At 53.8% G+C, this 54,291-nt stretch carries 60 protein-coding genes, 5 tRNA genes and 2 pseudogenes (1 of these 67 only partly in view); 46 read left to right on the top strand and 21 right to left on the bottom strand.

The genetic code is table 11. From position 1 onward, the window contains the following. Window positions 1-493, bottom strand: partial view of a LysR substrate-binding domain-containing protein gene (locus ABLV04_RS06295; RefSeq protein WP_064154372.1) — the 5' portion only. It extends 422 nt beyond the left edge of the window; 493 of the gene's 915 nt are visible here — the first part of the coding sequence; it begins with the start codon at window positions 491-493; its stop codon lies beyond the left edge, outside the window. A gap of 131 nt (window positions 494-624) precedes the next feature. Here ABLV04_RS06295 and ABLV04_RS06290 point away from each other — a divergent pair, with 131 nt between their 5' ends. From ABLV04_RS06290 to ABLV04_RS06280, 3 genes are all read left to right on the top strand, one after another. Beyond that, a complete protein-coding gene (locus ABLV04_RS06290; RefSeq protein WP_348815487.1) occupies window positions 625-1,200 on the top strand; it encodes a hypothetical protein in 576 nt (191 codons plus the stop codon). 192 nt (window positions 1,201-1,392) lie between these two features. Beyond that, window positions 1,393-2,229 carry an alpha/beta hydrolase gene (locus tag ABLV04_RS06285; protein WP_023290318.1) on the top strand — a complete coding sequence of 279 codons (837 nt, stop codon included), beginning with the start codon at window positions 1,393-1,395 and terminating at the stop codon, window positions 2,227-2,229. A gap of 204 nt (window positions 2,230-2,433) precedes the next feature. After that, the gene (locus tag ABLV04_RS06280; protein ID WP_023290317.1) at window positions 2,434-3,405 is read left to right on the top strand and encodes a sensor domain-containing diguanylate cyclase; all 972 of its coding nucleotides are present in this window, start codon (window positions 2,434-2,436) and stop codon (window positions 3,403-3,405) included. Here ABLV04_RS06280 and ABLV04_RS06275 read toward each other — a convergent pair. Further along, the gene (locus tag ABLV04_RS06275; RefSeq protein ID WP_023290316.1) at window positions 3,402-4,505 is read right to left on the bottom strand and encodes an AarF/UbiB family protein; all 1,104 of its coding nucleotides are present in this window, start codon (window positions 4,503-4,505) and stop codon (window positions 3,402-3,404) included. The two genes, ABLV04_RS06280 and ABLV04_RS06275, sit on opposite strands and share 4 nt — an antisense overlap. A gap of 253 nt (window positions 4,506-4,758) precedes the next feature. Beyond that, window positions 4,759-4,834, bottom strand: a tRNA-Asn gene (locus ABLV04_RS06270). A gap of 193 nt (window positions 4,835-5,027) precedes the next feature. Between ABLV04_RS06270 and ABLV04_RS06265 the strand changes: the two genes are divergently transcribed. After that, on the top strand, window positions 5,028-6,464 hold the full coding sequence (locus ABLV04_RS06265; RefSeq protein WP_023290315.1) for an EmmdR/YeeO family multidrug/toxin efflux MATE transporter: 1,437 nt from the start codon (window positions 5,028-5,030) through the stop codon (window positions 6,462-6,464). Window positions 6,465-6,590: 126 nt separating this feature from the next. Then, window positions 6,591-6,666 (top strand) — tRNA-Asn (locus ABLV04_RS06260). Between the two features lie 168 nt (window positions 6,667-6,834). Here the strand turns inward: ABLV04_RS06260 and ABLV04_RS06255 are convergent. Both ABLV04_RS06255 and pmrD read right to left on the bottom strand, forming a co-directional pair. Then, window positions 6,835-8,289, bottom strand: coding sequence for an AMP nucleosidase (locus tag ABLV04_RS06255; protein ID WP_147733329.1), 1,455 nt, complete (start codon window positions 8,287-8,289; stop codon window positions 6,835-6,837). A 129-nt stretch (window positions 8,290-8,418) separates the two neighbouring features. Continuing rightward, window positions 8,419-8,664, bottom strand: a complete 246-nt coding sequence (gene pmrD / locus ABLV04_RS06250; protein WP_023290305.1) for a signal transduction protein PmrD — start codon at window positions 8,662-8,664, stop codon at window positions 8,419-8,421. Between the two features lie 272 nt (window positions 8,665-8,936). On the opposite strand from pmrD, the gene ABLV04_RS06245 reads away from it, so the two are divergent. Beyond that, entirely contained in the window at window positions 8,937-10,559 is a 1,623-nt protein-coding gene (locus ABLV04_RS06245; protein ID WP_060590218.1) for an alpha/beta hydrolase, read from the top strand. Here the strand turns inward: ABLV04_RS06245 and ABLV04_RS06240 are convergent. From ABLV04_RS06240 to ABLV04_RS06230, 3 genes and pseudogenes are all read right to left on the bottom strand, one after another. Next, a pseudogene (locus ABLV04_RS06240) lies at window positions 10,470-11,395 on the bottom strand (nucleoside recognition domain-containing protein). The gene ABLV04_RS06245 and the pseudogene ABLV04_RS06240 overlap by 90 nt on opposite strands. Before the next feature lie 118 nt (window positions 11,396-11,513). After that, window positions 11,514-12,428: an MDR family oxidoreductase gene (locus ABLV04_RS06235; protein WP_074442563.1), complete on the bottom strand. Its 915-nt coding sequence runs from the start codon at window positions 12,426-12,428 to the stop codon at window positions 11,514-11,516. Then, window positions 12,367-13,192 (bottom strand): annotated as a pseudogene (locus ABLV04_RS06230) (TetR/AcrR family transcriptional regulator). The gene ABLV04_RS06235 and the pseudogene ABLV04_RS06230 overlap by 62 nt, the downstream one beginning before the upstream one ends. 491 nt (window positions 13,193-13,683) lie before the next feature. On the opposite strand from ABLV04_RS06230, the gene ABLV04_RS06225 reads away from it, so the two are divergent. Beyond that, window positions 13,684-15,318, top strand: a complete 1,635-nt coding sequence (locus ABLV04_RS06225; protein ID WP_205425530.1) for a Na+/H+ antiporter — start codon at window positions 13,684-13,686, stop codon at window positions 15,316-15,318. Window positions 15,319-15,412: 94 nt separating this feature from the next. Here ABLV04_RS06225 and ABLV04_RS06220 read toward each other — a convergent pair. Next, window positions 15,413-15,488 (bottom strand) — tRNA-Asn (locus tag ABLV04_RS06220). Between the two features lie 330 nt (window positions 15,489-15,818). Here ABLV04_RS06220 and nac point away from each other — a divergent pair. From nac to ldtA, 3 genes are all read left to right on the top strand, one after another. Further along, a complete protein-coding gene (nac, locus tag ABLV04_RS06215; RefSeq protein ID WP_004203498.1) occupies window positions 15,819-16,736 on the top strand; it encodes a nitrogen assimilation transcriptional regulator NAC in 918 nt (305 codons plus the stop codon). A 106-nt stretch (window positions 16,737-16,842) separates the two neighbouring features. Then, complete coding sequence (cbl, locus tag ABLV04_RS06210; protein WP_004180456.1) at window positions 16,843-17,793, top strand: HTH-type transcriptional regulator Cbl; 951 nt, start codon at window positions 16,843-16,845, stop codon at window positions 17,791-17,793. 78 nt (window positions 17,794-17,871) lie between these two features. Beyond that, window positions 17,872-18,813, top strand: coding sequence for a L,D-transpeptidase (ldtA, locus tag ABLV04_RS06205; RefSeq protein ID WP_023290298.1), 942 nt, complete (start codon window positions 17,872-17,874; stop codon window positions 18,811-18,813). Window positions 18,814-19,197: 384 nt separating this feature from the next. Here the strand turns inward: ldtA and ABLV04_RS06200 are convergent, their stop codons facing one another. Further along, window positions 19,198-20,118: a LysR family transcriptional regulator gene (locus ABLV04_RS06200; protein WP_147733326.1), complete on the bottom strand. Its 921-nt coding sequence runs from the start codon at window positions 20,116-20,118 to the stop codon at window positions 19,198-19,200. Between the two features lie 140 nt (window positions 20,119-20,258). Here ABLV04_RS06200 and ABLV04_RS06195 point away from each other — a divergent pair, with 140 nt between their 5' ends. Next, complete coding sequence (locus ABLV04_RS06195) at window positions 20,259-20,648, top strand: RidA family protein (protein WP_101994561.1); 390 nt, start codon at window positions 20,259-20,261, stop codon at window positions 20,646-20,648. Window positions 20,649-20,927: 279 nt separating this feature from the next. Here the strand turns inward: ABLV04_RS06195 and ABLV04_RS06190 are convergent. After that, a tRNA-Asn gene (locus ABLV04_RS06190) sits at window positions 20,928-21,003 on the bottom strand. A gap of 100 nt (window positions 21,004-21,103) precedes the next feature. Further along, window positions 21,104-21,904: a DgsA anti-repressor MtfA gene (gene mtfA / locus ABLV04_RS06185; RefSeq protein ID WP_348815485.1), complete on the bottom strand. Its 801-nt coding sequence runs from the start codon at window positions 21,902-21,904 to the stop codon at window positions 21,104-21,106. A gap of 90 nt (window positions 21,905-21,994) precedes the next feature. On the opposite strand from mtfA, the gene ABLV04_RS06180 reads away from it, so the two are divergent. The 4 genes from ABLV04_RS06180 (at window position 21,995) to ABLV04_RS06165 (ending at window position 23,904) form a co-directional block, all read left to right on the top strand. Continuing rightward, window positions 21,995-22,084 (top strand) — tRNA-Ser (locus tag ABLV04_RS06180). Window positions 22,085-22,139: 55 nt separating this feature from the next. Beyond that, a complete protein-coding gene (locus ABLV04_RS06175) occupies window positions 22,140-23,075 on the top strand; it encodes a hypothetical protein (RefSeq protein WP_135718333.1) in 936 nt (311 codons plus the stop codon). Next, window positions 23,072-23,398 carry an STAS-like domain-containing protein gene (locus ABLV04_RS06170; protein ID WP_065801996.1) on the top strand — a complete coding sequence of 109 codons (327 nt, stop codon included), beginning with the start codon at window positions 23,072-23,074 and terminating at the stop codon, window positions 23,396-23,398. The genes ABLV04_RS06175 and ABLV04_RS06170 overlap by 4 nt, the downstream gene beginning before the upstream one ends. A gap of 5 nt (window positions 23,399-23,403) precedes the next feature. Next, entirely contained in the window at window positions 23,404-23,904 is a 501-nt protein-coding gene (locus ABLV04_RS06165) for a hypothetical protein (RefSeq protein WP_114446681.1), read from the top strand. Here the strand turns inward: ABLV04_RS06165 and ABLV04_RS06160 are convergent. The 7 genes from ABLV04_RS06160 to ABLV04_RS06130 form a co-directional block, all read right to left on the bottom strand. Next, window positions 23,901-24,887, bottom strand: coding sequence for a tyrosine-type recombinase/integrase (locus tag ABLV04_RS06160; RefSeq protein ID WP_114446682.1), 987 nt, complete (start codon window positions 24,885-24,887; stop codon window positions 23,901-23,903). The genes ABLV04_RS06165 and ABLV04_RS06160 overlap by 4 nt on opposite strands. 1 nt (window position 24,888) lies before the next feature. Beyond that, window positions 24,889-25,116 (bottom strand): DUF4224 domain-containing protein, encoded by a 228-nt coding sequence (locus ABLV04_RS06155; protein WP_004184757.1) that lies wholly within the window; start codon window positions 25,114-25,116, stop codon window positions 24,889-24,891. Between the two features lie 1,186 nt (window positions 25,117-26,302). Next, window positions 26,303-26,458: a hypothetical protein gene (locus ABLV04_RS06150; RefSeq protein WP_023317564.1), complete on the bottom strand. Its 156-nt coding sequence runs from the start codon at window positions 26,456-26,458 to the stop codon at window positions 26,303-26,305. Continuing rightward, window positions 26,455-26,589 carry a hypothetical protein gene (locus ABLV04_RS06145; RefSeq protein ID WP_023317565.1) on the bottom strand — a complete coding sequence of 45 codons (135 nt, stop codon included), beginning with the start codon at window positions 26,587-26,589 and terminating at the stop codon, window positions 26,455-26,457. Before ABLV04_RS06145 ends, ABLV04_RS06150 begins: the two co-directional genes overlap by 4 nt. Further along, window positions 26,586-27,371, bottom strand: a complete 786-nt coding sequence (locus ABLV04_RS06140) for a ParB/RepB/Spo0J family partition protein (protein WP_136023246.1) — start codon at window positions 27,369-27,371, stop codon at window positions 26,586-26,588. Before ABLV04_RS06140 ends, ABLV04_RS06145 begins: the two co-directional genes overlap by 4 nt. Next, window positions 27,371-27,670, bottom strand: a complete 300-nt coding sequence (locus ABLV04_RS06135; RefSeq protein WP_017880281.1) for a hypothetical protein — start codon at window positions 27,668-27,670, stop codon at window positions 27,371-27,373. Before ABLV04_RS06135 ends, ABLV04_RS06140 begins: the two co-directional genes overlap by 1 nt. A 345-nt stretch (window positions 27,671-28,015) precedes the next feature. Beyond that, entirely contained in the window at window positions 28,016-28,672 is a 657-nt protein-coding gene (locus ABLV04_RS06130; RefSeq protein ID WP_040188688.1) for a S24 family peptidase, read from the bottom strand. Between the two features lie 99 nt (window positions 28,673-28,771). Between ABLV04_RS06130 and ABLV04_RS06125 the strand changes: the two genes are divergently transcribed. The 11 genes from ABLV04_RS06125 (at window position 28,772) to ABLV04_RS06075 (ending at window position 36,011) form a co-directional block, all read left to right on the top strand. Continuing rightward, entirely contained in the window at window positions 28,772-28,969 is a 198-nt protein-coding gene (locus ABLV04_RS06125) for a Cro/CI family transcriptional regulator (RefSeq protein WP_040188689.1), read from the top strand. Between the two features lie 34 nt (window positions 28,970-29,003). After that, window positions 29,004-29,456: a YmfL family putative regulatory protein gene (locus ABLV04_RS06120; RefSeq protein WP_040188690.1), complete on the top strand. Its 453-nt coding sequence runs from the start codon at window positions 29,004-29,006 to the stop codon at window positions 29,454-29,456. A 237-nt stretch (window positions 29,457-29,693) separates the two neighbouring features. Beyond that, the gene (locus ABLV04_RS06115) at window positions 29,694-29,906 is read left to right on the top strand and encodes a DUF4222 domain-containing protein (protein WP_117029197.1); all 213 of its coding nucleotides are present in this window, start codon (window positions 29,694-29,696) and stop codon (window positions 29,904-29,906) included. Then, window positions 29,863-30,777: a conserved phage C-terminal domain-containing protein gene (locus tag ABLV04_RS06110; RefSeq protein WP_136023245.1), complete on the top strand. Its 915-nt coding sequence runs from the start codon at window positions 29,863-29,865 to the stop codon at window positions 30,775-30,777. Before ABLV04_RS06115 ends, ABLV04_RS06110 begins: the two co-directional genes overlap by 44 nt. Then, window positions 30,774-31,583 carry a Dam family site-specific DNA-(adenine-N6)-methyltransferase gene (locus ABLV04_RS06105; RefSeq protein WP_136023244.1) on the top strand — a complete coding sequence of 270 codons (810 nt, stop codon included), beginning with the start codon at window positions 30,774-30,776 and terminating at the stop codon, window positions 31,581-31,583. Before ABLV04_RS06110 ends, ABLV04_RS06105 begins: the two co-directional genes overlap by 4 nt. A 9-nt stretch (window positions 31,584-31,592) precedes the next feature. Next, window positions 31,593-31,970: a RusA family crossover junction endodeoxyribonuclease gene (locus ABLV04_RS06100; protein ID WP_000779146.1), complete on the top strand. Its 378-nt coding sequence runs from the start codon at window positions 31,593-31,595 to the stop codon at window positions 31,968-31,970. A 12-nt stretch (window positions 31,971-31,982) separates the two neighbouring features. Beyond that, complete coding sequence (locus ABLV04_RS06095; protein ID WP_277447127.1) at window positions 31,983-32,963, top strand: DUF968 domain-containing protein; 981 nt, start codon at window positions 31,983-31,985, stop codon at window positions 32,961-32,963. A gap of 13 nt (window positions 32,964-32,976) precedes the next feature. Beyond that, complete coding sequence (locus ABLV04_RS06090; protein ID WP_277447128.1) at window positions 32,977-33,555, top strand: DUF1133 family protein; 579 nt, start codon at window positions 32,977-32,979, stop codon at window positions 33,553-33,555. 1,163 nt (window positions 33,556-34,718) lie between these two features. Continuing rightward, window positions 34,719-35,039, top strand: a complete 321-nt coding sequence (locus ABLV04_RS06085) for a hypothetical protein (RefSeq protein WP_048964767.1) — start codon at window positions 34,719-34,721, stop codon at window positions 35,037-35,039. Continuing rightward, window positions 35,023-35,547: a lysozyme gene (locus ABLV04_RS06080; RefSeq protein WP_217301579.1), complete on the top strand. Its 525-nt coding sequence runs from the start codon at window positions 35,023-35,025 to the stop codon at window positions 35,545-35,547. Before ABLV04_RS06085 ends, ABLV04_RS06080 begins: the two co-directional genes overlap by 17 nt. After that, window positions 35,544-36,011 (top strand): lysis protein, encoded by a 468-nt coding sequence (locus tag ABLV04_RS06075; RefSeq protein WP_217301578.1) that lies wholly within the window; start codon window positions 35,544-35,546, stop codon window positions 36,009-36,011. The genes ABLV04_RS06080 and ABLV04_RS06075 overlap by 4 nt, the downstream gene beginning before the upstream one ends. Window positions 36,012-36,034: 23 nt before the next feature. On the opposite strand, the gene ABLV04_RS06070 is transcribed toward ABLV04_RS06075, so the two are convergent. After that, window positions 36,035-36,223, bottom strand: coding sequence for a DUF2158 domain-containing protein (locus ABLV04_RS06070; RefSeq protein ID WP_217301577.1), 189 nt, complete (start codon window positions 36,221-36,223; stop codon window positions 36,035-36,037). Between the two features lie 84 nt (window positions 36,224-36,307). Here ABLV04_RS06070 and ABLV04_RS06065 point away from each other — a divergent pair, with 84 nt between their 5' ends. After that, window positions 36,308-36,583: a hypothetical protein gene (locus ABLV04_RS06065; RefSeq protein ID WP_217301576.1), complete on the top strand. Its 276-nt coding sequence runs from the start codon at window positions 36,308-36,310 to the stop codon at window positions 36,581-36,583. Window positions 36,584-36,739: 156 nt separating this feature from the next. On the opposite strand, the gene ABLV04_RS06060 is transcribed toward ABLV04_RS06065, so the two are convergent. Further along, entirely contained in the window at window positions 36,740-36,919 is a 180-nt protein-coding gene (locus ABLV04_RS06060) for a hypothetical protein (protein WP_071888078.1), read from the bottom strand. A 99-nt stretch (window positions 36,920-37,018) separates the two neighbouring features. Here ABLV04_RS06060 and ABLV04_RS06055 point away from each other — a divergent pair, with 99 nt between their 5' ends. The 19 genes from ABLV04_RS06055 (at window position 37,019) to ABLV04_RS05965 (ending at window position 54,209) form a co-directional block, all read left to right on the top strand. Continuing rightward, window positions 37,019-37,369 carry an HNH endonuclease signature motif containing protein gene (locus ABLV04_RS06055; protein ID WP_217301591.1) on the top strand — a complete coding sequence of 117 codons (351 nt, stop codon included), beginning with the start codon at window positions 37,019-37,021 and terminating at the stop codon, window positions 37,367-37,369. 159 nt (window positions 37,370-37,528) lie between these two features. Next, window positions 37,529-38,026 carry a phage terminase small subunit P27 family gene (locus ABLV04_RS06050; RefSeq protein WP_001119413.1) on the top strand — a complete coding sequence of 166 codons (498 nt, stop codon included), beginning with the start codon at window positions 37,529-37,531 and terminating at the stop codon, window positions 38,024-38,026. Window positions 38,027-38,029: 3 nt separating this feature from the next. Continuing rightward, complete coding sequence (locus ABLV04_RS06045; protein ID WP_004206689.1) at window positions 38,030-39,781, top strand: terminase TerL endonuclease subunit; 1,752 nt, start codon at window positions 38,030-38,032, stop codon at window positions 39,779-39,781. Between the two features lie 147 nt (window positions 39,782-39,928). Beyond that, window positions 39,929-41,155 (top strand): phage portal protein, encoded by a 1,227-nt coding sequence (locus tag ABLV04_RS06040; protein ID WP_000923127.1) that lies wholly within the window; start codon window positions 39,929-39,931, stop codon window positions 41,153-41,155. After that, on the top strand, window positions 41,148-41,747 hold the full coding sequence (locus ABLV04_RS06035; RefSeq protein WP_000999827.1) for an HK97 family phage prohead protease: 600 nt from the start codon (window positions 41,148-41,150) through the stop codon (window positions 41,745-41,747). Before ABLV04_RS06040 ends, ABLV04_RS06035 begins: the two co-directional genes overlap by 8 nt. Window positions 41,748-41,756: 9 nt before the next feature. Then, complete coding sequence (locus ABLV04_RS06030) at window positions 41,757-42,995, top strand: phage major capsid protein (RefSeq protein ID WP_004104235.1); 1,239 nt, start codon at window positions 41,757-41,759, stop codon at window positions 42,993-42,995. Between the two features lie 77 nt (window positions 42,996-43,072). Further along, window positions 43,073-43,390, top strand: a complete 318-nt coding sequence (locus tag ABLV04_RS06025) for a head-tail connector protein (protein ID WP_019705272.1) — start codon at window positions 43,073-43,075, stop codon at window positions 43,388-43,390. 8 nt (window positions 43,391-43,398) lie between these two features. Then, a complete protein-coding gene (locus tag ABLV04_RS06020) occupies window positions 43,399-43,737 on the top strand; it encodes a phage head closure protein (protein WP_019705271.1) in 339 nt (112 codons plus the stop codon). Beyond that, window positions 43,734-44,183 carry an HK97-gp10 family putative phage morphogenesis protein gene (locus ABLV04_RS06015; RefSeq protein ID WP_019705270.1) on the top strand — a complete coding sequence of 150 codons (450 nt, stop codon included), beginning with the start codon at window positions 43,734-43,736 and terminating at the stop codon, window positions 44,181-44,183. The genes ABLV04_RS06020 and ABLV04_RS06015 overlap by 4 nt, the downstream gene beginning before the upstream one ends. Then, entirely contained in the window at window positions 44,180-44,527 is a 348-nt protein-coding gene (locus ABLV04_RS06010) for a DUF3168 domain-containing protein (RefSeq protein WP_016530186.1), read from the top strand. The genes ABLV04_RS06015 and ABLV04_RS06010 overlap by 4 nt, the downstream gene beginning before the upstream one ends. Window positions 44,528-44,583: 56 nt before the next feature. Further along, window positions 44,584-45,288 (top strand): immunoglobulin domain-containing protein, encoded by a 705-nt coding sequence (locus tag ABLV04_RS06005; RefSeq protein WP_136023241.1) that lies wholly within the window; start codon window positions 44,584-44,586, stop codon window positions 45,286-45,288. Window positions 45,289-45,318: 30 nt separating this feature from the next. After that, the gene (locus ABLV04_RS06000; RefSeq protein WP_019706011.1) at window positions 45,319-45,723 is read left to right on the top strand and encodes a phage tail assembly chaperone; all 405 of its coding nucleotides are present in this window, start codon (window positions 45,319-45,321) and stop codon (window positions 45,721-45,723) included. An 11-nt stretch (window positions 45,724-45,734) separates the two neighbouring features. Next, window positions 45,735-46,031: a DUF4035 domain-containing protein gene (locus ABLV04_RS05995; RefSeq protein ID WP_032409576.1), complete on the top strand. Its 297-nt coding sequence runs from the start codon at window positions 45,735-45,737 to the stop codon at window positions 46,029-46,031. Window positions 46,032-46,104: 73 nt separating this feature from the next. Then, window positions 46,105-46,338 (top strand): YebO family protein, encoded by a 234-nt coding sequence (locus tag ABLV04_RS05990; RefSeq protein WP_016530182.1) that lies wholly within the window; start codon window positions 46,105-46,107, stop codon window positions 46,336-46,338. Between the two features lie 60 nt (window positions 46,339-46,398). Next, a complete protein-coding gene (locus tag ABLV04_RS05985) occupies window positions 46,399-49,785 on the top strand; it encodes a phage tail tape measure protein (protein WP_136023240.1) in 3,387 nt (1,128 codons plus the stop codon). 20 nt (window positions 49,786-49,805) lie between these two features. Next, window positions 49,806-50,279, top strand: a complete 474-nt coding sequence (locus ABLV04_RS05980; RefSeq protein ID WP_004177132.1) for a hypothetical protein — start codon at window positions 49,806-49,808, stop codon at window positions 50,277-50,279. Beyond that, the gene (locus ABLV04_RS05975) at window positions 50,266-50,742 is read left to right on the top strand and encodes a DUF1833 family protein (RefSeq protein ID WP_004864228.1); all 477 of its coding nucleotides are present in this window, start codon (window positions 50,266-50,268) and stop codon (window positions 50,740-50,742) included. The genes ABLV04_RS05980 and ABLV04_RS05975 overlap by 14 nt, the downstream gene beginning before the upstream one ends. 12 nt (window positions 50,743-50,754) lie before the next feature. After that, the gene (locus ABLV04_RS05970; RefSeq protein WP_031592495.1) at window positions 50,755-51,135 is read left to right on the top strand and encodes a nitrite transporter; all 381 of its coding nucleotides are present in this window, start codon (window positions 50,755-50,757) and stop codon (window positions 51,133-51,135) included. Continuing rightward, window positions 51,132-54,209, top strand: coding sequence for a host specificity factor TipJ family phage tail protein (locus tag ABLV04_RS05965; protein WP_348815476.1), 3,078 nt, complete (start codon window positions 51,132-51,134; stop codon window positions 54,207-54,209). The genes ABLV04_RS05970 and ABLV04_RS05965 overlap by 4 nt, the downstream gene beginning before the upstream one ends. The last annotated feature ends 82 nt before the right edge of the window (window positions 54,210-54,291 follow it).

Below are 54,291 nucleotides of genomic sequence, written 5' to 3'. Positions count from 1 at the left end.
GATCCTCATGCAGCAGGGTACAGCACAGATCCGGTTCGGGCATTTCGCGATAGCGAATCGCGGCGTCCACGGTGCCCAGATGCAGATCCACCCGTTCGACGCTGGTGTGCAGACGCAGGTCGATAGCCGGAAAGCGGGCGGTGAAGTCCGCCAGCCGTGGCACTAGCCAGTGGGTGAGAAAATTGGAGGTGGTGGTGACGGTTAAGGATGGCGGCTGGCGGGCCTGGGCTATCTGGACGACGGCCTGCTCCAGGGCGCTGAAGGCGCGCTGGGTAGCGGCGTAGAGGATCTCGCCATCGGCGGTCAGGCTGACGCCCTGCGCGCTGCGTTCACAGACCCGGCACTCCAGGACCGATTCCAGCAGTTTAATCTGATGGCTGACCGCCGTCGCGCTGACGCCGAGCGCTCCGGCGGCCAGTTTAAAACTACGCTGGCGGGCGACGGCGTGAAAGGCGCGCAGGGTGCCCAGCGGCGGCAGGCGGGGGGTTCTCATGGCTGAGTTTTTCTCATCTATGGCTGAAAACTATGCGTTTGTGTGTCCCTGTATAGTGGCGATAGGCTACGGGCATGTAAAGACGATGACATGAGTTATTTTCATGCCGTTTAATGTGTCAGGAGCTGAATATGCACGTTTTACACCACCATGCCGCCGCGAACGCGGCGGGAACCATCGACCCGCGCGGCCGCGCCATCGCCCTCAGCGTAGTCTTCGCCGCCGGGGCCTTGCTGTTCATCATGGCCCCCGTTATCGGGGCGAGCGGCACGCTGGGTCTGCTGGCGCTCCTGATCGCGGCCTTCGGCGCCGGATGGGGATTCGCGCGCGCGCAGCCCTGGCTCTATCGGGCGCCCCTGACGGCGACGCGCTGGGCCTTCCTGGTGTCGGCGGCCGGCTGGCTGCTGGCGCTGGTGGCCTGGTATGGCGGCCAGGCCTGGCCGTCGCTGCTCCCCGGCGTGATGTTCGGCAGCGCGGGGGCGGCTGTCGCCTGGCGCGTTGCCGCGGGACGGGCGGCACTGTCGGGTCGCCGCGTCTGCGGCGCCACGGCGCTGAGCGTGGCTGTCGCTATCGCGGCGACGCTGCTGACCTGGCACACCGCCGGGGCAGGACGCGGCGGCGTGAACTTTGCCTTCGCCGTGCTGCTGGACTGGGCGCTGCTCGGCGCGCTGATTGTGCGCATCCGCCAGCAGGAGAGTGCGGCGTAGTAGCCGCCGCTTGCCGGGTTCAGGCGAGCCGATCAAGCGAAACGGGATAAGTCGTCCGGCGGGGTGATAAATTTCTTCTACACTGTTACTGGCATCACATTCCTGCGCGGCTGGCATCTCAGCCGGCCGCCGTCGGCATTCAGTCCAGGCACGGGCCTGCAGGCTGGTTATCCTGAAAGAGGAGTCTGTAACATGGCATTTGTCACCACCCAAGACGGCGTCAATATTTACTTCAAAGACTGGGGTCCAAAGGAAGCTCAGCCGATTGTTTTTCATCACGGCTGGCCGTTAAGCGCCGACGACTGGGATAACCAGATGTTGTTTTTCCTTGCCGAAGGCTTTCGGGTCATCGCCATCGACCGCCGGGGCCATGGCCGCTCCGATCAGGTCAGCGAGGGGCATGATATGGACCATTATGCGGCAGACGTCTCGGCGGTAGTGGAGCATCTGGATCTGCACAATGCGGTCCACGTCGGGCACTCCACCGGCGGCGGCCAGGTCGCCCGCTACGTGGCCCGCTACGGCCAGCCGCAGGGGCGGGTGGCGAAGGCGGTGCTCATCAGCGCCGTTCCGCCGCTGATGGTCAAAACCGAACAGAATCCTGGCGGCACGCCGATCGAGGTGTTTGACGGTTTCCGCAAAGCGCTGGCGGCTAACCGCGCCCAGTTCTATCTCGACGTCGCCTCTGGCCCGTTCTATGGCTTTAATCGTGACGGAGCGGAGGTGTCGCAGGGGACGATCCAGAACTGGTGGCGACAGGGGATGATCGGCAGCGCCAAAGCCCATTATGAAGGTATTAAGGCGTTTTCAGAAACGGATCAGACCGAAGATCTTAAGTCGATTACGCTGCCGGTGCTGGTCATGCAGGGCGATGACGATCAGGTGGTTCCCTATAAAAATGCCGCTATCCTGCAGGACCAGCTGCTGCCCAACAGCCAGCTGATCGTTTACCCTGGCTTCCCGCACGGGATGCACACTTCCCACGCCGATACCATCAACGCCGATCTGCTGGCGTTTATCCGCGCCTGATCTTCCCTTTCGCCGTGCGGAATGCCGCAATGGCCTTCCGCCAGCGCCCCGGCCGCCCGTCGCCGGGGCGCGCCGGTTGACGAGCAGGGGAAATCTGCTTAACTCATGGAATACCTGACGACTATTTTTCCCCTGGCAGGATAAAACGCCGGGTTTCCCGCGGGAAGCCCGGTGGAATTCTGCGCAAGAGACAAGAGAGAGACAATGAAATTAGCCGGACTTCATCCCGACGAGCAGCGTCGCCTGCAATCGCTTCGCTCTTCCGGGCTGTTGAATAGCGGAAAAGAAGAACGCTTTGATCGCCTGACCAGGCTTGCCCGTTCGCTGTATAACCTGCCGGTGGCGTCCATCAGCCTGGTAGGGGAAGATCTGCTGCATATCAAATCCTGTGCCGGTCTGGATGTGGACACGGTGCCGAGAGACATTTCATTTTGCGCCCATACCATTTTGCAAACCGACCCGCTTATCGTTAACGACATGCAGCAGGACGAGCGTTTTCACGACAACCCGCTGGTGATCCAGGCGCCGTTTATCCGCTTTTACGCCGGGTACCCGGTGCAGCTGCCGGATGGCGCGACGGTGGGGTCTTTTTGCCTGATGGACCATCAGCCGCGTTCGTTTTCCGCGCATGAAATGCAGATCTTAAGCGATCTGGCGGCGATCGTGGAGGATGAGTTCAAGGTGCTGGATGCGGCAACCTCTGATGAGCTGACGGGACTGTTTAACCGCCGGGGATTCCTCACCCTGGCCGAGTATGCCCTGCTGACGGCCCAGCGCCGTCATGAGCCGGTCAGCCTGGCGTTTGTCGACCTCGATCGCTTTAAGCACATCAACGATACCTGGGGGCATGAAGAGGGCGATCGCGCGCTGATCGCCATCGCCGATTTGATGAAAGCCGCCTTCCGTGAATCCGATATCCTCGCCAGGCAGGGGGGCGATGAGTTTATTATTCTGTTCGCCAATACCAGCCGCCACGATGCCGCGGCGGCGATGGAGACGCTCAGCCACAACGTGGCGCGTTTCAACCAGCAGGCGGCTCACCCCTGGCAGCTGGCGTTCTCCTGGGGCTGCGTGGAGTACGATCCCGCCAGCCACCCCAGTCTCAACGCGCTGGTGGCCACTGCCGACCGCCTGATGTATCAGGCGAAGCAGAAACAGGGGCGCGAGCGCCGTTAATCCTTTGCGGCGGCGGCATTCAGCAGGTACTCCTGCGCCTGCTGCCGCTTCTGCGCATAGTCACCGAGCAGCGCCTGCTGCGATTTCCCCGCGTTGTCATAAAACAGGCCGCCCTGATCGGCGATAAAGTCATAATGCTGTTCCAGCTGGCCTATCACCCAGTCGATACGTTGCAGGGTGAGCAAGGTGCAGGACTGGCCATGCAGGTCGTCTTCAATATCCAGCACGTGTGAGCGGAAGGCCTCCAGGGCAAATAACCGGCTCAGCGCGGCAGGGTCCGCCAGCGCCGTTTCCCAGCGCGCCGTTATCTGCTGAAAATGAGCCTGCACCTGCGGAGATGCCCGCCGGGCGCGAAGCCAGACCAGCTTGCGCCGGTAGCTTTCGACCGCCAGCCGCTTCATCTCGCGATATTGCGCCAGCTGCTGTTCGGCATCGGGCACCCGGGTCATCAGCCAGCTAAAAAAGAAGCGGGTCTCAAAGCGCTCGACAAAGTGAAACAGGGGATCGGCCAGACCGTTGCTGTTGAATTCTCTCAGCGGGTCGAAGGGATACATATAGCCAAAATCGAACAGCCACAGCTGCTCCTCCCGGTCCACCAGCAGGTTCCCGCTACAGAGATCCCACTCCATCAGCCCCTGCTCCTCACAGGCTTCCAGCGTGGTGAACAGCTGAGCGATCAGCGGCGGGGTCAGCTGGTGAATCGGCTCGCCATCGATCCAGGGGGAGAGGAGGATGCCGAGGCGATAATCGGCATACAGCGTCGGGACGATGTGGGTGAAGCGCGGCGCGGTATTTGGGTCATCCTTCAGCCGTTGCAGCGCCTGCCGGCGCTGTACCTCGTTTAAAAACGACAGCTGCCCGTTAAGGTTGGCAACGCCGGCGACGGCGCGTCGTTTCTTTAAATTGTACTCCTTGCCGGCGATGCGCAGCCGGTAAACCTCGCCGGTCAGCCCCGAACCGTATACCTGCACCACATAGGGTGAATCCGCAGCCAGCGCGGCGAGGGTCTCCGGCGGCAGTGGACAGTGATTGACGTCGCCGACGATAAGAGGTTCTCCGCTGCGATCGAACGCCTGCTGCTGCTGTTGTCTGAGGTTCATGGCGCCTCCTTAAAAGACATGGGACAGAGTGATTCATTCACGCTATCTCACCCGCAAGCGTCAGCAAAATCATCCTACCGCCAGGCGCTTTTTCAGGCTGAGCGGTGGCGCGTTCATGGAGGATACCTGGGGCGTAGGGCGGCGGCCCTGACGCCGTTGTCAATGAGGTGTTTGCCAGGCTGGGTGCGATTCAGAGTTAACGCCAGAGACGCAAGAAAGCAAAAAGCCTGCTCGAAAGCAGGCTTTTTAAATTTGGCTCCTCTGACTGGACTCGAACCAGTGACATACGGATTAACAGTCCGCCGTTCTACCGACTGAACTACAGAGGAATCGTGTGGAGTCGTATCTTAGCGGCGAAAAATCTTTTGTCAAACATCAATTCGCCCGTTCAGGTGCAACTGCCGCTTCCATCAACAATTTGTTGTCATTTCCGACAATGATTACGGAAAAATACTTTGCAGGATATCCATTTCTCGATCATCATTTGAAATGTTGTTTCAACATCTCTCACTAAGGTCTCTCTTGAACGTCACCTCCGCCGTACGCCAGGCCGTCGAACGGACATCCTGGTTTAAAAAACGTCAGCGTTATCGTGTGCTGTACTGGCGCGAAATCAGCCCCCTCGCTGTGCCCATTCTGCTGGAAAATGCCTGTGTGCTGTTGATGGGGGTGTTGAGCACCTTCCTTGTCAGCTGGCTGGGCAAAGAGGCCATGGCCGGGGTGGGCCTGGCCGATAGCTTTAACATGGTGATCATGTCGTTTTTTGCCGCTATCGATCTGGGTACCACGGTGGTGGTGGCCTTTAGCCTCGGCAAGCGAGATCGGCGGCGGGCGAGAGCGGCCGCGCGCCAGTCGCTGGCCATTATGACTCTGTTTTCCATTGTGCTGGCGGGAGTGATCCACGCTTTTGGTCAGGAGATTATTAATTTTGTCGCCGGCGATGCCACCCCGCAGGTGAAGGACCTGGCGCTGACCTATCTCGAGCTGACGGTGCTGAGCTATCCGGCGGCGGCGATTGCGCTAATCGGCAGCGGGGCGCTGCGCGGCGCCGGGACCACCAAAATCCCGCTGTTGATCAACGGCGGGATGAACATCCTCAATATCCTAATCAGCAGCGTGCTCATCTATGGCCTCTTCTCCTGGCCGGGGCTGGGCTTTGTCGGCGCCGGTCTCGGGCTGACCATTGCCCGCTATATTGGCGCCATCGCCACTATCTGGGTGCTGATGGTGGGCCTCAATCCCGCGCTGCGGCTGTCGCTGAAGGGCTACTTCAAACCCTTTAACTTCGCCATTATCTGGGAGGTGATGGGGATCGGCATCCCGGCCAGTATCGAATCGGTTCTGTTCAATGGCGGTAAGCTGCTGACCCAGATGTTTGTCGCCGGGATGGGCACCAACGTTATCGCCGGCAATTTCATTGCTTTTTCGGTGGCCTCGCTGATTAACCTGCCGGGCAACGCCCTCGGCTCCGCCTCGACGATCATTACCGGCAAGCGGCTGGGGAAAGGGCAGATTGGCCAGGCGGAATTCCAGGCCTGGCATGTGTTCTGGCTGTCGACCATTATTCTGACGCTGATTGCCTGGGGCAGCGCCCCGTTCGCGGGCTTTATCGCCTCGTTCTATACCCATGAAGAAGACGTAAAAGAGGTGGTGAAGCAGCTGCTGTGGCTCAACGCCCTGTTTATGCCGATCTGGTCGCTGTCGTGGACTTTACCCTGCGCCTTCAAAGGCGCCCGTGACGTACGTTATACCATGTGGGTGTCGATGCTCGGCATGTGGGGCTGCCGGGTGGTGGCGGGCTATACGCTGGGTATCGTGCTGGGGATGGGCGTGATCGGCGTCTGGTTAGGGATGGTGCTCGACTGGGCAGTGCGCGGCGCGCTGTTTTACTTCCGCATGGTGAGCGGTCGCTGGCTGTGGAAGTACCCGCGGGTGAAGGCCTCAACGCCGGATACCTGATCCGTTTGCCGGATAAACGCCATTTTTTGCGCAAAGTGAGGAATAATTCGGCAAACGATTCATTTTATTAAAAACAGGCTTTACAGCGTCCGGCGTCATCGTTAATATGCGCCCCGTTCACACGATTCCTCTGTAGTTCAGTCGGTAGAACGGCGGACTGTTAATCCGTATGTCACTGGTTCGAGTCCAGTCAGAGGAGCCAAATTTAAAAAAGCCTGCTTTCGAGCAGGCTTTTTGCTTTTCTGTCTGTCCGTTTCCTTGCGGACTCAACATCCGCAGCCACCGCCGGGACGTTTGTTTCGCTCACCCGGGCACTGACGCTCCCCTGCGGGGAACGCCAGCGTTTTCCTCTCTCTTCCCCCGTCGCCGGTTAGCGGAACGGCGGTTCGTTGAAGGTGCGTAGCTTACGCGAGTGCATGTGATCCCCCTCGGCGCGCAGCAGGTCGATGGCCCGAATGCCGATCTGCAGATGCTCAGAGATGGCCCCCTCATAGAAGCGGTTGGCCTGACCGGGGAGCTTGATCTCACCGTGCAGCGGCTTGTCCGAGACGCAGAGCAGCGTGCCGTAGGGGACGCGGAAGCGATAGCCCTGGGCGGCGATGGTCGCGCTCTCCATATCGATAGCCACCGCGCGGCTGAGATTAAAGCGCAGCGCGGAAGCGGAATAGCGCAGCTCCCAGTTACGGTCGTCGGTGGTGACCACCGTCCCGGTACGCAGCCGCTGCTTCACTTCCTCGCCCGGCATCCCGCTCACCTGCTTGGTGGCGTCGTACAGGGCGCGCTGCACTTCGGCAATGCTGGGGATGGGAATATCCGGCGGTAGCACCGCATCCAGTACATGGTCGTCGCGCAGATAGGCGTGGGCCAGCACATAGTCGCCGATGGCCTGGCTTTCACGCAGGCCGCCGCAGTGGCCGATCATCAGCCAGACATCCGGGCGCAGCACCGCCAGGTGGTCGCAGATGGTTTTGGCGTTGGCCGGGCCGACGCCAATGTTAATCAGGGTGATCCCTTTGCCGTCGTGGGTGATCAGATGCCAGGCCGGCATCTGGTGCTTCTTCCACGCCAGATCGGAAATGGCCTGCTCCGGCGCTTCGGTTTCGGCGGTGATCCAGATCCCGCCGGCGCAGGAGAGGGCGATATAGGGGCTGTCAGGATCGAGGATCTGGCTGCAGCCCCAGCTGACAAACTCATCCACGTAGCGGGTATAATTGGTGAACAGCACGTAGGGCTGGAAGTGTTCCGCCGGGGTGCCGGTATAGTGCCGCAGACGCGCCAGCGAAAAATCGACGCGCCGGGCGTCAAAGTGCGACAGCGGATAGAACTCGGTAGGATGGAACAGGCCGTCCGCGGTCTCATCGCCAATCTGCGACAGCTCGGTGGTGGGGAAATAGCGCGTCAGACCGGCGCTCATCGAACGGTCAAGGGTCAGGGTGGAACCGTCTATCACGTAAGGGTAGGGGATTTCATGCTGTGACAGCTCGACGCTAATATGGGCGCCATAGTCCTGAAACAGCAGGGTCAGCTGTTCGAGCAAATAGTGGCGGAACAGTTTCGGGTTGGTGATGGTAGTGGTATAGCACCCGGCATGGGTGAAACGTCCCCAGGCGCGCGTTTTAAGGGCTTTATGATCGGCGCCGTCCCAGGAGACCGACAGCTGCGGATAGACAAAAAGGCCTTCCGCGCGGGCTTCGGTATCAGGGAGCGTATGATGGTCAATATAGTCGCCGATGGCTTTGCGCAACGCCGTGACCGAGGCTTCATAACGCGCTTCCAGCTCGGCAAGCGCTTGTTCCGGGGTCAGACTGGCGGCCTTGTTATTCATGATTCGCTCCTTGTTTCAGGTCTGCTGACATTCCCGATAGTATGTCACAGCGGGAAAAGGGCGAAGGGGAATTTATCTGTCAGTTGCGAAGATACTCAGATCAATACCGGCACAGGGGCCGGACTCGATTTATTTACCGGCGTTTGCCCAGCGCGCGCTGCTATAATGGCTGGCGTTGCGGATCTTCAATGTCTGCGCCGGATTATTATTCAGACAATAGCGCGCATCGGCCAGCGGTGTGAGTTTATCCCCTTCCCGCAGGCGGAGGCGACAGGCTTCAATCTCAGCGATCATCTCCAGTGCGCCGCTCTGGAGCACGACGCGGCAGGGGCTGGACGGAGAATTATCCTGGACTTTTTTTACCCACCACTCCATCTGTTTTTTTCCTCTCCTGGTGACACATCCGCCGATAATTCATGTTTCTTAAAAATCTGACAATAAGATTATCCCGCTGGTTTATGCAGTGTTTAAAAACAGGCGACCAAACGTTGATCTCAGCGGTAGGTTTTTTTTCGCCGGCAGGGAATGATCTGCCGGGTTTAATTTGCCGGAAGCGATGACTATGCTGAAAAGCAGACCGTGAGAAGCGCCTGTCAGGAATAGGGCAGAACGCGTTCGGCTACGCAATAAATATCAGAGAGAGCGTTATGAAGCATCTATTACGACACTGGCGAACGTCGGGCGCCGTTATCGGCTCACTGCTGAAAAAAGGGAGCATTGCGGTGCTGGCGCTGCTGGTGGTGTTTCTCGCCGGACGGATCTATGAGTCGCAGCGCGGCCCGGCGCTGCATCGCTGGCATACCTGGCGCGGCAACGAGATGGCGGCCAAAGAGATCGACCAGGCGACCTTTGCCCAATATCTGGCGCGGGAGAAAACCATTTTCGCCGATCTTCAGCGCGAGGTGACGGATGCTTTACCGGAGGAAGATAAAACCCCCGTCAACCGCTTTTATCGCCACAGCCGCGTCTGGCCGGGACAGTTTACGCAGGACTGGAACCGTTCTTTTATACTGTTGCCGCAGGGCAAGCCGCGCGGCAGCGTGGTGCTGCTCCATGGCCTGACCGATTCGCCCTACAGCGTGCGCTATCTGGCGCAACTCTGGCGGCAGCGGGGCTATGTGGCGGTGGCGCCGCGTTTGCCGGGCCACGGCACCGCGCCGGGAGCGTTAACCGCCGTTGACTGGGAGACCTGGCTGGCGGCAACGCGTTTGGCAGTGCGGGAAGCGACGCGCCTGGCCGGGGCGGACGTGCCGCTGCATCTGGTCGGCTACTCTAACGGCGGCGCGCTGGCGCTCAAGTATGCCCTCGATAGCCTGGAGGACAGCCACTTGCGCCAGCCGCAGCAGATTATCCTGTTGTCGCCGATGATCGGCGTGACGGCGTTTGCCCGTTTCGCCGGTCTCGCCGGGCTGCCGTCCATCTTCCCGGCGTTTGCCCGCGCGGCCTGGCTGAACGTGGCGCCTGAGTTTAATCCGTTCAAGTACAACTCGTTTCCGGTAAAAGCGGCGAGACAGTCCTGGCTGTTGAGCCAGGCGCTGCAGCAGCAGATTATTCGCGCGTCCCGTCAGGGGGCGCTGAAAGCGCTGCCGCCGGTCCTCACCTTTCAGTCGGTAATGGATTCCACCGTCAGCACCCGGGCGGTGGTGGAGTCCCTGTATCGCTACCTGCCGGACAACGGCAGCGAGCTGGTGGTGTTCGACATAAACCAGGCGGCGGATCTCCGGGTCCTGTTCCGTCCCGCGCTCTATGCGGCGGTGAATACGCTGTTGCCGCCGGCGCCGCGGGCCTATACCACGACGGTGGTGACCAACGCGACGGCGCACACGCTGCAGACCATCGCCCGTACCACGCTGGCGCAGGAGCGGGAAGAGCATCGTTATCCCTTACACCTTGCCTGGCCGGCGGATATGTACTCCCTGTCGCATGTGGCAGTGCCGTTTCCCCTGAGCGACTCGCTGTATGGTCGCGAGCCGGACGAGAAGAACCGCTACGGCATTAGTCTGGGCACCATTTCACTGCGCGGAGAGACCGGGACGCTGAGCGTGGGGCTGGAGACGTTAATGCGCGTCACCTCCAATCCTTTCTTTCCGTGGATGCTGGCCCGCGTCGATGAGCATATCGCCTGCGGCGAGCAGGCGGCGGTGGTGGCCTGCCTGAAGGCGCAGGCCAGCGCGGAGGCGTTAAAAGAGGATCAGGTGCAGGACGGTGCGCAGCAGAATGCCGACGATCGCCGCGGGAGCCACGAAGCGAAACAGGCGGACAAACCGTGAGCTGATGCCGAGGAAAATACCGATCCCGGGCAGATCGAAGGTCTGGATCAGCAGGCCTGCCGAGGCGTTGACCTGGCTGACGGTGACTTTGCCCTGCTGGATCAGCTCGGAAATGACGCCAAAATAAGCGGTGCCCCCGGCGACGCACTTCACCAGCGCCGGTAGCACAAAGTTCTGCGGAATATGCAGCCAGCCGAGCACCGGTTTCAGCAGCTGCTGCAGCAGGTCGATGACGCCAGCGCCCTGCAGCAGTCCGACGATGGTTAACGACAGGATCAGCATCGGCACCGCGCCGAGCGCCAGGCGTCGGAGCCGGCGCTGTTGATCACCGCCAGAATGCCCTGACTGTTCTGCTCGGCGTTGGGCAGCGCTTCCGCGCGAGGGTTCTCGGCGACCGATAGGCGCCGTCCGGTGACGTGCCAGGCGACCGCCGCCGCGCACAGGCCGCCGACCACTGAGATAACGATCGAGGCCAGCCAGTGCAGGCCGAAAGGGGTGAGGGGATAAAAGACGTTGCCTTGCCCCATGGCGAAGACCATGGCCAGGGTGGCGGCCATTTGCCGGTCAGAAACGCCGCGTTTGTCCATAATCGACAGCGTGGCCAGCGGGGCGGCGAAGCTGACAAAGTTAATCTGGATCAGGGCGAAGGCGCTCATCCCGGTTAAGCCGAAGGGCTTCAGCAATGGCGCAACCCAGCGTACAATCACATCGAGGATGCCGCGGACCTCCAGATATTTCATGATAATCAGCATGATCACCATGATCGGCAACAGCGTATACAGCGCGACGTCAACGGACGATTTGCCCGCCGCCATAATGATGCTTATGACATCCATTTACGTTCTTTACCACTCGCAAAGCCATTCGTTCGCGTCATCATAATCCCGTGGGGAAGGAAATGATATGTCAGGATCGCCCCGGGGACCGGCGCCGTGGGGCGCCGGGAGGAGAGGATTACTGGCCGATGTTGACCAGCGTGCGGCCATGAATATTGTTGCTGAGGAAATCTGCGGCATACGCTGGCGCCTGCTCCAGCGTGATTTCCGTGGCTGCCTGTTGGTAGTAGCTTTCCGGCAGCAGCTGGGCCAGACGCTGCCACACCGCGTCGCGTTCTGCGGTGGGCACCATCACCGAATCCACCCCCTGCAGACGCACATTGCGCAGAATAAACGGCATCACGGTGGTTGGCAGATCGAAGCCCCCGGCCAGACCGCAGGCGGCGACGCAGCCGCGATAGTGCGTTTGCGCCAGCACTTTGGCCAGCATCGTGCCGCCAACGGTATCCACCGCGCCCGCCCACAGCTGTTTCTCCAGCGGGCGGGTCTCTGCAAAGTCGCTGCGCGGCAGGATGGCGTCGGCCCCGAGCTGGCGAAGGTAGTCGTGCGTCGACTCGCGGCCCGATACGGCCGTCACCCGGTAGCCGAGCGCTTTCAGCAGTACCACCGCGGTGCTGCCGACCCCGCCGCTGGCGCCGGTGACCAGGATATCACCGCTTTCCGGGGTGATGCCCGCGCTGACGAGGGCATCGACGCACAGCATCGCGGTGAAGCCGGCGGTGCCGATGATCATCGCCTGGCGCGCGCTGAGCGCCTCCGGCAGGGCTACCAGCCAGTCGCCTTTGACACAGGCCTCGGTGGCCAGGCCGCCCCAGTGGTTTTCGCCCACGCCCCAGCCGGTGAGGATCACGTCCTGGCCGGGAACAAAGCGCGGATCGCGGCTTTCACTTACCCGGCCGGCAAAATCAATCCCCGGCACCATCGGGAACTGGCGGATGATTTTGCCTTTGCCGGTGATCGCCAGGGCATCTTTATAGTTGAGACTCGACCAGTCGATGGCGACCCGCACGTCGCCTTCGGTAAGGGCGGGCAGGTCAATCGCTTTGACGGCGGCCACGGTGCGGTTGTCAATCTGGTCCAGAACTAATGCTTTCATGACTGAGTATTCCTCGTCTGAAGGGAGTTATCGGCGCTATCGCCGTCCTGTGCAGGTGTTATTGTCATCATAGTGTGCGCAAAGAAATCCCAGTACTGGTTAAGGGGAGCGGCGGACTGGACCAGCCTGGCGCGCATCACCGCGCCTTCCCAGCCGATCCAGAACACCTGGGCCAGCGCCTCCGGTGAGGTGTCGCTGGCGATCGTCCCGGCAGCCCGCGCCTCGTGCAGGCAGCGGGCCACGCGCGCCTCCCATGCCGCCAGGATGGTCTGCAACCGCTGGGGAAATGCCTCGGGCAACAGGGGAGCTTCCTGCAGCAGGTTGCCTACCAGGCAGCCGCGACGAAACTGGTATTTCTCCATTCCCTGACCGGCATCACGCACGAAGGCCGCCATCCGTTCCAGCGGCGGCACGGCGTCGTCCAGCAGGAATTTATCTAATTTATGCGCAAAGTAGTCGCCATAGGCGGCAAGCACGGCGAGGCCAAAGGCCTCCTTGCTTTTGAAACAGTGGTAAAACGACCCCTTCGGCACGGCGATGTTCTTGATCACCGCATCAATACCCGCTGCGAGATAGCCCGTTTCGGTCAGCACCTCCAGGCCCGAGCGAATCAGCGCCTGTCGCGTGTCGACAAACTGGCGATCGGCCTTGGGCGGTCGGCCGCGGCGGGGCTTCTGGTTGGCGGAGGTAGCGGGATTCATCATTTAGACCGTATGGTTTAATTGTTTGTCAGGGTACCCTCAATCCCGGTGGGGGGCAAGCCATGTATGGCAGAGAAGGGCGGGAATTTGAGGCAGTCGACTTATGAAGGCGACGCGGATTATCAATAATGGCTAATGCATGGATATCGGGCCGTTACGATAGAGAATATCAATCCGCTGAGGCTATTCCGCTGACCATATATCTCTCTGGTCGCCACGGAATGATAAGTATGATGGTGGCGATTATATTGCCGGGCTGGCGATGATTTGCAGACTCTGGCGGATTGACAACTCCGGCATGATAAAACACATTGTCCCCCCTGAAGGGGCGCCGGTTGCCACCTCAGTTTAAATAATAACGCCGCAACACAGGAAAGCCTGTCCTTTATTATCGGCGTCTGGATAAATAACCCGCCGCCGAAACCACACCTGCGAAAAAGGAATAACAGCCTGATGTACAGAATGAATATTGCCGTCAAAGGAGGGGATGAATGTCGCTAATCGCTATTGTGCTGGTCTTTATGATGGCCATCGTGGTGACGGTGTTCATTTCCCATCTTCTGCCCGTTAAAGTGCCGCTGCCGCTGATCCAGATCGCTGCGGGCGCCGCGCTGGCCGCCGGAGGTTTTCAGGTCGATTTCGATCCGCACATCTTTTTGCTGTTGTTTATCCCGCCGCTGCTTTTCCTTGATGGCTGGCGGATCCCGAAAGACGCGTTTTTCCGCGATATGAAGCCGATTCTGTCGCTGGCGATAGGCCTGGTGATGGTCACTATCCTCGGCATTGGCCTGTTTATTCACTGGCTTATTCCGGCGATCACCGTGGCGGCGGGGTTTGCCCTGGCGGCGATTCTGTCACCCACCGATCCGGTGGCGGTATCGGCAATGACCGCCAGCTCGCCGCTGCCTTCCCGGATGGCGCATATCCTCGAAGGGGAATCGCTGTTAAACGATGCTTCGGGCCTCGTCGCTTTTAATTTCGCCATCGCCGCGGTGCTGACCGGCAGCTTCTCCCCGGGAGAGGCGGTGATGAAGTTTTTCCTGATGGCGTTCGGGGGCATCCTCAGTGGGCTCGTGGTGGTGTGGGTCACCGGCAAATGTAATAACTTTCTGGTGCGGCGCACCCGCGAGGAGCCGGCCATCCAGATCCTGATCAGCCTGCTTATCCCCTTCGCCGCCTACCTGCTGGCCGAGGCGTTCCAAGTCTCCGGCATTCTTGCCGCCGTCGCCGCCGGCATTGCGATGCACTATGAACAGCTGTCGGGGCCCCGGCTACCCGCGACGCGCATGAAAAGCAGCGCGGTGTGGTCCATGCTGCAGACTACCCTCAACGGGATGATCTTCCTGATGCTGGGCGAGCAGTTGCCCCGCATGCTCAGGACGTTGCCGGCGGTAGCCAGCCAGGCCGGCGTCCCTTCGCCCTGGTATCTGCTGCTGTACGCCGTGGCCATCACTCTCGCGCTCGGTCTGATGCGTTTCGCCTGGGTATGGCTGTCGATGACGCTGACCATTTTTCGCCGCAAACGCCGGGGCAAAGCCATCACCGTCCGTCCGCGATTCAGCATCCTCGCCGTCATGGCGCTGGCGGGGGTCAAAGGCTCCGTGACGCTCGCCGGTATTCTGACGCTGCCGGCGGTGCTGGCGGATGGTTCACCATTCCCGGGCCGCGAACTGCTGATCTTTCTCTCAATGGCGGTGATCCTGATGTCGCTGGTGGTGGCGGCTATCGGTCTGCCGTTTATGACCCGCTATCTTGCCGATGATTTACCCCATGACACCGGCAAAGACGATATTGGCGCCGTCATGACCGAAGTGGCTATCAACCGGCTGAATGCGCTACTCGACGAGCCGGTGGAGGATCCGACTGAGCAGGCCCTGCGAGCTGATGCCGGCAATATGCTGCTGGAAACCTACCAGCGGCGGCTGCACTATAACGACAATGACGAAGGGCAGGACGTCGGGCTGGAGCTGGCTAAGCGCGCCAGGCTGGAGAAATATATGCAAAGAGAGGTCATTATCGCCCAGCGTCAGGAGCTGTTCCGGCTGCGTCGCGCCCACAACATTAGCGATATCACCTTTTATGAGGTGCTGCGAGAGATAGACCTGAAGGAAGAGAGCTTGCGCTAGGGGCGCCATCGCCGGAGGGGGGATCCTTCGCCTTCCGGCAGCGCAGCTGGCGCGGAAAAGCAAAAAGCCTGCTCGAAAGCAGGCTTTTTAAATTTGGCTCCTCTGACTGGACTCGAACCAGTGACATACGGATTAACAGTCCGCCGTTCTACCGACTGAACTACAGAGGAATCGTGTGAACGGGGCGCATATTAACGATGCCACCCGGCCTTGTCAAAGCCTGATTCAAAGAATTGCGTTCGACTGCTGACAATTTCAGCAACCCCCGCGCATGCGCTGTTTTTTTCACCAGATTGCACCGTTGTAGTGCGAATGTACCCCTAATGGGGCATACCACAATCTGCTTACCGGGCAAATAAAAACCGGATTGCTATCACTATCCCTTATAACACCGCCTGTGGCGGGCAACGGCAGCGGAAATGAAAAGCTGGCAAGCAAATTGCAAAACCAGTTTCATCATACTTCCAGCGTTGACGCTGGCGTTCCTTACAGGAGGCAAAATGAACTTAAGACGACTGAAATATTTTGTGAAAATCGTCGATATCGGCAGTCTGACCCAGGCCGCTGAAGTCTTGCACATCGCCCAACCGGCCCTCAGCCAGCAGGTCGCGACCCTGGAAGGTGAAATGGACCAGCAGCTGCTGATACGCACCAAGCGAGGGGTCACGCCAACGGAAGCCGGTAAAATCCTTTATACCCATGCGCGGACCATCCTGCGCCAGTGTGAGCAGGCGCAGCTGGCGGTCAATAACGTCGGCCAGACGTTGCGTGGCCAGGTCTCGATCGGCCTGGCGCCGGGCACAGCGGCCTCCGCCATTACCATGCCGTTGCTGCAGACGGTGCGTAATGAGCTGCCCGAGGTGATGGTCTATCTGCAGGAAAGCAGCGGCACTGCGCTGAATGACAAGCTGCTGGCGGGCCAGCTGGATATGGCGGTGCTGTATGAGCGTTCGCCGGTGGCCGGCATCGTCAGTCAGCCGCTGCTGAAAGAAGACCTCTACCTGGTCGGCACCCGCGACTGCCCGGGGCAGAGCGTGGACCTTACGGCGGTGGCGGAGATGAACCTGTTCCTGCCGCGAGATTACAGCGCGGTACGGGCGCGGGTCACCGAGGCGTTCACCCTGCGTCGTCTGTCGGCGAAAATTATCGGCGAGATCGAATCCATTACCACCCTGACCGCGGCCATCGCCAGCGGCATGGGGGCGACGGTCCTGCCGGAATCCGCTGCCCGCTCCCTGTGCGGCGCGGCGAACGGCTGGATGGCGCGGATTAGCACGCCGTCAATGAGCCTGTCGCTGTCGCTGAACATGTCGGCGCGCGGCGGTTTGTCGCCGCAGGCGCAGGCGGTGAAGGAGATCCTGCTGTCTCTGGTGAGCCGTCCGTCGCTGGAGAACCGCGAACTGCAGCTGGTTAGTTAAGCTATATTCTCTTAAGGAATAAGTTGCTGGTTTTTATTATTTGTTACCCGGGACAACAGACTTTAACAATAGCAGATACGTTAAGTCCATTGGCCCGGAGGAAAGGGTGAACTTCCAGCAACTGAAAATTATCCGTGAGGCGGCCCGTCAGGATTACAACCTGACGGAAGTCGCGAATATGCTCTATACCTCGCAGTCAGGCGTCAGCCGCCATATCCGGGAACTGGAAGAGGAGCTGGGGATTGAGATCTTTATCCGTCGCGGCAAACGCCTGTTAGGCATGACCGAGCCGGGTAAAGCGCTGTTATCCATTGCTGAGCGGATCCTCAATGAAGCCAGCAACGTCCGGCGGCTGGCGGATCTCTTCACTAACGATGCCTCCGGCGTCTTAACCATCGCCACCACCCATACCCAGGCGCGCTACAGCCTGCCCCCGGTGATTAAAGCTTTCCGCGAGCTGTTCTCCGACGTTCGCGTCGAGCTGGTGCAGGGCACCCCGCAGGAAATCGAAGCGCTGCTGCATAACGGCGGGGCGGATATCGGCATCGCCAGCGAGCGTCTGAGCAACGACCCGACGCTGGCGGCTTTCCCCTGGTTCCGCTGGCATCACAGCCTGCTGGTACCCAAAGACCATCCCCTGACCCAGGTGTCTCCTTTGACGCTGGAGGCGATTGCCCGTTGGCCGTTAATCACCTATCGCCAGGGGATCACCGGCCGTTCGCGGATCGATGAGGCCTTCAACCGCAAAGGGCTGATGCCGGATATTGTGCTGAGCGCCCAGGATTCCGATGTGATCAAGACCTACGTCGAGCTGGGGCTGGGCGTCGGGCTGGTTGCCGAGCAGTCCGGGGATGCCCGCGAAGCGGACACCTTTACGCGGCTCGATACCCGCCATCTGTTTGATGCCAATACCGTATGGCTGGGACTGAAGCGGGGTCAGCTGCAGCGTAATTACGTCTGGCGCTTTATCGAATTGTGCAATGCCGGACTGTCGCTGGATGAGATCAAGCGCCAGGCGATGGAGCCGGAAGAGGCCGCTATCGACTATCAGATTTAAGGAAATGCTGGCCAGCGGATCGGGGAGAGGAAATGCCGCTATAATTCACACACGAGAGTCGCGACTGAGGAAGGGAAAATGACGATGCGGCGTGTGACATTACTCTGTTCGGCGCTGATGCTGTTCGCCAGCCACAGCGCGCTGGCCGTCAGCTATCCGCTGCCGCCGGAGGGGAGCCGTCTGGTGGGCAGCGCTTTTACCATTGCCGTGCCGGAGAACAACACTCAACCACTGGAAAGCTTTGCCGCCCAGTACGGCCAGGGGTTGAGCAATATGCTGGAGGCGAACCCCGGCGTAGATGTTTATTTGCCGCACTCCGGTTCGACGCTGACCATTCCGCAGCAGCTGATCCTGCCTGACACCGTGCGTGAGGGGATCGTTATCAACGTCGCCGAGATGCGCCTCTATTATTACCCGCCGCTGGGCAATAGCGTGGAAGTCCTGCCAATCGGCATTGGCCAGGCGGGACGCGAAACGCCGCGTAACTGGGTGACGGCGGTAGAGCGCAAGCAGGAAGGGCCCACCTGGGTACCAACCGCCAATACCCGCCGTGAATATGCGAAAGAGGGCAAAACCCTGCCGGCGATGGTGCCGCCCGGCCCCGATAATCCGATGGGGCTGTATGCGATCTATATCGGCAGGCTGTACGCCATCCACGGCACCAATGCCAACTTTGGCATCGGGCTGCGCGTCAGCCAGGGATGCATCCGCCTGCGCAATGACGACATTAAATTCCTGTTTGATAACGTACCGGTGGGGACGCGCGTCCAGCTGATCGATCAGCCGGTGAAGTACACCGTGGAACCGGATGGCAGCCACTGGCTGGAGGTGCACGAGCCGCTGTCGCGCAACCGGGCGGAATTTGAATCCGACAGAAAAGTCCCCTTGCCGATGACCTCGGCGCTGCGCGAATTTACTCAGGGGCCGGGAGTGAGTCCTTCGCAGGCCGAGCAAACCCTGCAGCGCCGCTCCGGCATGCCGGTGAATATCAGCGCCACAGCGGCGCAGGGGAGTTTGTAGCGGGTCGTTTAGCCTCATTAACGGCTATTGTAAGAAGGCTCTTGTGCTGTCGATGCATTCAACGTTGTTGGGGATAAGGATCGGGAAACCGATCCTTAACTTATCAACAGTGGCGGTGATGGCGTGTTAATGAGGGCGCCAGGAGAGGCTCAGGCGGAGATGATAAAGTCTGCAAATATATCTATGGACTTAATATTGTTACTGAGGATCTTTTTTTTGGCTGCCATTGTCCATGAAAGCGAAGATCCCCGTTATGATAGCCATTATCCACAATATAAGACGGATGAGTTCTGCTGAATCCTTATTGTCAAAACACGCCTGACCACAGTGACTACTACTGACCCCCATCGTCGTTGATAAGCGAATCAGGGGGCTGGGATGTCGTTATTTATTGTTGGCAATCGGGACATGCTGCTGCATCACTTCAACGATCCAGTCAATAAAAACGCGCAGCTTGGCGTTGACATGGCGGTTCGGTGGAAACGCCAGGTACAGAGGCATTGGGCTAATCCGCCATTGTGTAAATAACGGGATCAAAGCGCCAACGGCCTGATGCGCTGCCGCCATATAGTTGGGCAGCGCAATCACGCCTAAGCCAGCTAACCCAGCTTCGAGGTAAGCATTGCCATCATCCACGGCAAGGACGTAGTTGCCCGTGATTTCAATACCTTCATTCTCACTGCGCAGTACCAAAGAATCAATCTTACTGGTGCGTGAGGACAAGAATCCCACTATGCAATGGTCAGTATTTTGCAGCTCTCGCGGGTGTGCGGGAGCGCCAAGGCGTTCCACATAACGGGGGGCGACGTAGACGCCGATTGGCAAATCGCCGACATGGCGTGCGATTAGGGACTGGTCGGTGATTTCGCCACCGCGCAGGACGCAATCCACGTTGTCGCCGATCAGATCTACCTTCCGGTCGCTCACGCCCATGTCGAACTGGATATCAGGGTAGCGGGCGTGGAAAGCCGGTAGCGCCGGCACCAGGATGAGGCGGGCTAGCGGACTGGGCACATCCACCCGTAGCCGTCCCCTGGGCGTCATCGCCGCACTGGACAGGCTGTTTTCAGCATCCTCCATGTCCGCCAGCAGGCGGATGATGCGCTCGTAGTAGACCGCGCCATCGGGAGTCACCCCAAGCTTGCGGGTGGTGCGATGGAGCAATTTGACGCGCAGTCGCGCTTCCAGTTGCTGAATAAGTTGCGTCACCGTGGTTTTGCTCATATGAAGCGTTTGGGCAGCCTTCGTGAAGCTCCCTGCCTCCACCACCCGAGCAAAGGCGCGCATCGCATCGAAACGATCCATTTCTTATCCTGTCTTTCATCGATTGTTTGGATATTACAAACAATGAGCGACAAAGTCGCTTGTTTATCCGCCCGATCTTGCCGTTGTACAGTGTCTTTACATTCACCGGGCTGAATTCGCCCCAGCATAAAGGTACAAACATGACAGCACGCGAAGCCGTTTTTCCCCTCGGTCGGCAGGCGCTCTATGAGCGCAATCGTTATTCACCGGCCATCAAATCCAATGGTTTCTTGTTTGTTTCTGGGCAGGTGGGTAGCCACGAGGATGGTTCGCCTGAGCACGATCTGAAAGCACAGGTCAGGCTGGCGTTCAAAAATCTTAATGCTGTGCTCGCAGCGGCGGGCTGCACGTTTGGGGACGTGGTTGACGTTACCCTCTTTGTCGTCGATCCTGAGTCAAATCTCGACGCTATCTGGAGTATCCTGCCAGAATATTGGGGAGAAGCGCCTTACCCTACGCTGACCGGGATCGGCGTGACGTGGCTTTATGGATTTAAGTTCGAGATTAAGGTTATTGCCAGGCTACCCTAAGCGTTACGGGTCTTTCCGCCAGTTGGGCAGTCCGCGCTGTCTGCAGTGGTAACTGCCGAATCGGGATCGTCTGCTACCCAGCAGTAGACCCAGTGGTTACCGTCGGATCGAAAGTCTGTAGCCATAAGGTTGGGAGCAGCGGCGCTGCTTTTCACCTGCGGGGATCGCATACGGAACGTTGGACGGTACCAACGGTACGATGCTGCTTATACCCGCTGGCGTGGGGCTCACGGAAAGCAAAAAGCCCGCTCAGGTTTCCCTGAGCGGGCTTTTTAAATTTGGCTCCTCTGACTGGACTCGAACCAGTGACATACGGATTAACAGTCCGCCGTTCTACCGACTGAACTACAGAGGAATCGTGTGAACGAGGCGCATACTACTGGCCCGGCATTTTTGTGTCAACACTAAAATTAACCTGCTGATTCAAATGGCTAAATTTAGCTCAACACGTTGTTTTAGTGAACAATGCGCCGCTCGTCTTCGTCCTGCAGGCCATTTTCACGTCTGCGCGCCAGCGGATCCTGGCGGTAAAAATGGCAAAAACGTTGCCACAGGGCCGGGAAGCGGGGCGCGAATAGTTCAGGCGCGCTGAAAAAATATTCCGAAAGGACGGCGAAGCATTCCGCGGGATCGGTGGCGGCATAGGCGTCAATGCTGGCGGCGCTTTCCCCTACCAGATCTATCTCATCCTGAATGTTGTTCATCGCCGCGTGGAGATCGTGCTCCCAGCCGGCGACTTCGCGCAGTGGGATCAGCGGCACCCCGCTGGCCCGATCGCCATTCCGCGCATCAAGCTTATGCGCCACCTCATGTACCACAAGGTTAAAGCCTGACGCATCAAAGGAGTCCTGAATATCCAGCCAGTTCAGCACTACAGGACCCTGCTGCCAGCTTTGCCCCGACTGCACTACCCGCTGGTTGTGGACCAGACCAATATCATCCTCCCATTCATCATCCACGACAAACGGGGCAGGGTAGATCAGCACTTCGTGAAAACCGTCCAGCCACTCAATCCCCAGCTCAAGTACCGGCAGGCAGAAGAGCATAGCTATCCGCGCCTGGTGCAACGGAGTCAGCTCCAGCCCCTGAAGCGCCACCAGACGTTTTTGCTGTACGAAACGGGCAGCCATCTGCGTCAGCTTGTGTTGTTCAGCGGGCGAAAGGTGGGCTAAAACCGGAATGGCAAGCGCTTGCTCCCAGGGCATCTCTGCGTTGCCGGACTCATCATCTGCTTTCCAGGGCCATTTAAACATCATATTGCTCGCAAAGTCGTCACTTGAACACGATTACCGAAACGGGAGCTATTAAAATGCCAAAGATCCTGGCATTATAGCAACCACAACAGCGGAGAGATGCCGGAGCGGCTGAACGGACCGGTCTCGAAAACCGGAGTAGGGGCAACTCTACCGGGGGTTCAAATCCCCCTCTCTCCGCCACTATTCAAACACTTATATGTCATGTCGTCAGTGACTATCCTCTCTAAAAGGAAAAATGAGAAAAAATCCTGAGGTAAAAATCACTTTCGAACAACCTCTCTGTTTGTACAGAGATAGGTATTTTTCTCAAACAATGTCTACACTGAGGAAACTCAACGACGCAATTTACCGCTTTGGTAATAGCGTAGAAGTTGATCTTTCTAACACACCTTTCGTCAGTGCAGCTGCCTCTTTACTTTTGTTTGCGATAGTAAATCGTGCTCAGTTGTGCATTAGAGAATCTCAAACGATTAAGGTAACCCTTCCTACTAGAAAGGGGAATCCTGAAGGGTACCGTTGGATAGTTTCAACCGGCCTGGCAAAGGCACTGCTTGCTTCAAATATTTCTAAGCTTGATGAGCTCACCCAAAGTAAGCGTTTTTACCAATCCTCGGTAGATCCTTATAGTCATCACGCTACCACGGCGCAGATGCTTAACAATAGAGCATTATCTGTTTTCTCGGAGGAGCAGTTTGCTCTGCTAGAATCGGGTATAAGTGAAGCAATGCTCAATGTTTCTCATCATGCCTATGATGCTCCACAATACAACGAGTTAACCACAATGCTAGGTGGTAAACGGTGGTGGCAGTGCGCCTGGTTTGATCCAGATAGAAATAAAGTAACATTCATAATCTATGATTTGGGAATGGGGATACCTAGATCCTACCATGGTGATGATTTGCAACCCTTTTTACAGGCAGCAGTATTGTCTGATGCATGGACATTAGGGGCAACTCGTACAGGGGCATCAGGTCGCGGAAATGGGTCGGAAGACATCAAAAGCCCAGTGGGGGCAGGCTGTACTGAAAACGAGACACTTCTGATTTTTTCTGGTCATGCTAAGTACGTCAAGAGTTCACGCGATAACAAAGTAACTTGTGACTATACTGTAGATGAAGTACCGGGTACATTAGTCCAATGGAGTTTGGTACCTAAACGGGGGGAGTTATGATTATTCATGTGGCGAGAGACTTTTCTAAAACACCTTTTGGTCGTTACGAAGGCGACAGCCCGTTTAGTGCTCAAAAATTTCGTGATGAAGTACTGATACCTGCATTCATCAATAACCCCAATGAGCAAATTGTTGTCGATTTCTCTGGTGTGATGGTCGGTCTAGGTTCCTCTTTCTTGGAAGAGGTGTTTGGTGGACTTGTAAGGAGCCAATCAGTTCCTCTGAAAGATATTCGTGAACGTTTGGTAATCAAAAGTAAATTACCTATTTATGAAGGTAGAGTTAAGGCTTTTATTGAACAAGCTGCGTCAGTAAAGGGTTGATTTCAATGAAGGAATTCACTTGGGTTTTTGGCCTTGTAGGTAATTTATTGGTTTTTGTTGGGTGGATTGTAGTTTTTCTTAATGCTAAGAATATTTCTACTCGCTCTGAAATAAAATCTATAGTAGATACAATAGTTAAAACATTAAATGAAGTTTCCGAGAAAGGAATGAAATTCTGGTTTAATCAGGGATCAGATTATACTAATCATGAGCATTATACGTCTATGATTATGTCTAACATAACCTTGATTTCTCAACTGATTATATTTATTCAGGCAAGGGGGGTTGAAGCTGACGCCAACCTTAATAAATTAATTAATACCTTAACTTTAGATTGTGATTCAGTATTAGATATGGAGCCTCAGCAGAGAACATTACGAGCAAATGAAATAAATGCTGAGGCTATGGAGATTATCACTGGATTAATGACTTCATTTCATGATAAATATCCTCCAACACACTATGTGGATTTGGATAATTGGTATAGAAAACTCAGTTCTTATTAAGTTTTCTTTAATGTCGGTGTGATTTTAATTGACCGGTCATAAACTAATACTTGCGATTCAGTTTTATGGCCACTAAAAATCTGTTTATCTTTGGAAGAGCCCTCATAGTCTGATATACCTTTTGCTTTAAGATCATGAAATGTACAATCAAGAGGCCTCTCGAGTTGTTCAGAGGCCAATCTCCTAGCCTTACGCCATGCTTCATTAAATCCCTTATATGAATAACGCTCACCATACATTGTCCTGATAACAGGGCCATCCTGTCCCCATTCCCTACAAATATCAACAGCCGCATTGAGACGCTCAGTCCAGGCTTTGATCTGTTTAATACCAGTTTTACCTTGCTGTATGAAAATTCCTTTATCAAGAATCTGATTCCAGTTCATTTTAAGAACATCAGATACCCTTGCAGCGCAAAGATACGCAATTTCCATCGCGGCTTTAACTGCAGGAGTCGCATGAGTGAAGATAGCAATGTACTCTTCATCGGTTATGTAGCGGTCGCGCTGGGGTTTAGGAAACTTATCGACACCAACACACGGATTACCTGGTACATAACCACGCTGATACCCCCAGCGGTATACACGAGACATTGAACTATGCTCGTGATTAGCCTGAACACGGCTTCTTTTACCACGTGCATCCATGTAGCGCCGGACGTGTTCAGGTTTAATGGCCTTTGCTTCTGCATCGCCGAAAACCGCTAACAAGTATTTTTCATGTGCCAGGTAATCTTTTTGTGTCCTGGGGGCAAGGTCTGCATAGTCAGCACTATTTAAAAATTTTTTCCACAATTGTTGAAAGGTGAGTAGTTTCTTTCGACCTTCAACGACTTTCTCGTAAGCTAACCAAACCTCCGCTTTAGAAGCGTTTGCTGGGGCTAGATTCTCGGTAGTACCTCCTGGCTTCCAGTAGTAACCGGAAGGGCGGAAAAACACACCCTTCGGCATCCACTCATTACCAGGCGCTCTTTTGCGGCCCATATTATCTCTCTACAGCGTCAAAGTTCATGCCTGGAGTAGGCATATGGCCTGCTGGTGGAAGTATGCGTTGTACGGGATGGTTAATATGAAACCAGGTCGTTTTGATTGCTCCGTCCCGGCGTTCAATAAAAAAGATCCCGTTCTGCGTTAATACCTCTTTCTGCAGTGACTTTTGGGGCGAACCCGTGGCCTCTGTCAGTTCTTCATCAGTCAGGAAGCGATCGCTCATGAGTTGTTCTCCACTGAACCAGCTGCAACCGGTTATTTATTACTGCGATTTTAATTTAATGAGACTAAAAGCCATGAGAACTTCTAGACTATATCTTCTATAAAACTTAACAAATCCACAGTAGAACACGTAAAGAATAAATAGAGTTATGAATATTGATAAGTAATTGTATTTATGAGTGTCATTATCAAAGAAAGTCAAGGCTAACGCTAAAACTGAAATCCAAAAATTAAGCAAGAAAATGAAGCAAACATTTCGGCAAAATCCATAAAGAGCAACGTAATTTTGTATTTTACTCTGATGGGTTTGAGAAAACTCATATGCAGAATGATAGGCGAATCTGAACAGATCACCATCTAAGTATTTGCTTTTATGTAAGCTTATGCCTAGGTTATGTTCATACGATTCACTAACTTTTTTCCACAGGTTCTCTGCTAGTTTTTTTGGCAATCCTCTGGAGTAGCAAAACTTAAATGTACACAGGTCAAGAAACATGATCGGTGAAGTAATTACCTTGATAATAAAGTTTCTTATTTTTTTCGTTTTATCGATTTTTCTTTTCTCAGTATATTTATCATTTATATTTTCAAATAAATAAATAGATGGATAATTGAGTGATTCATTCATGTATTTCTCAATAAAGAAAGCTGATAGAATAGATACAAAGTGACCAGAGATATATGATGATACTATTAATGAAGCGTAACCTAATAGACTAAAAGCATTAGGTTGTGTGTTTATGAATTTAACTATCTGCATAGCAGGTTCTAACTCGTATGTAACTCCTACGAAATAAAGTAAGTAAAGGAATAAACCTCCTGGTATTAAATAACCTAAGAAATCATAAAATGAAAATGGATTTTGATTCATTATATACTCCATTTGTTGACTTTCTGATAAAATGATATGCAACTGATTTTAAAAGTTTTTTTGACTTTCAGGCGATTTACATGATCTTTTCTAGCTTCTGTTCGCTCAATATTTCATCTTCTTCTTCAAGAACTATACTATGCACAGTTAGTGATTCAAGTTCATCATTTTTCCCCTCATCCTTCAACAATTCTTAGTTGCTCAATTGCAAATTGCGCCATAGCATCAAGTCTTTGGTTCATAGCCATCAGCATTGACGTAGCGAGTAACTTCTACATCATAGAAAGTTTCAACCTCGACATGACCCACAAAGCACTCAGGCTGAATGAATTTTCAGCGCCACATTCTCCGCAGCCAGCTGCCGTACCTTTTCAGGCAAACCATCAGGGCAATTATGGTTACCGTTTTTACTGCGCGACCAGGAAAAGCCGCAATCAAAGTGAAACACGTCTCCGATCTCTTTTATGTTCATGCTGTCCACCATTCAATAAACATGCAGATAACAACGGTTACTACGGCAACCAGCACCCAGCAGATCACATCGAACAGGGCGGCGAACCGACACAGGGTGTATTTGCTGTAATTCTCAGGATCAATATTCATTTCGCCTCCCCAAGCACCCAACGGAGTGCGCTCGCATACTCACCTTCGGCAGATTCCAGGGCTTTAGTAATTTCTTTGCGGGTTTTCAGACGCGGCTTTTGCTCGCCGAGAATCTTACGCTGACGCCGGGCTTTTTCATGGCCGGTTGTGCCAGCTGTCGCCAGCTCGATTGCTGACACTTTTGCACGCTGTTCTTCAGGTGGGAGCGCACTAAGCTGACGCGCCTGGGTAACGGTGACCGTTCCGGACTCCACTGCATCGCGAACAGCCTGGGTGGCATCCAGCAGTGACAGCGTTGCGCGTACGGTCTGAACGCTGCAGCCAAACAACACCGCAATGTCGTCCTCATCGAGCCCGCGGTCGAGCGCGTCTGACATTTTTTTAGCCCGGCCCAGCGGCGTATCGGGTCGGCGAATTTCGTTTTCGCTGACCATGTATTTAGCCATCTGATTTGCCGAACCACGCTTAACGACTCCGGGAACAAGCAGTGGGTCTTTGCCCTCTTTCAAAAGAAGCTTATTTGCCTCCAGCGTATGTTTAACGCGCTGACGGCCTGCAACTACGCAGGTGAGCCCAATTTCAGGGTCTTTCCAGACAATAATCGGCTCCAGTACACCCAGCTCCTTGATGTTCAGTACCATCCCTTCGTCGATCGGCAGGTTGATACGTTCATCGTAGAGAAGATGGGTTTTGTCGGTAACAAGATGCAGCTTTTCCGGTTCGAACATCAGAACGTTGGTTTTGCCGTTGGCGCCGTATACAAGCTTTGAGTCTTTAGCCATCAGAGAGCCTCCACGTTACGGAAGCTGGTGGGGCAAATTGCTTTCAAATCGCGCATTGCTTCGAGGACATGCAGATTTGTGCGTTTCTTGGTATGTCGCTCAGTAATACGATCACACTCCTTCGCCCATGATTTGACTTCGATGAGAAGAGCGTCTCGTTCGATACGAACCTGGCGAAGAGCTACGTTCGAAACATCGAGGATAGCCGCCAGTTCTTTGACGATCGTTCCCTGAGCTGGTGGCATATCTCTGGCAATTTCGTATGCCTCTTTAATTAGTTGATTTGCTGTCTTAGCCATCTCTTATTCTCCATCTGACGCGCTGCAACGCGTGAATTTAGGGTGCAGCAACCCAACCCATGAAAGTGGGTGAATAGCTGGTTAGAATTTCTTGCTGATGGGTTAGCCGCCACTGCAATGGCGGCACGTTAGTTCTCCACACAACTGGAAGCGCACTCCTTCAGTTACAAACCGATCCCCACCGGAAGAAGAGGAATGCGCTTTCGTGTTGTGTGCTATTCACCTATTCCTTACGACATTAATGTAGGATAACTTACCTTATGGTGTCAATGCTGTTTGTAGGAAAACTTACATTCAGGTGTAAAAAAAACCGGCTTTGATGCCGGTTTCATTGTTCTTCAAAAATCAGAGGTCCGTGACAACCTGCCTGACAACACCAACGATCTTACAGTTGCCATTTACTTCCATCACACGATAGTTCGGATTAAGAGGAACCAAATATTTTATAGGTCCATCAATTACAAATTTTTTCAGCGTTGCCTCTGCTGAGCCCATCACTTGGGCAACGACAATCTTACCGTTTACTTCGTAAATACTGCCGTAGTCTGGGTCAACAACAACGATTGAGCCCTCAGGTATGCTTGGGGCACCGTTAGGGTTAGTCATTGAATCACCACGTACTTTCAGAGCGAATCCTTCATCACAAAGATTTGCGGTTGTGTAAATCCATTCTGAAACATCATTTTCGGTAACTGGCGCGCCGCTTTCGGTCCATTCACCAGCCTGAACCCAAGATAAGACTGGAATCCTTTTCACGCCAAAACGTTCGGTAGGCTTATAGGTTGGTGCCTCCGATACAGGATCTCCAATACCATGAATTATCCATTGAGGATTCGTTTTTAACGCAGCAGCAAGCGCCTGAAGGTTAGAACCCCCTGGCTCATAATCTCCTGACTCCCACCCAGTAACAGTCACACGGTTAACGCCCACTAATTTGGCTAAGACCGCTTGGGTTAGTTTCAGCTCTTTACGTCTTGCACGGATGCGTTCATTCATTTTCATGTAGGCAATCCTACCATTTTGTAATGTAGGAATCCTTGACCTTTGAGTGTAAGATATCCTACCATTTGTTTGTCTGCTTCCCTTACATATGAGGAAAAAATGAAAAAAGTTGACGTGATTACTTACTTTGGCTCCGTCGGTAATGTGGCAAAAGCGCTGGGTATATCTCATGCCTCTGTATCCGGTTGGGGGGAGGTCATTCCAAAAGGGCGAGCATTTGAAATCCAAGCTCTAACAGAAATGAAGCTGAAAGTTAACCCGGAGTTGTATTTAAAGGCTAATCAAACAGCAGCTTAACCGTTACTACTAATTGTAAGCAAAAAGGGTAGGTATGAACTTGAAAGAAGTCGTGAAAGGTATGTGCAAATCATATCCGGGTGGCCGCGAAGCAATGGCTGGCGCCTTGGGTATGACCGTGACGCAGTTCAACAACAACCTCTACGAGAAAAACGGCTGTCGATTTTTTGAAGTATCGGAGCTGGAAGCGATGGAAGACATTTCCAACACGTCGCTGCTGGCAGACTACTTCGCCCGCCGTCGTGGGGCCCTGCTGGTGGATGTGCCGCACCTGGAAGAACTCGATCGCGTGGACCTGTTTAGTCGTGCAATGCGTACCTCTGCTGCCAGGGGACAGGTTGATCAGATTATCGAACAGGCGCTTGAAGATGGCGTTATTGAAAGGCATGAGGCCGAAGAAATCATGGTGCATCACCGCCGCCATCTGGCAGCTCGGGAAGAAGAGATTGCCGCAATTATCACGTTATTTTCACGCAAAAAGAAGTGACGCCAGCGAGTTGCAGCTCCTGGCGTCGTGGCGTGTCGTTATCAGTGGAGATTACTAACGCATGAACAGTCTACCAACACAGTACCGCAGGTCGCAACTTGTGGCGCGGCCGGTCCCTGGAGGAGAGGGGCCGGTGCAGTTCGTGTATGGGGTAAGAGTACCCGGTGGGATAGAACCTGTCTGCTACCAGTTTGCTCAATGGGCGGTAGATGACTTTAGAAGTCAGGCGGAAAGCGTATGCGAGAACTTAACCGATGGTTCAGAGATCACTACGGCGTCCCGGTCAGGGTCATACGCTGGGAGCCCCAAACACAGCGCGTTATATACCTGCGCGAAGGGTATAAGCACGAATGTTTCAGCCCACTTGAACAGTTCAAACGAAAATTCAGGGAAATAGAGGGGTCTTATGAGCCTGTTAATGCCATCAAGGCCGATAGTCATCAATCCTGACCTTGCCTATAGCATCGGCCTGAATGAAGCCATTGCGCTGCAGCAGCTTAACTACTGGCTGCAGGAGACTAACTCAGGGCTGGAGCGTGACGGCGTACGCTGGATCTACAACACGACAGAGCAATGGCTGGAGCAATTCCCGTTCTGGTCTGAATCCACTCTGAAGCGCACCTTCACCCGGCTGAAGAGCCTGGGCGTGCTTAAAGTTGAGCAGCTGAACAAGTCCCAGCGCGACATGACGAACTACTACACGATCAACTACGAAAGCGAGCTTTTAGATGAGGTCAAAGTGACCAAATCGAAGAAGTCAAAATGCTCCGTTCCATCAGGTCAAAATGACACGATGGAAGAGGTCAATGTGAAACGCTCCACCGGGTCAAAACGAACCGCTGTCATCAGGTCAAATTGGCACGATGATCTTACAGAGAATACAACAGAGAGTACTACAGAGATTACAGGTAAAGACTCTTGTCCGGTTGCGCTGCAACCAGACCAGACCGATCCGGCAGATCTCGTTCTCGATCATTTCAATCGGGTAACCAACTCGACCTATGGCAAGGGGGGACGAACCAAAACGACGCTGGGTTATATCCGGGGACGCCTGGCCGAAGATTACAGCCCTGAAGACCTGATGCTGGTGGTTGACTACCTGAACGAGAAATGGGCTCAGGATCCGAAGATGAGCGACTACCTGCGGCCCAAAACGCTGTTTGCTCCCGAGAACTGTGTCGAGTATTTCGACAAGGCCAAAAAATGGGAAGCAGCCGGACGCCCAGCCTGGACTGGAGGAAAGTGGGTTAAACAAGACACGGCGTTCAAGTCCAGTTATTCCGACGTGGATTATTCAGTCCCTGCGGGGTTTCGTTCATGAGCAAGCCATTTCTGAAATGGGCTGGTGGAAAGTATTCCCAGCTGGCTGACCTGTTCGTGCATATCCCTGCAGGGAAACGCCTGATAGAGCCATTCGTTGGTGGTGGATCTGTGTTCCTGAACAGCGAAAAGCACGCAGATTACCTGCTGGCGGACGTTAACCCGGACCTGATTAATCTGTATCAGATGTTAGCGGTGGTGCCGGATGAAGTGGAACTAAAGGCCCGCTGGATGTTTGAGCACATGCGGTCACCAGATGGCTATGAGCTGATCCGTTCCGAGTTCAACGCTCAGACGCTGGATGCTACTGAACGCGCAGCTGCATTCCTGTATCTCAACCGGCATTGCTTCAATGGCCTGATGCGCTACAACCAGGCGAACAAGTTCAATGTGGGTTGGGGAGGCTACAAGGCCCCGTATTACCCGATGGATGAGATGAAAGCCTTCGCGGGTATGGCGCATAACTGCGTATTCATGACCGCTGATTACCGCCGGACAATCAGCCTGGCCGGTAAAGGGGATGTGGTTTACTGCGATCCGCCTTACGAACCGATGCCGGGAACAACCGGATTCACCGCCTACGCCGCTGGTGGTTTTAGCTGGGATAACCAGGTGGACCTGGCGAAGCAATGTGTATCTGCCTTTCACCGTGGCGCTCGGGTAGTGATTTCTAACTCATCCGCACCGAAGGTTCTCGACCTGTACCGGGAGCATGGTTTTAACCTGCAATTCATCAACGCGCGCCGTTCGATCTCCTGCAAAAGCAGTACGCGGGAAGTCGCAAAAGACGTTGTAGCGATCCTTTAAGGGGGCTAAATGAAACTGACTTTACCATTTCCACCGAGCGTAAATAGTTACTGGCGCGCCCCGAGCAAGGGACCGCTGAAAGGCAGGCATCTGGTAAGCGAGACAGGGCGCAAGTTCCAGCAGGCAGCGAGAGCGGCGATTATTGAGCAACTGCGGGCCGTTCCCCGGCCATCCTCTGATCTGGCCGAGGTTCACATAGTGTTGTATCCGCCGGATCAGCGCCGTCGGGATATCGATAACTACAACAAAGCGCTGTTCGATGCACTGACTCTAACAGGCGTCTGGGAAGACGACAGTCAGGTTAAGCGCATGCTGGTGGAGTGGGGGAACATCGTGAAGAAAGGGAAAGTAGAAATCACTATCCGTCGTTTTCGTGCAGCTGCCTGACGTGGAGATGATATGAGAGCACTACTAACCCCTGAGATAGCCCCACGCATGGGCGTTGTTCTTCTTCGCCCAGGTGCTGATCTCATGCCGATGTTCAGGAGAGGGCGGGTATTGATTGAGCCTGCACCGGAAGAATACAGCGACTACGCAACCGGCGCCATTCCTCCCGCTACGCAGCCACTGGCAGAAGACCCGGTTTTGAAGCCAGTATTCGAAAACAAAGATGTCATTCTGCGCGCGGGTGGTATCAGCTCGCTGGAGGCCGAGCTGGAGCGTCGTTTTGAATGCCAGTATCCGCACGGCTCGTGGCACAGCGAAAATTTTACGCTGTTCCGGCATGAGCCTGGCAGCATCCGCCTTTGCTGGGCCTGCGATAACCTGGTGCGTGATCAGTACACAGAGACGCTGGCAGGCATTGCGCGTGAGAACCTGGTATCCTGGCTGATAACGGTCATCCGCTCACAGCTGGGGTTCAATGAAGACCATCAACTGACGATCCCCGAGTTGTGCTGGTGGCTGGTAATAAACAATCTGGCGCACGTCATCCCTGAATCGCTGGCCCGGAAAGCCCTGCGATTGCCGGAAATAAAGCATCAACCGGTGATGAAGGAGAGCGATATTGTGCCGGAGCCAGCGGCGAGCGAAGTGGTGCAGAAAAAGATTCTCGGTCTTCGCGTAGATCCTGAAACGCCGGAATCATTCATGCTGCGACCAAAGCGCCGGCGCTGGGTAAACGAGAGCTGGACGCGCTGGGTTAAGTCTCAGACGTGTATCTGCTGTAACAGACAAGCAGATGACCCCCATCACCTGATAGGCCACGGACAAGGTGGGATGGGAACGAAAGCGCACGACCTGTTTGTGTTGCCGCTTTGCAGAGCGCATCACGACGAGTTGCACGCTGACACCGTGGCATTTGAGGAGAAGCACGGCTCACAGCTGGAGCTGCTGTTTCGATTTCTGGATCGTTCGCTGGCAATTGGCGTGCTGGCATAGTGGAGAACGCATAATGATTAACCCGTCCGAGGTTGGAAAAGCTGGTGAAATGGTCAGGCTGAAAACGCTGGAGGCCATCTGGATTCAGGGGAAGCTACGGATGTGGGGCCGCTGGTCCTACATCGGCGGCGGTAGTGGCGGCAATATGTTTAACCAGTTACTGGCCTCCGGGAAAGTCACCAAAACAGCCATCAATGAGGCATTACGCCGGATGAAGAAGTCTGGCATCTCGAAGCCTGAGCTTGAGGCGTTCTTTCGTGAAATACTCGCGGGGAAAAGCAAAAGCGGCCTGGCTTTCTGCACAGATGATGAAGGACTGCTGATTGATAAGGTACTGGGGGCAGTCCTCATTACGGGTGGTCACAAAGAGCTTTACCACCTGCTGGTGGAGCATTACCGGTTACGGAAGAGCAAACGCCGCATAGCGGAAGAGCTCTATGAAAAGCATCCCGACTGGTGTTTTATGACCTGCAGGCGAAGAGTTGATGCATGGATCAGTTTGGCAGAATCGATGCTGTACGTACCAATGTGTGACGCATTTGGCACAAATGGCGACAGATTTTACTTGCAAAGTGAGCCAGAAACTGCTTGAATTGTGATAGGCTCGGGACGTTAAAGCGAACTGAGCAGCAAGAAAAAATTAAAGGCCCAAGGTTAACCCCCTTGGGCTTTGTCATTTCTGCAATCTCAGCGCTGTTTAAAGGTTTCATACCCACAGCTGGAGCATTTGTAATAGTCTCTCTGAACTCCCAACCCAATGAAATCGGGGTCATCTACGGTTCGGTCAAGGCTATAGCTCATCTGTGAGCATCTGGGGCATTTCTCCCCACCGCTGGATTTGATGTATGCCTCAAGCTCGGAGACCTGCTGTTTGAGACGATCCACTTCGTCGGGTACTGTTTTTAACCTTTTCCACAGTGGGATTTTTTCCAGTAAAGAATCCAGTTCGGAGAGTATCCCCATGAGTCACCTCGTTAATAAGACGCTAGTTACGACAGGCGGTATTACGCTATGCAAGCCTGATATTTATGCCCTTGATATCACTACTGATGATAAGGGGAGTAAAGAACTCTACATTCTCAAGAATGGCGAAGAATTGATCCACTTCGAATTTACAGAAGAGAGTACGGAAAAGTTGTTATCCTTGCTCCGAGAGTAGGTCTATTTGCATTGCATCAGTACCCTTGTCACATTGTCGTAGAGCAACACCCACAACTCCTAAGCCTCAGTACTCGCCGGGGCTTTTTTGAATCTGCAATCCGGTCAGGGCTCTTTGGTAGAGACGTGCTGCACGACACGTCGACACCCGCCGCGCAAGAGCCCTGAGCCAGATTGCCGATTTAGCTCAGCAGGTTGAGCGCCTGTCAGGTAAACAGGCACTTAAAAGTGACTTTTAGTGGTGCATTTTTTTTGTTTTTTTATGAAAAAAGTCCCTTAACTTGGGAAATCGAGAAAATGACTATGAGATGATCTCACTACGTTTAACTCAATAGTGAGGGTATTTATGGGCGGTAATGATATCGATGTTGGCCTTGTGATTGCGGTGTTTGTAATCGCGGCTATCTTTTTGTTGAGTAAGATTTTTTTGTAAAAACAGCGACTAACTTAATTAATGCCCATGCGACTAGTGGGCTTTTTTATTTCAGGCTCACGGTAATCATCTTCGACACGCTTCGTTGTTAAATCCAGCCCGACGGGCCTGACCCCCTTTAAACACACACAGCGCCATCCGTCATCAACGGATGGTCAGAGTCCATGAAAATGAACAACCAGAACGAGAATATCGTTACCCATTTCTTTGCGTGGCTGGCTGCCGTTGCCTCAATGCTGGGGATCACTACACAGGACATGGTTTATATCCTCTTTGGTTTTATCGGCGTGGTGATTTCTCTCGCGTCGTTTGTGCTGGGGAGAATGGATGCACGGAAAGAGCGTAACGAAGACAGTAAGCGAACGCAGTTGCTGGCTGATTATCTCCATGGCGTGCAGCAAAAACCGGTTCGTGAACGCCCATCGTCTGCTGAAGTGATCACCGAATCAATGAACAGGATAAACAACGATGGCGCAACTGACTAAAAGAGCTGGTGCCACCGGCGCGGTTTGTTCTGTGACAGCAATTATCGCAATAGTGCTGAATGCCGGTCACGTGCGTACCAACGAGCGAGGCCTTGAACTTATTGGCAATGCTGAAGGTTGTCGGCGTGATCCGTATGTCTGCCCGGCAGCTGTGCTCACCGATGGTATAGGGAACACGCACGGAGTTAAGCCCGGCGTGCGAAAAACTGACAAGCAGATCGCCGCTGACTGGGAAAGAAACATCCTTGAGGCCGAGCGTTGCGTAAATACCTATGGCAATGGCCGACGGCTGAGCGACAACACATTTTCAGCGGTAACGTCGATCACCTTTAATGCAGGCTGCGCCAATATGCAGAAATCGACATTGTTTGCACTACTCGTGAAAGGTCAGGTTACGCAGGCATGTAACCAGTTCCCTCGCTGGGTGTACGGTGGTGGGAAAGTTCTTCCCGGCCTTGTGACTCGTCGCGCCGCAGAGAAACAGCTCTGCCTGGATGGTGTGAAATGAGCCGGTTAGCGGCCATTATCAGCGCTGTTGTGATCTGCCTGGTTGTTTGCCTTGGGTGGCTGGCCAGTCACTACCACAGCAACGCCACCGAGTTTAAAAGGCAGCGGGACAAAGCGACTGAGCAACTCGGCCTGGCGAAAGACACCATCGCTGACATGCAGGTAAGGCAGCGCGATGTTGCAGCGCTCGATGCCAAATACACGAAGGAGTTAGCCGATGCAAAAGCTGAAAATGATGCTCTGCAGCGCAAGCTTGATAATGGTGGTCGGGTGCTCGTCAAAGGCAAGTGTCCAGTGTCAGCCGCAACCCAAACCACCGGCGCCTCCAGCATGGGCGATGATGCCACCGTCGAACTCTCTGCAGTTGCTGGACGAAACGTTCTCGGTATCCGATCCGGAATCCTCAGTGACCAAACAGCCCTGAGGGCGCTGCAGGAATACATCAGAAACCAGTGCCTGGAATAGGGAGCGGAGCTCCCTTGGAGAAATTACAAGATACCAACAGATGGTTTAAATTTTTGAATTGATGTTGCTTTAAACATTTCGCTATTTCTTTTTCCATTGGAGAACCATTCGCAACAATATTTATCAAGACTTTTATCGAATCTTTCCACTGTCATTATTGGACCACCAGACTTCAATTGCACAAGGGTGCCGGGTTCGAATTTTTCTTCCATTTTCATGCCTCATTAATTTTGATGAAAACAAAAAATCATGTCTGTTTTGCAAGACTATCATAACCCAAAGGGAGAGCTAAGACGATGAATGATGATTCACGTAAAGACCTACAATTGTGGTTTGGTTTGTCGTATGCAAGCTCCTGCGTAATGCCCCGCGTTTTCATGGAGGCCATGCATGCAGTGTGGCAAGGTAAGATAGCAGACCTGCTGTTTGAGTATAACGACAAAATCAAAACGGACGTATGCGGCATTCATAGCTGTTTTGTAATAGCGAAGGACGGTAACTATCGGTTCATGAAAATGCCGAAGGGTATCTTGAACTATCGACATCCGTTGATACCGCCTGCAACTGGGTGAGGGCCATCTACCTGGCCGACCACGATATCGATGTGCTGGATAAGCAGACGAAGCGCTACATTATGGCGCACAATAGATCGGTATCCGCGAATTGCTCCAAAAAAAATCCCTTTGAGTCCGCAGCAGCAAAAAGCCGGTATATACCGGCTTTGATACTTATCTTTTACTATCTGGGGTTCTTTTTACGGGGACCCAAGATCCTCCTGGTTTGGAGGTAGGTGGCGCAGTCCTGTTGTCAGGAATCGTAGTAAAGTTATCTGTCTTTCCTCCTCTCGGACCTTGTTCACGATAAACACCACCATCGTTACCACTGTTTTGTCCTGGTTTTAATGGCATGGAAACCCCCATAGGTATGACCACAATATTGTGGCCTGATCATTATGTCGTGAACATCATGGATAGAAAGTGAAACACACCAAATTAGTGAGATTAAGCATGCCAACTTTAATACCTCGAGCGTGCCGTAAGCGTGGATGTCCTGGCACCACTACTGACCGTTCAGGCTACTGTGATCAGCATCGCAATGAGGGCTGGCAGCAGCATCAGCAGGGAAAGAGTCGCCATGAACGCGGTTACGGTAGCCAGTGGGATGTCAGGCGTGCACGCATACTGAAACGCGACAACCATTTGTGCCAGAACTGCCTCCGCAGCGGTCGAGCTGTCGCCGCAAAGACCATTGACCACATCAAGGCCAAGGCTCATGGGGGTACCGATGACGATTCGAACCTCGAAAGCCTGTGTTGGCCCTGCCATCGAACGAAAACCGGGCGCGAACGCCTCAAATGATATGGATTCTCATTTAATGCGATGCAGAAGGGGGGGCGGGGTCAAATCCCTGACGGCAAAGGCCCAAAGGACCGCCGCCTAACCTTTTTTCACACCGCCGCAGGTTAGAAAACTTTTTTTTGGGGTACCCCATCCAATGATTAATAGGAGTTTTCGATTATGCCTGGACCACCGAAAACCCCGACACATCTGGCTTTAGTGAAGGGGAACCCATCCAAGCGCCCGATCAATAAGAACGAGCCAAAACCCCCGTCAGGGGTCCCCCCAATACCGAAACATTTCGATAAACAGGGTAAGTACTGGTTCAAGCGTATTGGTGAGGAACTTGATGCCGTCGGCGTGTTGACCACGCTGGATGCTAAAGCGCTGGAGTTGTTGATAGAAGCCTATGTTGAATACCGGCATCACTGCGACACGCTTGATCGTGAAGGTTACACCTATGCCGTCTACAGCGAAGATGATTCAGACGAAGGAGGGGAGCGGGAAATCAGAATGATCAAACCGCACCCTGCAGCAGTCATGAAGGCTGACGCGTGGAAACGGATCAGAGCGATGCTGAGCGAATTCGGCATGACACCTGCCAGCCGATCAAAGGTTGGTGCAAAAGGCCCGGCAGAAGCCGACCCACTGGAAGAATTTCTTAAAAAGCGCAAATGATGAATGGCAACCGTTGCAGATGGATTCCGCTACGCCGAGCGCGTGGTATCTGGCGATATCGTTGCTGGCGAACTGGTGCGTCTTGCGTGCCAGCGGTTCTTTCATGATTTAGAGCACGGCCCGGAGCGCGGTGTTTATTTTGATGAAGGCCGCGCCCAGCACGTTCTCGATTTTTATAACTTCGTCCCCCATGTGAAGGGTCACTTGACCGGCAAGCCGATCGAGTTGATGGACTGGCACACCTTCATCCTGATTAACCTTTTCGGGTTTGTCGTCCCGCTGATAGATGAAATAACGTTTGAGAGCATTCTTGACGACGATGGCGACCCCATGTTTGTGCGTCGCTTTCGTACCGCCTATGACGAAGTAGCGCGTAAAAATGCAAAATCAACGCTTTCGTCTGGCATCGGGCTTTATATGACTGGTGCCGACGGTGAGGGTGGTTCTGAGGTTTATTCCGCAGCAACAACCAGGGACCAGGCCCGCATCGTGTTTGATGATGCGAAGCGCATGATTAAGCTGGCTCCTAAAACACTGGGCCGGTTGTTTGGTAGTAACAAGCTGAATATTCACCAGGAGCGGACGGGCTCAAAATTCGAACCTGTAGCCAGTGATGCGAATAACCTCGACGGCCTTAATATTCACTGCGGGATCGTTGATGAGCTGCACGCACATAAAACTCGTGACGTCTGGGAAGTTCTGGAAACAGCGACCGGTGCGCGCCTGCAGTCCCTTATTTTTGCAATCACCACTGCGGGTTTTAATAAGGAAGGTATCTGCTACGAGCAACGTGATTATGCAATCAAGGTTCTGAAGAACTTTGATAACCCTGACCCGCTTTCAATTAAGGATGACAGCTATTTTGCGCTGATTTATACCCTGGATGAGGGGGACGATCCTTTCGACGAGGCAAACTGGCCGAAAGCAAATCCCGGCCTGGGGATATGTAAGCGTTGGGACGATATGCGCCGTCTGGCTAAAAAGGCGAAAGAGCAGGTGGCGGCGCGTGTCGGTTTTTTTACCAAGCATCTCAATATCTGGGTGCAAGGTGAAAAAGCATGGATGGATATGGCGCGCTGGGAAAAATGCCGTGACGACTGGGATGACTCCACTTCGGCCAACTGGTCAATGTGGCTCGGCGTTGACCTTTCCAACAAAATTGATATTTCAGCTGCAGTTAAAGTCTGGCTTGCTCCAAATGGCGATGTTTATGTCCGCTCCAGATTCTGGATACCTGAAGGTCGGCTGGAAGCCTGTTCCAAGCAGCAGGCGGACCTTTACAGAAAATGGAATCTCGCTGGATTCCTTGAGTTTACCGATGGCGATGTCGTTGACCATGCAGTAATTAAAGAGGAAACGATCGAATGGGCGCGAGGTGACTCGCTGAACGAGTTTGCATACGACCCGTGGAGTGCCACTCAGTTTGCTTTGTCGGTAGCAGCTGAAGGTGTACCAATTGTTGAAGTCCCTCAGACGGTTAAAAACCTGTCTGAAGCAATGAAGGAAGTCGAGGCGAAAATTTACGCCGGGCGTTTTCATCACGATGGCAATCCAGTGATGACATGGATGATGTCAAACGTCACCGTCAAACCAGACAAAAACGAGAATATTTTCCCCAACAAGGCCACGCCTGAAAACAAAATTGACGGTCCTGTCGCGATGTTTATTGCGATGAGTCGCCTGCTTGTTAACGGTGGTGGTGAAGTTGACTTCCTGTCCACTATCGATCCTGACGAAGACCTTTTACTTCTATGAAAACTCTAATCACTGATGTTATCGGGCTTACCGGGTTCGGTTCGCTTGCTGCAGGCGTTTATCTCCAGTTCGGGCTGGCGATGTCTCTGATGATGTCGGGAACCCTGCTACTCATTTATGCGCTGTTAGCGGCAATGAGGGGGAATAATGCTGCTTGATGCTCTTTTTCGCAGTGAACCACTGGAAAACCCGGCTACTCCGATCACGAGTGAATCGGCAGAAACCGATAACGTGTTTGCCCGAGATGTATTTGTCAGCCCGCAAACGGCGATGAAGCTGGCTGCGGTGTATGCCTGTATTTACGTTATCTCTTCGAATATCGCTCAGATGCCACTGCATGTTATGCGGAAAACCAATAACAAGGTTGAAGCTGCCCGCGATCACCCTGTGTTTTACCTGGTTCACGATGAGCCGAATATGTGGCAGACAAGCTATAAGTGGCGTGAGTTAAAACAGCGTCATATTTTGGGCTGGGGGAATGGTTACACCTGGGTGAAGCGTTCCCGTCGTGGTGAAGTTTCCGGGCTGGAATGCTGCATGCCCTGGGAAACGACACTGCTTAACACGGGTGGTCGGTATACCTATGGCGTTTACAACGAAGAGGGGGCGTTTGCCGTCAATCCCGACGATATGGTGCATATCCGGGCGCTGGGTAACAACCAGAAAATGGGGCTTAGCCCAATCATGCAGCATGCCGAGACGATAGGCATGGGGATGAGCGGGCAGGCTTATACCAGTTCATTCTTCAACGGTAATGCGCGACCCGCTGGCATTATTTCGGTGAAAAGCCAGCTGAATGAAGAAAGCTGGGGGCGTTTAAAAAGCATGTGGCAAAAAGCTACAGCTGCTTTGCGCAGCCAGGAGAATAAAACAATGCTTCTCCCGGCAGAGCTGGATTACAAAGCGCTCACCGTTTCCCCGGTTGATGCCCAGATCATTGATATGTCGAAGCTGAATCGGTCGATGATTGCCGGGATATTTAATGTACCGGCGCACATGATTAACGATCTCGAAAAAGCCACTTTCTCAAATATTACGCAACAGGCCATTCAGTTTGTCCGCTACACGATCATGCCGTGGGTAACGAACTGGGAACAGGAACTCAATCGCCGCCTGTTCACCCGTGCTGAACTGGCCGCCGGGTATTACGTCAGGTTTAACCTGACAGGCCTGCTACGCGGGACCCCACAGGAACGTGCTCAGTTCTACCACTTTGCGATCACTGATGGCTGGATGAGCCGCAATGAAGCGCGAGCCTTCGAAGACATGAATCCGGTAGATGGCCTGGATGAAATGCTGGTGAGCGTTAACGCCGCGAACCCCGCAGACGATTTTAAGGCACCTAAAACCGACGAGGAAAAGCCCAATGAATGACCGTGAAACGCGCTGTTACAGCGGGGAGGTCAGAGCCGAGCAACGCACCGATGAACCTACCCGCATTCTGGGCTATGGCTCGGTGTTCAACAGCCGTTCTGAACCCCTGTGGGGATTCCGTGAAATCATCAAGCCCGGAGCATTTGACGATGTGCTGAATGATGATGTTCGCGGGCTGTTTAACCATGACCCCAACTTTATTCTGGGACGGAGCGCTGCCGGGACGCTATCCCTGTCTGTCGATGAGCGCGGCCTGCGTTACGACATTACAGCGCCGGATACGCAAACTATCCGCGATCTGGTGCTGGCGCCGATGATGCGCGGTGACATTAACCAGTCATCTTTTGCCTTCCGGGTATCCCATGACGGTGAAAATTGGTACCAGGACGATGAAGGGATCGTTATTCGTGAAATATCGAAGTTTTCCCGGCTGTTTGATGTCAGTCCGGTGACTTATCCCGCATATCAGGAGGCCGACTCCGGCGTCCGATCGATGAAAGCCTGGCAGGAGGCGCGCGACAGCGGTGCGCTAAAGAACGCCATTAATCAACGAATGGCGCGTGAGCGCCTGCTGACCCTTCTTAACGCGTAAGGAAAAATCATGAAACTGCATGAAATGAAGCAAAAACGTAACATCATCGCCAAAGATATGCGTGCCCTGCATGACAAAATTGGCGATACACCCTGGACCGATGAGCAGCGTACTCAGTGGAACGCTGCAAAATCGGAGCTTGACGCTCTTGATGAGCGTATTGCACGCGAAGAGGAACTGCGCCGCCAGGATCAGGACTATATCCACGAAAACGAGCCGGAACAGCGCCAGCAGCAGAATCGTGATCCAGCAAACCCGGAAGCACAGGCTAACGAACGCCGTGCTGCGGCGTTTAATGCGTTTTTGCGCCGTGGTCTTGGCGAGATGAGCGCTGAAGAACGCCAGGCTTTAAAGGAGTTGCGTGCTCAGGGCACGACGCCGGATGAAAAAGGGGGTTACACCGTACCAACCCAGTTCCGAAATAAGATCGTCGAAGCACTGAAAGATTACGGTGGAATTGCCAGTGTGGCGCAAATTCTGAATACCGCCAACGGCCAGGACATTGACTGGGCAACCTCTGACGGTACTACTGAAGAAGGTGAACTGCTGGGCGAAAACACTGAAACCAGTGAAGAAGACGTGTCTTTCGGCGGTGCAACGCTGGGGGCTAAAAAACTGTCCTCTAAAATCATTCGCGTATCCAATGAACTGCTCCAGGACAGCGGCGTAGATATCGAGGCGTTCCTGGCCGCGCGTATCGCCACTCGCATCGGACGTGGTGAAGCGAAGTATCTGGTATTAGGGACCGGCACCGGCACCCCGCTGCAGCCTAAAGGGTTGGCTGCGTCGGTAACTGGCACCAAAAATACCGCAGCAGCGACCACCTTTACCTGGAAAGAGCTGAACGCACTGAAGCACTCTGTCGACCCGGCATACCGTAACGGTCCAAAGGTGCGCTGGGCCTTTAACGATGCAACGTTGCAGCTGGTGGAGGAAATGGAGGACGGACAGGGCCGCCCGCTCTGGTTACCGAACATTATCGGTGGCGCACCTGCCACTGTTCTGCAGGTGCCGTATGTCGTTGACCAGGCTATTCCTGATATCGCGGCTGGTGCCAAATTTGCCTACTTCGGCGATTTTAACCGCTTTATCGTTCGTCGCGTCACTTACATGACGCTGAAACGACTGGTTGAGCGCTACGCAGAGTACGATCAGACTGGCTTCCTGGCCTTCCACCGCTTCGACTGCGTACTGGAAGATACTGGCGCGATTAAGGCGCTGGTGGGTAAACCGGCATCTGGCGGCTAAGGCAACAATCAGCTTCAACCTCCACCGCTCCGGCGGTTTTTTTATGCCCGCAGTTCGCTGCGGGCCAGGGAAAATATATGAGCACAACGATTGAGAAGTTACGGGCTCAGTGCCGGATTGATATCGACGACACCACGGAAGATGAGGTGCTTACGCTCTATTATGGTGCTGCGCGCCGAAAGGCGGAGAACTTCATCAACCGCCATCTTTATGAAGACGAAGTGCCGGAAACTGATCCTGACGGGCTGGTGATTGCTGACGACATTCTCCTGGCGTTGATGCTGCTTGTCGGGCACTGGTATGAAAACAGAGAAGAGTCGTCAGACGCAGCAAAAACCAGCATCCCATTTGGCTTTACATCACTGATAGAGCCGTACCGCTATATTCCGCTCTAGGAGGAATTATGCAGGCAGGACGATTACGGCATCGCGTCACTATTCAGAACTTCACAATATCAAAAACACCTTCCGGCCAGCCGGTAGAAAGCTGGACTGATGGAAAAACTATCTGGGCCGAGGTTAAAGGGATCAGCGGTAGGGAGCTGCTAGCCGCTGGCGTTGAGCGTGCTGATGCCACCATTCGCGTCTGGGTGCGTTTTCGTACAGACATCTCAGCTTCTTCCCGTTTGAAAGTACTGAATGGCCCATACAAAGATGCGGTCCTGAATGTCACTGGGCCTCCGGTTCCGGATATAAAAGGTACCCGGCTGGAAATTCTCTGCAAACAGGGGACCGAAAAATGATTGATGTGAATCTGGATTTTTCCGGGTTGCAGGATATTGCCCGCGATCTGCAAACGCTCAGCAAGGCCGAAAATAATAAAGTTCTCCGGGAGTCGACCCGTGCTGGTGCCGAATTGCTCCGCGAGGAGGTGATTGATCGCGCTCCTGAGAAATCCGGAAAACTGAAGAAAAACGTTGTTGTCGTCACCCAGAAAAGTCGCCGTCGCGGTGAAATTTCATCTGGGGTGCATATTCGTGGCGTTAACCCGCGAACGGGGAACAGCGACAATACAATGAAGGCCAGCAACAAGCGGAATGCGTTTTACTGGCGCTTCGTGGAGTTGGGAACATCTACAGCGCCTGCACATCCGTTTGTTCGCCCAGCTTTTGATACCCGCATGGAAGAAGCTACGCAGGTGGCGATGCAGCGGATGAATCAGGCTATCGATGAGGTGTTATCAAAATGACAGAGGATGATCTCTATGACCTGCTGTCGACGCTGGCAGACGGGCGGGTTTATCCGTATGTGGTGCCGCTAGGCAGCGACGGACTTCCTGCAGTTTCCACTCCCTATGTCATTTTCTCGATACCGACTGATGTTGCCGGGGATGTTTTCTGCGGCCAGGCAGAGTCGACACTGCGCATTCAGGTTGATGTATGGGCTGAAACGAATGACGAAGCCAGAGCGTTACGCCTGGACGCCCTGGCTCGCCTGCAGGTTCTTTCACCTGTCGAGGTGACAAAAATTCCTGGCTACGACACGACAACCCATCTTCATCGGGCAACCCTCGAAATAACGGTCATTGCCTGACAAAAACCAATCCAATCCGACCGCCGCTGGCGGTTTTTTCATTTATGGAGGCTGCGATGTCAGCACTATTTGAACGTGCCCAAAAAACGGTAGTAATGATTACCTCTGTGCCGGTCACCTCGGCAGAGCTGGATACCGCAACCTGGTTAAACCTGAGTTGCACTATCAAACAGGCAAGCTTTACCGCTGGTCAGAAAAACGATATTGACGTGACAACGCTCTGTTCGGATGAAACGGAAAATATCAACGGCCTTCCTGCTCCGTCTGAAATGTCACTTTCCGGTAACTTCTACCGCAACGCGGCGCAGGATGCACTTCGTGAAGCATATGATAACGACGGGGTTTATGGGTTTAAGGTTATTTTCCCGTCTGGTAATGGATTCCTGATGCGCGCTGAGGTACGTCAGCACACCTGGGATTCTCAAACCAATGGCGTAGTTGCTGCAACGTTCTCGCTGCGTCTGAAAGGTAAACCCACCAATATTAACGCCCCAGGAGTTCTGTCGTTTGCTACTGACCTTCCGGCGTCCCAAACGGTCGCGGCAGGAAGCGCCCTGACCATGGGCGTGGTCGTCCAGGGCGGTACGGCACCTTATACCTACGCCTGGAAAAAGGGCACCTCGACGGTCAGCGGCCAGACCAGCGCAACGTTTACGAAAGCCAGCGCTGTATCCGGTGATGCCGGGGTTTATTCCTGCGTGGTTACTGATGCCGATGGCACTGTGATCACTTCTTCTGATTGCACCGTCACCATCAATTAACGGAGCGCCGGGAGACCGGCGATAAAATTAATGTCAAAACCGAGTCTTAAAGCACTGGCACTGGCACCGATGGCGGGCTTTCGTAAAAAAGAAGTCTCCGTTCCGGAGTGGGATAACGCCAAAGTCATCATTCGTGAGCCATCAGCAGAAGCCTGGATTCGCTGGCAGGGCATTGCCAGCCCGGAACCACCCAAACTACCGGAAGGGCAGGAGCACCAGGAGGCACCAGAACTGACCCCTTCAGAACGAGCCTTCCGCACGATGCGGGCCGACGTCACGCTTTTCATCGATATTTTGCTGGATACCGACCTGCAGCCCGTCTTTACTGTCGATGACACCGAACAGGTTGAAGCGATCTATGGCCCTGTGCATTCCCGGCTGTTGAAGCAGGCACTTGATCTCATTCGTGACGCGGATGATGCTAAAGCAAAGTAAAAATGCCTGGCATGCAGTTCCTGATGGCGCTGGCGCTCCGGATGGGCCGCACGCTGGGCGAACTGCGACAAACCATGACGGTTGGCGAATTCAGGATGTGGGCTGAGTACGACCGTATCAGCCCAATCGGCGATATTCGCGGCGATATCCTCAATGCTCAGCTGGTATCTGCGGTTTACGGAGCGCAGGGCGTTAAAGTCACCATTGAAGATGCTCAGCTTCAGTGGAGCACAGAAGAGATTGAGGTAAACGACGGCGGCGATCCCTTTGCAGGGCTGGAAGCGGCGCTGCTGGCTGCGTCAGCATAGCCAGTAATAATTCGTGTGGATGCCACTCATAACAGGTGTTATGTTGTTTTTTTTGACACACGGAGTGCTTTAAATGACTACTACTGGCTGGATATTATTATTTGTTTTTGCTCGCCTTATTGATCTTGTTATCTGGTATTTCCTGAACAGAGGAAGCGTAAGAGCTAATGATCAGATCGCAATGCTTAAAGAAATCTCTGAAAAGCAAAGTGCTCAAATTGATCTTCTGATTGCACTTGCTCATAAAAAAGAGGAACCAGAAAAAGATTATCTGGAAGAAGCAAGGAAAAAAGCTGGTTTAATTTAATAATATTGAAATCATAAAAAAGCCCCACAATGTGGGGCTTTTTGTTTCTGAGGAAATGAAATGGCAACCCTGCGTGAACTTATCATTAAAGTTTCTGCTAACTCTCAGTCATTCCAGACCGAGATAGCCCGCGCGTCACGTATGGGGGCTGATTATTATAAGACAATGCAGAATGGCGGCAGGCAGGCTGCGGCTTCAGTTCGGGAAACTCGCCGTTCTGTTGCTGAGCTAACTGACCAGATGGAGTCAGCAAAGGCTACCGCACTTGGATTGACCGGGGCATTTGCTGGTGCTTTTGCTACGGGGCATTTGATATCCCTGGCTGATGAATGGAATTCAGTAAACGCCCGCCTAAAACAGGCATCTCAATCAACTGATGATTTTACCAGCTCTCAAAAACAGCTGATGGATATCAGCCAGAAAACGGGCACATCTTTTTCTGACAACGCTAATTTATTTTCCCGTTCAGCAGCCTCAATGCGGGAATATGGTTACAGCTCCAGCCAGGTGCTGGATATTACTGAGGCTATTTCTACTGGTTTAAAACTTTCTGGCGCGAATGCTCAGGAGTCCAGTTCGGTCATCACTCAGTTTAGCCAGGCTCTGGCACAGGGCGTACTGAGAGGCGAAGAATTCAATGCCGTCAACGAGAGCGGCGACAGGGTTATACGGGCGCTTGCGGCAGGGATGGGGGTTGCGCGTAAAGATCTTAAATCTATGGCGGATCAGGGGCAGTTAACCATTGATAAAGTAGTGCCCGCCCTCATCAGCCAGCTTGGTAAGCTACGGAATGAATATGGTGAATTGCCGCAGACTGTTTCATCGTCGGCAACAAAAGTTGAAAACGCTTTTATGCAATGGGTCGGTGGAGCTAATGAAGCTAGTGGCGCGACAAATACCCTGACCGGATTACTTGATGGCGTAGCCAACAATATTGATCAGGTCGCCACTGCTGCCGGAGCGCTTGTTGCCGTTGGTGCAGCCCGATATTTGGGAAATATGGCTCTTGGTGCCAGCTCTGCAACGGCTGGGATTATTAACGCCGCAAAAAGCGAAGTAGCTTTAGCTGAAGCCCAGGTCAGAGGGACGCAGGTTTCGACAGCTCGCGCGCGTGCTGCAGTTTATCGTGCCCAGCAGGCACTGGCAGCGGCTCGGGGTACAGACGCGCAGGCCGCCGCAGAAAAACGGCTCTCACTGGCGCAGGAGTCACTTAACCGTAATATTCAGGCCAGAGTATCCGCTCAGACTGCGCTGAACTCGGTTACTGCTGTAGGTTCCCGGCTCATGGGGGGAGCATTAAGCCTCGTTGGCGGTATTCCAGGGCTGGTTTTGCTTGGTGCCGGTGCCTGGTACACGATGTACCAGAATCAGGAACAGGCCAGATTATCCGCTCAGGAATATGCAAACACCATTGATGCAGTCCGTGAAAAGACAAAATCAATGTCCCTGCCCGAAGTTTCTGATAATGAGACCAAAACCCGTCAGGCGCTGGAGGAGCAAAACCGTCTTGTTGATGCACAGGCATCAAAAGTAAAAAGCCTGAAGGAAGAGATCGCGGGTTATCAGTATGTTCTGTCCAACCCCGGGCCGACAACCAGTGGCGGTTTCATGATAAACCACCTTACTTCGGTTGAAACGGTCACCCGTAGTCTGGAAGAAGCGACTTCCGCTCTGGCCGTTGAACAGGAGAGGCTGACTCAGATGCAGGCTAAGTCTGAGTCGATCCAGTCGGTACTGGAAGGGATAGAGAACAGGCGAATAGCATTAATCCGGCAGCAGGCCGCAGAACAGAATTCAGCATATCAATCGTTATTAATGATGAACGGTGAGCATACTGAATTTAACCGTTTGCTGGGTCTCGGAAATAATCTCCTCATGGCCCGGCAGGGGCTGGTAAACGCACCACTACGCTTACCACAGGTGGATCTGACAACCCAGCAAACGGCTGCACTTGAAAAAAGCCGTCGTGATCTGGCGCTTTCAAAACTCAAAGGTGAGGACAAAGAGCGCGCACGACTGGGTTATGCTGCGGATGACCTGGGGTTAACTAACGACCCACAGTTTCAGACAGGACGGCAGGAGTTGATTAATAACGGCCTGAATGAATGGAGAAACAACCAGGAAAATAAACCCAAGCCAAAAGGAAGGCATGGGAAAACCGAGGCGGAGAAAACCGAAGATACCTATACCCGGCTGATTAAACAGCAACGGGAGCAAATTGCTCTTTCCAGCCAAAACACTGAACTGGCAAAGATGAAATATCAGGTTACTCAGGGGGAATTATCTTCGCTTGAAAAATCCAAAAAGGAAACGTTGCTGCACAATGCGGCGCTTATTGATCAGAAAAATATCGCTGAACAGTTAAAAACATTCCGCGAAGGTCTGGCCGACAGTAATGCTGCCGCCCGGGAAAGGGGGAATATCGATTTCCTCGGCGCGGGACAGGGGGATAAAGCCCGTGACCGAATGAAGGAAATGGCGGATATTCGTGCTGATTTTCTCAGGCAGCAGCGTGACTTACAGCGTGATTTCAGTCGTGGGCAGATTTCCGAAGACCTGTATAAAAAGCAAACGGAAGCGCTTAAAACAGCGCTTGCCGAACGCCTGGATATTCAGGAGGAGTATTACAAAAAAACCGATGAACAGCAGTCAGACTGGCGCGCGGGGATCAGCGATTCCCTGATGAACTATGCCGATCAGGCTTCTGATCTGAGTTCAATGGCTGCCACTGCAACCAGCGAGATTCTGGATGCCACCACTAACTCTATCTCCAGCAACCTGACAAACGTCCTGACAGGCGCTGCTTCTTTTAAAGATGGGATGTCAAATATTTTCTCTTCCCTGGGCGAAACGGTGATTAAGACGCTGATCCAGATGGCAACACAGGCGTTAATCACCAAAGCGATTATGGCGTCATTTGGCGGCGGATCGGGTGGGTTGTTCGGTAGTCTTTTTGGCGGTGCCAGCGGTGCGGCAAGTAGTGGTACCGCTATTCAAAGCGCGGGAGCTAATTTTTCATTCAACGCTCTCGGAGGCGTTTACGATTCTCCGTCACTTTCTGCCTACAGCAATGGTGTTTACAGCACTCCCCAATATTTTGCGTTTGCGAAAGGGGCGGGTGTATTCGGCGAGGCCGGGCCGGAAGCCATCATGCCGCTTACCCGTGGCGCTGATGGCTCGCTGGGGGTTCGTGCGGTTGGTCGAGAGTCTCCGGCGGTACAGAACGCAGCAAATCAGATTCAGGCGCAGCCACGGATAGCTGTTAGCGTGGACGCACGAAGCACGTTCACCGGCAAACCGGATGACATAACGATGCAGGCTGTTGAGCGAAGAAATAACGCTCTTGAACAGCGGATAATTAACACCTTAACCGCAGAGGTAGATAATCCACAGAAGAAATTCGGCCGGGCTATTTACTCCAATCTACAGTCCAAAAAACCACGATAACCTGCCCGGAGGGAATATTCATGGCAGATATTTTCTACCCGGATGAATACCTGCCCATGCCGCTTATGGACGGGTACGGGTTTAAGCCCATATCACCTTTACTGCGAACGGAGATGACGTCCGGTCGCGCTCAACAACGAAGGCGATATACCTCAACACCCACCCAGGCATCAGTTAAATGGATTTTTAAAACTGATGCTCTGGCGCAGGTGTTTGAGGCGTTTTTCAGGGATGCGCTTAAAGATGGCCAGTCCTGGTTCTATCTGAAACTCCAGACTCCCATCGGGGTAAAGCCCTATAAAGCCAGGTTCGTGGATATTTACGAAGGGCCGACGCTGGTCGCGCCAAAATACTGGCAGTACAGCGCAACGCTGGAATTATGGGAACGCCCGTTACCGCCTTCTGGCTGGGGGAATTACCCGGAATGGCTGGCTGGCCAGTCGTTACTGGATATTGCGCTAAACAGAGAGTGGCCGAAGCATGACAATTCTTGAGCGACTATATGCCAGCAGCGGATCGGAGGTTATTCACGATACGCTGCAGATATCAGCAGGCGATGATAACTACTGGCTAACCAGTGGCTGGGATGACGTTTCAGTGACGCTGGAAAATGGTCAGCCGGTGACGTTTGATGCCAGCGCGATAGATATCGCCTTACCAGCCAGGAACGCCGATGGGACACAGGATTTAAAGTTTGCTATCAGCAATATTGACGGACGGGTTTCAGAGGCGATCGATAAAATTCTGGATGAAATGAAATCAGCCACGCTGACATTCCGGCGGTACATTTCATCCGATCTGTCTGCTCCGGCATCCTCACCGTATACGCTCGATATCAAATCCGGCTCCTGGACCCCGACAGCAGTTCAGGTCACGGCAGGCTATATGAATGTCCTCAAAACAGCCTGGCCCCGTAAACGTTACAACCTCGCCGAGCATCCGGGCTTACGTTACTAATCTGAGGCAAATATGTTTAACCCTGATAAATACCGTTCAGTCACCTGGCTGAAGGGCGGGCGCGTATATCCGCAGCTCGACTGTTTCGGCATTGTAAATGAGATACGTCGCGACCTGGGGCTACCTGAATGGCCGGATTTTGCAGGTGTGACCAAAGACGGCGGGGGCCTCGACCGGGAAGCGAGAAAGCTGATGCTTTCGCTGAAACGTTGTGAACCCTGTGAAGGTGCCGGAGTGGCTTGCTATTCGGGCTCAACAGTTTCCCATGTTGGGATCGTTGTGATGCTCGATAACCAGCTGCAGGTTGCGGAATGCAATCCAGGCTCGGGGGTTACGTTTCTGCCACTGTCGCGATTTATCCGTCGCTTTAACCGCGTGGAGTTCTGGCAATGACGATAAAGTTTTACCCGTCCCGGCTACCGGGTGAACCCCTTGAAACGCACGAGCATGGTGTGCTGACGCTGCATGAGTGGATGAGCAGAAATGTCCCGAGCTATTCACAGGATAAAACTCATCCTGTCGTGATCGAGCTGAACGGCCAGGCAGTCCCTCCGGCGGAATGGCCGTTATGTTTGTTGCGGCCAGACAGTGACGTGCGGATATATCCCATTCCTTATGGCACGGGTCTTGAAATTGCCGCGTGGGTTTCGGTGGCCGTATCCATTGCGTCTACGGCCTATGCATTATTCTTTGCCCCTAAACCAGAGCTGGGCGGCTTTTCATCCAGTAACGCTTCATCGCTGGATCTGAATCCGGCAAAAGCCAACACAGCGAAGCTTGGCGATCCCGTTAGGGAGGCTTTCGGGCGAAACCGGATCTACCCGGATTACCTGGTACAGCCGGTAACGCGATTCGACCCCGCTGATCCAACCAGAATGACGGTCGAAATGTTTGTCTGCCTTGGATATGGGCGTTTCTCCTATACCGGTGGGGATTTTCTGGTAGGAGAAACTCCGGCGCTGACCTTAGGCGAGGGCTTTTCATATACCAGCTATGGGCCCGGCGATAATGTGGCCGGGGATCGTCGCAGTGAGATATGGTTCAACTCAACGGAAGTTGGGGGAACGTCGAGCGGCAGCGGCCTCGATATGGCTCAGACTGCCCCTGAAGCCAGTGATATCGTTGCTGATGCCATGACCGTCAGCGGTGCCTCTGTCTCGTTTTCTGGCCTCGATGTCGATGATGATAATGATGAAGACGAGGATGAGAACAAACTTCCTCCTGGCTGGATCGCCGGTGCAATTGTCACCCTGAAAGCGCCAGTGAATTATCAGGTATCCATCGAGGGCGGTTTTAACGTGCTGACAGGCGACGTCGTGTCAGAGATTGCGCCATTCAGCGGAATGCCTGTCACCCTTACGTTTAACGGTACTGACTATGACCTGCAGATCGCCACGTATACCCCTCACCAGGACGCCGTTCCGGGAACAGGGGGAGCGACTGCGGTATTACGTGCCAGTGCCTCGCCGTCAACGTATGACTTTACGACAACCAGCCAGACCTTTGCTCTGACCTGGCAGGGTATCACCTATACCATATCTCTGGTCGCCAACTACGGCACAATGTCTGGCTTGCTCGCAGCGATTAACGGCGGGTTGAATGGTTCGGGGCTCATTGCTCAGGATGATGGCGGCGTGATACGTATCGTGGAGATCTCCAGCCCCTGGCGTGGCGGTTCCATTACGTCATCATTCCTGCCTGCGTCAGTATTTGGCGACAGCCCGGTATTTACAGCTGGTACAGCATCCAGCGGCGGAAGCCCTGCGGTAACAGCCAGCGTGACGCTGGCATACGATTCTGGCACTGCCTTTTCCGGATTGCCGGAAGGCACCCAGCGGATTTCCCTGGCGCACCGTGGCAACGAATACCAGATAGCGTCAACTGATGGCCCCTCTGCGACCGTACAGCGTATGGTTAACGGTGTCGTTGACAGCACCTGGTCAGGCTTTATGACCAGAACCGTCGTGGATTTTGCCGCGTCTGGTATTAACGATAATGAAACCTGGCTCGGCCCCTTTCTGGCCTGCCCGCAAAATGAAGTTGTGGACGCCTTCGAGGTCAACTTTGCTTTCCCAAACGGAATTTGCGGGTTCCAGAACAACGGGAATAAGCGGGTCCGCCATGTCGAGTATGAAATCCAGTATCGCGTTTATGGTTCCGGATCAGGGTGGACGAGTAAGCCAGGGGTTTACGCGCTTAAAAACGTTAATGGCCTCGGTTTTACAGAGCGTTTTGATCTGTCCTCTCCCGGGCTGGTGGAGGTTAGATGCCGTCGCCGTAACGAGCAGGGGAGCAACAACGCGAGAGACAGCATGTTCTGGCAGGCGCTCAGAGGTCGTTTACTTTCCCGTCCAACCTCCTACGCAGGGATATCAACAATAGGGATCACGGTTGAAACCGGCGGCCAGCTGGCGGCGCAGTCAGACAAGCGTGTGAGTGTTGTCGCCACGCGAAACTATGATGGCGGTGGTGACAGGACAATCAGCGGTGCGTTCCTGCATCTTGCCCGCAGTCTTGGATATCGCGACGACCAGATCGATATTGCGGCACTCAGTACGCTGGAGGCTACCTACTGGACGCCAAGGGGAGAATATTTTGATCACCAGGCAAGCAGTGACAGCACGTCAGCAAAGGATATTTTCGACAAAATAGCCGAGGCTGGCATGGGGTATTTTCTGCTATCTGACGGGTTGCTTTCTGTCGGGAGAGAGGGCGTCAAAAGCTGGACAGGGATCATTACTCCTCAGGATACCGTGGAGGAAATGCAGACGTCATTCAGGGTCCCGTCGGAGGATGATTTTGATGGCGTGGATGTGAAATATATCAACCCTGTGACCTGGGCGGAGGAAACCGTACAGTGCCGGACGCCGGAAAATCCTTTTCCGCGCAAAACGGAGTCCTACACCATTGATGTTGCCATGACTGCAGATCGCGCCTGGCGTATCGGGATGCGTCGGTTAATGAAATATCTCCACCAACGCCGAACGTATACGGCTACGACTTCAATGCTGGGATGGTGTCATGACTTCGGTGATCACATCATTTTGTCCGACGACATTCCAACCGGGAAAACCCAAAGTTGCCTGATTGACGCGATGATTTACGACTTCCAGGAAATTACGCTGCACGTTACGGAGCCACTGGACTGGAGCTATGCGAATCCTCGCTGCTGGATACAGTTTCAGGACGGTCGACCATCATCGCGAATGCTCACGCCGCAACGGGTAGATGATTTCACGCTGACGGTGCCGTACAACGACGACCTGCATCCCTGCGACTGGATTATGGACGACCCAGATATTGATCTGCCGAAGTTATTGTTCTGCGACAGTGAAAAGGGTGCGCGGCATGGGATAGTCCAGGAGGTTGCCCCATCGGGTGACAGCAACTGTCAGATTACTGCACCTGAATATAAAGAAATTTTCTACCAGTACGACGACGCCACATACCCCGGCGACGTCGCTTAATACCAAAAAATCCCTTTCAACTTTTCTTTCGCTCAAACCCTCGTTTGGGCGAACGCCTTTTTTTGGAGCAAAAAACATGGCC

Source organism: Klebsiella sp. JN_Kp127, assembly GCF_040062505.1.
GTDB classification, from domain to species: Bacteria; Pseudomonadota; Gammaproteobacteria; order Enterobacterales; family Enterobacteriaceae; genus Klebsiella; species Klebsiella quasipneumoniae.
This window is presented reverse-complemented; position numbering and strand designations above follow the sequence as displayed.

Coding starts and splice junctions, on each gene's coding strand:
- ABLV04_RS06290 (WP_348815487.1), top strand. CDS start 625: ATGCACGTTTTACACCACCATGCCGCCGCGAACGCGGCGGGAACCATC.
- ABLV04_RS06285 (WP_023290318.1), top strand. CDS start 1,393: ATGGCATTTGTCACCACCCAAGACGGCGTCAATATTTACTTCAAAGAC.
- ABLV04_RS06280 (WP_023290317.1), top strand. CDS start 2,434: ATGAAATTAGCCGGACTTCATCCCGACGAGCAGCGTCGCCTGCAATCG.
- ABLV04_RS06275 (WP_023290316.1), bottom strand. CDS start 4,505: ATGAACCTCAGACAACAGCAGCAGCAGGCGTTCGATCGCAGCGGAGAA.
- ABLV04_RS06255 (WP_147733329.1), bottom strand. CDS start 8,289: ATGAATAACAAGGCCGCCAGTCTGACCCCGGAACAAGCGCTTGCCGAG.
- pmrD (WP_023290305.1), bottom strand. CDS start 8,664: ATGGAGTGGTGGGTAAAAAAAGTCCAGGATAATTCTCCGTCCAGCCCC.
- ABLV04_RS06245 (WP_060590218.1), top strand. CDS start 8,937: ATGAAGCATCTATTACGACACTGGCGAACGTCGGGCGCCGTTATCGGC.
- ABLV04_RS06225 (WP_205425530.1), top strand. CDS start 13,684: ATGTCGCTAATCGCTATTGTGCTGGTCTTTATGATGGCCATCGTGGTG.
- nac (WP_004203498.1), top strand. CDS start 15,819: ATGAACTTAAGACGACTGAAATATTTTGTGAAAATCGTCGATATCGGC.
- ldtA (WP_023290298.1), top strand. CDS start 17,872: ATGACGATGCGGCGTGTGACATTACTCTGTTCGGCGCTGATGCTGTTC.
- ABLV04_RS06200 (WP_147733326.1), bottom strand. CDS start 20,118: ATGGATCGTTTCGATGCGATGCGCGCCTTTGCTCGGGTGGTGGAGGCA.
- ABLV04_RS06195 (WP_101994561.1), top strand. CDS start 20,259: ATGACAGCACGCGAAGCCGTTTTTCCCCTCGGTCGGCAGGCGCTCTAT.
- mtfA (WP_348815485.1), bottom strand. CDS start 21,904: ATGATGTTTAAATGGCCCTGGAAAGCAGATGATGAGTCCGGCAACGCA.
- ABLV04_RS06175 (WP_135718333.1), top strand. CDS start 22,140: ATGAGAAAAAATCCTGAGGTAAAAATCACTTTCGAACAACCTCTCTGT.
- ABLV04_RS06170 (WP_065801996.1), top strand. CDS start 23,072: ATGATTATTCATGTGGCGAGAGACTTTTCTAAAACACCTTTTGGTCGT.
- ABLV04_RS06165 (WP_114446681.1), top strand. CDS start 23,404: ATGAAGGAATTCACTTGGGTTTTTGGCCTTGTAGGTAATTTATTGGTT.
- ABLV04_RS06160 (WP_114446682.1), bottom strand. CDS start 24,887: ATGGGCCGCAAAAGAGCGCCTGGTAATGAGTGGATGCCGAAGGGTGTG.
- ABLV04_RS06155 (WP_004184757.1), bottom strand. CDS start 25,116: ATGAGCGATCGCTTCCTGACTGATGAAGAACTGACAGAGGCCACGGGT.
- ABLV04_RS06150 (WP_023317564.1), bottom strand. CDS start 26,458: ATGAACATAAAAGAGATCGGAGACGTGTTTCACTTTGATTGCGGCTTT.
- ABLV04_RS06145 (WP_023317565.1), bottom strand. CDS start 26,589: ATGAATATTGATCCTGAGAATTACAGCAAATACACCCTGTGTCGGTTC.
- ABLV04_RS06140 (WP_136023246.1), bottom strand. CDS start 27,371: ATGGCTAAAGACTCAAAGCTTGTATACGGCGCCAACGGCAAAACCAAC.
- ABLV04_RS06135 (WP_017880281.1), bottom strand. CDS start 27,670: ATGGCTAAGACAGCAAATCAACTAATTAAAGAGGCATACGAAATTGCC.
- ABLV04_RS06130 (WP_040188688.1), bottom strand. CDS start 28,672: ATGAAAATGAATGAACGCATCCGTGCAAGACGTAAAGAGCTGAAACTA.
- ABLV04_RS06125 (WP_040188689.1), top strand. CDS start 28,772: ATGAAAAAAGTTGACGTGATTACTTACTTTGGCTCCGTCGGTAATGTG.
- ABLV04_RS06120 (WP_040188690.1), top strand. CDS start 29,004: ATGAACTTGAAAGAAGTCGTGAAAGGTATGTGCAAATCATATCCGGGT.
- ABLV04_RS06115 (WP_117029197.1), top strand. CDS start 29,694: ATGCGAGAACTTAACCGATGGTTCAGAGATCACTACGGCGTCCCGGTC.
- ABLV04_RS06110 (WP_136023245.1), top strand. CDS start 29,863: ATGAGCCTGTTAATGCCATCAAGGCCGATAGTCATCAATCCTGACCTT.
- ABLV04_RS06105 (WP_136023244.1), top strand. CDS start 30,774: ATGAGCAAGCCATTTCTGAAATGGGCTGGTGGAAAGTATTCCCAGCTG.
- ABLV04_RS06100 (WP_000779146.1), top strand. CDS start 31,593: ATGAAACTGACTTTACCATTTCCACCGAGCGTAAATAGTTACTGGCGC.
- ABLV04_RS06095 (WP_277447127.1), top strand. CDS start 31,983: ATGAGAGCACTACTAACCCCTGAGATAGCCCCACGCATGGGCGTTGTT.
- ABLV04_RS06090 (WP_277447128.1), top strand. CDS start 32,977: ATGATTAACCCGTCCGAGGTTGGAAAAGCTGGTGAAATGGTCAGGCTG.
- ABLV04_RS06085 (WP_048964767.1), top strand. CDS start 34,719: ATGAAAATGAACAACCAGAACGAGAATATCGTTACCCATTTCTTTGCG.
- ABLV04_RS06080 (WP_217301579.1), top strand. CDS start 35,023: ATGGCGCAACTGACTAAAAGAGCTGGTGCCACCGGCGCGGTTTGTTCT.
- ABLV04_RS06075 (WP_217301578.1), top strand. CDS start 35,544: ATGAGCCGGTTAGCGGCCATTATCAGCGCTGTTGTGATCTGCCTGGTT.
- ABLV04_RS06070 (WP_217301577.1), bottom strand. CDS start 36,223: ATGGAAGAAAAATTCGAACCCGGCACCCTTGTGCAATTGAAGTCTGGT.
- ABLV04_RS06065 (WP_217301576.1), top strand. CDS start 36,308: ATGAATGATGATTCACGTAAAGACCTACAATTGTGGTTTGGTTTGTCG.
- ABLV04_RS06060 (WP_071888078.1), bottom strand. CDS start 36,919: ATGCCATTAAAACCAGGACAAAACAGTGGTAACGATGGTGGTGTTTAT.
- ABLV04_RS06055 (WP_217301591.1), top strand. CDS start 37,019: ATGCCAACTTTAATACCTCGAGCGTGCCGTAAGCGTGGATGTCCTGGC.
- ABLV04_RS06050 (WP_001119413.1), top strand. CDS start 37,529: ATGCCTGGACCACCGAAAACCCCGACACATCTGGCTTTAGTGAAGGGG.
- ABLV04_RS06045 (WP_004206689.1), top strand. CDS start 38,030: ATGGCAACCGTTGCAGATGGATTCCGCTACGCCGAGCGCGTGGTATCT.
- ABLV04_RS06040 (WP_000923127.1), top strand. CDS start 39,929: ATGCTGCTTGATGCTCTTTTTCGCAGTGAACCACTGGAAAACCCGGCT.
- ABLV04_RS06035 (WP_000999827.1), top strand. CDS start 41,148: ATGAATGACCGTGAAACGCGCTGTTACAGCGGGGAGGTCAGAGCCGAG.
- ABLV04_RS06030 (WP_004104235.1), top strand. CDS start 41,757: ATGAAACTGCATGAAATGAAGCAAAAACGTAACATCATCGCCAAAGAT.
- ABLV04_RS06025 (WP_019705272.1), top strand. CDS start 43,073: ATGAGCACAACGATTGAGAAGTTACGGGCTCAGTGCCGGATTGATATC.
- ABLV04_RS06020 (WP_019705271.1), top strand. CDS start 43,399: ATGCAGGCAGGACGATTACGGCATCGCGTCACTATTCAGAACTTCACA.
- ABLV04_RS06015 (WP_019705270.1), top strand. CDS start 43,734: ATGATTGATGTGAATCTGGATTTTTCCGGGTTGCAGGATATTGCCCGC.
- ABLV04_RS06010 (WP_016530186.1), top strand. CDS start 44,180: ATGACAGAGGATGATCTCTATGACCTGCTGTCGACGCTGGCAGACGGG.
- ABLV04_RS06005 (WP_136023241.1), top strand. CDS start 44,584: ATGTCAGCACTATTTGAACGTGCCCAAAAAACGGTAGTAATGATTACC.
- ABLV04_RS06000 (WP_019706011.1), top strand. CDS start 45,319: ATGTCAAAACCGAGTCTTAAAGCACTGGCACTGGCACCGATGGCGGGC.
- ABLV04_RS05995 (WP_032409576.1), top strand. CDS start 45,735: ATGCAGTTCCTGATGGCGCTGGCGCTCCGGATGGGCCGCACGCTGGGC.
- ABLV04_RS05990 (WP_016530182.1), top strand. CDS start 46,105: ATGACTACTACTGGCTGGATATTATTATTTGTTTTTGCTCGCCTTATT.
- ABLV04_RS05985 (WP_136023240.1), top strand. CDS start 46,399: ATGGCAACCCTGCGTGAACTTATCATTAAAGTTTCTGCTAACTCTCAG.
- ABLV04_RS05980 (WP_004177132.1), top strand. CDS start 49,806: ATGGCAGATATTTTCTACCCGGATGAATACCTGCCCATGCCGCTTATG.
- ABLV04_RS05975 (WP_004864228.1), top strand. CDS start 50,266: ATGACAATTCTTGAGCGACTATATGCCAGCAGCGGATCGGAGGTTATT.
- ABLV04_RS05970 (WP_031592495.1), top strand. CDS start 50,755: ATGTTTAACCCTGATAAATACCGTTCAGTCACCTGGCTGAAGGGCGGG.
- ABLV04_RS05965 (WP_348815476.1), top strand. CDS start 51,132: ATGACGATAAAGTTTTACCCGTCCCGGCTACCGGGTGAACCCCTTGAA.